A 55,289-nucleotide genomic window follows, 5' to 3' on the forward strand; every position below is an offset into this window, starting at 1 on the left:
GGGTGGTGCACGCCGTGGGCGTCAGATGGTGACGGAGAAGTTGGCCAGCACCCGGTCGGCCAGCTCCTTGTCGCCCTCGACGGTCACCGGGCCCGGTCGGCCCCGGCCGCAGGCGAGGCGAACGTACGTCTCCCAGTCCATGGTGAGCTGGACGTCGGGGGCCAGGCTGATCGACTCGTCCACGGTGCCGCGCCCGGAGGCGTCCACCCGGACGGTGCGCAGGAACTCCACCGGGCCGGTGACGTCCACCACCAGGGCCGTCCCGGCCGGGGCGCCGGCGTTGTGGGCGATGGCCTTGGGCAGCCGCTCCAGCAGGAAGTCCCGGGTGATCAGCGCACCCGGGGCGGCCAGGTTGCCGGGGGTCTCCAGGGCCCGGCGCAGGTCCTGCTCGTGCACCCAGACGTCGAACGCCCGCATCCGCAGCAGCTCGTGGTACGGGACGTTCCCGGCGAGCGGGCCGGCCGACCAGCGCACCGGCTCGTCGGGCGCCTGCTTGGCGTTCCGCAGCGCGCGGGAACGGCGGATGATCGTGTACTCCAGCTCGCTGGTCATCTCCAGCGCGGTGTGGCAGCGGCGCTTGTCGACCGGCAGCTCGATGTAGCGGGCGAACTCGGTGGTCACGTGGCGAAGATCACGCGGCAGCGAGTGGATCGGACGGGGATCGCCGAGCAGCTCGGACTCGACCGCGATCACGTGCGACACGATGTCCCGGACCGACCAGCCGGGGCACTCGGTCGCCCGGTTCCAGGATCCCTCGGGGAGGGGGGCGACCAGCTCCGATATGGACTCGATGCTGTGCGTCCACGCCTCGGTGTAAGCCTGCACGGTCTGGTTGTCCGTCACGGGAATCTCCGGCCCTCCGTCAGCTTTCCTACGGTCCGCGCCCGGTCATCGCGGCCGGCCGGGATGGTCCGGCTTCCGGGCGCTCACGCTAACCGCACGTTACGCTGCCGGGAGACAGCTGGGCAGCGCTTTCGGGTGACGATCGTAGGACTCTTGCCGTGGACGGTGGTACTGTGCGCGCTTCATTGATCCAACTCGGGGTCTCCGACGCCGAGCCGCCCGCCGAGCGACGGGCCCGCGCCGCGGCGCTGGTACGGGCGCAGCAGGACGCCGACCTGGTGGTGCTGCCGGAGCTGTGGCCGCTCGGCGGCTTCGCCTACGACCTCTGGTCGGAGGGCGCCGAGACCCTGGACGGGCCCACCTCGGACGCGATGGCGGCGGCCGCCCGGGCCGCCGGGGTCTGGCTGCACGCCGGTTCGATCGTCGAACGCGACCCGGACGGGCCGATCTACAACACCTCGATGCTGTTCGCCCCGGACGGCGAGCTGGTGCACACCTACCGCAAGATCCACCGCTTCGGCTTCGACAGCGGCGAGGCGGTGGTGATGGGCGCCGGGCAGGAGATCGTCACCGCGCCCACCGACTTCGCCACCCTGGGCCTGGCCACCTGCTACGACCTGCGCTTCCCGGAGCTGTTCCGGGCGCTGCTGGACGCCGGCGCGCAGCTGCTGGTGGTCCCGGCCGCCTGGCCGGCCCGGCGGCGCGAGCACTGGACGCTGCTGGCCCGGGCGCGGGCGGTGGAGGAGCAGGCCTTCGTGCTGGCCTGCAACACCGCCGGGACGCACGCCGGGGTCGAGCAGGCCGGGCACAGCATCGTGGTGGACCCGTGGGGCCGGGTGCTGGCCGAGGCCGGGGACGACGAGCAGGTGCTGACCGTCGACTTCGACCCGGCCGAGGTGGGCAAGGCGCGTGAGGAGTTCCCGGTGCTGCGGGACCGCCTGCTCGGCATCCCGGCGCCTGTCCAGCGGTAGGGCCCGAGGCGTTCCGGAGGGTTGGTTCGTACCTGCTCCGGGCCGGTTTGAGAAGATGAGCACTCGTCGTGTTCCCTGCCGCTGGTCGGCCGGTCCGTCGCGGGTCGGCCTGGCGGCCTGCCCGAGGAGGTCGCGCGCATGTCCGGCAACGGCGCAAGCGACACCCCCCGTCCCGTCATCCACCGCAACAGCCTGCGCGAGCAGATCGCCGGCGCGCTGCGCGAGGAGATGATGGCCGGCCGGCTGGCGGCCGGGCGCAACTTCACCGTCAAGGAGATCGCCGAGCTGTACGGCGTCTCCGCGACCCCGGCCCGCGAGGCGCTGGTCGACCTCGGCGCCCAGGGGCTGCTGCGGACCGAGCACCACCGCGGCTTCACGGTGCCGGAGCTGTGCTGGGAGGACTTCCTGGAGATCTTCGAGTCCAGGGTCCTGCTCACCGACAGCTTCTACCGCCAGTTCTCCACCCGCCGGGCGCTGCCCGACCTCACCCGGCTGCCCTCGCTGAGCCGCCGGGCCGACGCGGCGGTCCGGGCCGCCCGGGCCGGGAACCTGGATGTGATGGTGGGCTGTGACCGCCGGTTCTGGCAGGAGGTCTCCGCTCTGCTCGGCAACCGGCGGATCGGCGACTACCTGGACTGGCTGCGGGTGCAGTCCTGGATGTTCGCCGCGCCCTACCTGCGGGAGATGCCCGCGCTGGGCGGGGTCTGCTGGGACCGCCACCTGGACCTGGTCGAGGCGATCGGGGCCCACGACCTCGAAGCCGCGTACCGGATCATCTGCGAGTACAACCTGTTCACCGTCCGGCTGCTGGCCGGGCTGGCCGGGAGCCCGCTGGAGTCGGTGACGGTGCTCGGGCTGCTCACCGAGGCGGCCGGGGCGGAGCCGCTGCCGGTACCGGTCGAGCCGCCGGTGTCCTCGCCGCCGCTCCCGGCGGAGCCCGCCGCGGAGCCCGGGACGGCCCGGGCCGGGCGGCCCCGGCAGGGCGGGGAGGTCGGCCGGGAGCTGGGCCGTGAACTGGGCCTGGGCCTCGGCCTGGTGCCGCAGCCGCGCTGGGTGCCGTACGGACGGTTCGGCCGGCGGCCGGCCGAGGCTCCGCAGGGACGGCCCGATCCGCACGCCGCGCCGGGCCGGTAGGGTGGGCGGGCGTCGAACCCGGTGCCCTGGCAAGGGCCGTCCGGGTACCGACTCCGCCCCCCGTCGTCGCCCCGCCCCGCGGGCGATCCCCGCCGTCCGGAGAGGAACTGCCGGCCATGGCCTGCGACCTCTGGCTCGTCCCGCTGGTGGACGTGCTGAGCCACAGCCCCGACAACCCCTTCCGGGACGACCTCGCGCTCTACAACGCGGTGCTGACCTCCCGCGGGCTGCCCCAGGTGCCGGTCTACCAGTACGTCCCCGGGCTGAGCGGAGCGGTCGAGCCGATAGCCGCCTTCGACTACGACTCGCTGCACTTCCTGCGCCGCGCCTACCTGCTGGGCCTCACCGGTCTGGACATCACCCCGGTCGACGCGCTCGGCGGCGACTACGAGCAGCTGTTGGAGATGTTCGAGAGCAGCGCCGAACAGTCGCACCTGGTCTGGCACTTCGACCACGCCGGCGCGTACGTGCCGATCGAGTTCCCGACCCCGCTGGTGGACGACGCGCTGCTCGCCGGCGGCGGCCCGCTCGGCTCCAGCCACGGGCTGCTGCGCGAACTGCAGGCCGTGGCACCGGCGCTGGGCATCGACCCGCTCAACCCGCCGGACCCGACCCGGCCGCTCGGCCCGACCGGCCTGGAGCAGCCGTTCGGGCCGCCGATCGACGACGTGCACCCCTTCGCCCGCGAGCGCCACGCCTGGTCGGGCCTGTACGCGGCGGCGACCCGGAGCCTCGCCCAGGGCTCGATGATCGTCTTCGCGTAGCGCCGTCCCGCCGGGGTGCGTCCGTCGATCCGCGCGCCCGGCGCGAACCGCCGGACACGTCCAGGGGCGCGCCCTACCGCAGCGGCCCCTCCGGCGGCCGCTGGCGCGGCATGGTGGGCCTGGTCCCCGGCGGCGGCAGCACCCGCACCTGGGCGCCCACCCCGGGCTCGGTGCGCCCGCCCCAGGTCCCGGGGGCCTGGGTGGGCAGCTGGGTCATCGAGGCGCGGAACTCCAGCATCCACTCCGAGGTCTCGGTGCGGACCATGTCCGAGACGTCCTCGCAGAACCGCCGCAGCACGCCCAGGCAGCGCTCGGCGGCCTCGCCCGCGGTGCCCTCGGTCGGGCCGAGCACCTCGCGCACGCACTCCGACGCCCAGTCGAACTGGAAGGCCTCCAGGCGGCGTTGCAGTGCCTGGGCGGTGGAGACGTCCCGCATCCAGCCGGAGGTGAGGCCGAAGGCCCGGTCGGTGCCGTAGCAGGCGGCGGCGAGCGCGAAGCTCACGTAGCCCCAGCCGGCGCCGTGCGAGAGCGCGCCGGTCAGGTCCACCAGCGGGCCGGTCACCCCGCCCACCGCGAAGCCGGCCGTGCCGAAGCGCAGCAGGCGCGCCCAGCGGCGCTTCCAGATCCGGTCCCGGCGGTACCACTCGATCGCCTCGACCGCCCGCTCCTCGGACCAGCGGTAGAGCTCCTCCAGCCGCTCGGCGGGCTCGCCCCAGTCCCCGAGCGGGAACTGTCGGGTGCTCAGATCGGTCCGGCGGCGGGTGGAGGCCCGCCGGGCGACGGCGGCGGCGGGCGGGTCCTCCTCACCGATCTCCTTGCCCCAGGCACTCTCCTCGGGCTGCATTTCCGGCTGGCTCACCTGTGGGGCTCCCTGTGGCGGGCGGGCGGCTTGGTCTGGCGGCGCATCGGCTGACATGGCGTCTGCCGGTGGTTGTCCAACAGCACTTCTTACCGCCAAATGGCTGACCGTGGGGGCGCTTCCACGGTGATCGTTATCGGTTTCGGCCACCGGAACCCGAGGTGAGCGGGTTGCGGGGGTCGGCGAGATTTCACCCGTCCGAGCGAGGCGCCGGTGACCCGCCGTCCTGACCCGGACACCCGCCGCGCATCCGGACCCTCCGGGTTTGGAGATTCCTCCGGCGTCGTCGGCGTACGGAGTTCTTCTCCTGGAGGATCCGACGGGACCGGGGAGCGGCCGGAACGGGCCACCGACTACGCTGCCTGGCGTGAAGGTCCTCGTCATCGGCGGCGGCGCCCGCGAACACGCCCTGTGCCGCTCCCTGTCCCAAGATCCCTCCGTGGCCGAGCTGCACTGCGCCCCGGGCAACGCCGGGATCGCCGGCGTCGCGACGGTCCACCCGGTCGACCAGCTGGACGGCGCCCAGGTCGCCGAACTGGCCGTGCGGCTGGGTACCGACCTGGTCGTGGTCGGCCCCGAGGCCCCGCTGGTGGCCGGCGTCGCCGACGCCGTGCGCGCGGCCGGCATCCCGGTGTTCGGCCCCTCCGGCGCGGCAGCGCAGCTGGAGGGCTCGAAGGCCTTCGCCAAGGACGTGATGGCCGGGGCCGGGGTGCCCACCGCCCGCTCCTACGTCTGCACCACCCCCGAGGAGGCCGCCGCGGCGCTGGACGCCTTCGGCGCGCCGTACGTGGTCAAGGACGACGGCCTGGCCGCCGGCAAGGGCGTCGTGGTCACCTCCGACCGCGAGGCCGCGCTGGCGCACGCCGCCGCCTGCGAGCGCGTGGTCATCGAGGAGTACCTGGACGGCCCCGAGGTCTCGCTGTTCGCGATCACCGACGGCACCACCGTGCTGCCGCTGCAGCCCGCGCAGGACTTCAAGCGCGCGCTGGACGGCGACGAGGGCCCCAACACCGGCGGCATGGGCGCCTACTCGCCGCTGCCGTGGGCGCCGGACGGCCTGGTCGAGGAGGTCCTGGAGACCGTCCTGCAGCCGACCGTGGACGAGCTGCGCCGCCGCGGCACCGAGTTCTCCGGCCTGCTGTACGCGGGCCTGGCGCTCACCTCGCGCGGTACCCGGGTGATCGAGTTCAACGCCCGCTTCGGCGACCCGGAGACCCAGGTCGTGCTGGCCCGGCTGCGCACCCCGCTGGCCGGCGTCCTGCTGGCCTCCGCCACCGGCGCCCTGGACCAGCTGGAGCCGCTGCGCTGGGACGAGGGCGCCGCCGTCACCGTGGTGATCGCCTCCGAGGGCTACCCGGCCGCGCCGCGCACCGGCGACCCGATCGAGGGCCTGGCCGAGGCCGAGGCCGACGGCACCGCGTTCGTGCTGCACGCCGGCACGAAGGCGGACGAGGACGGCCGGGTGCTGAGTGCCGGCGGCCGCGTCCTGTCGGTCACCGCGACCGGCGCCGACCTGGCCGAGGCGCGCGACCGCGCGTACGCCGCCGTGGACCGGATCTCCCTCAAGGGCGGGCAGCACCGCACCGACATCGCGCTCAAGGCGGCCACCGCCTGAGGCGCCGGCACCCCCCTGCGGCCCCCGTGCGAACCGCTCGCACGGGGGCCGCGCTCGTCAAGGGCGAGCGAGCCGAAGGGCCGCGCCGGTGCCGACGGTCGGCGCGCCGGCGCTCTCCCCCAGCCTTCGGCCGGGGGGACCCCCATCTCGCTTGTCGCTTCTCCCTTTCGGCACCGGGTCAGAGCGGCCCGGAGGCGAGCGAGCCCCGAAGAGGGGAAGCAACAACCCGCAGGGCGCAGCGCCCCCGGCGTTTCCCGGGCCGGAGCGGTTCCGGGGGCCGACGCACCGTTCGGCGGCCGGATTCCAGCCCATTGGGTGACAGCAACCGCATCCAGCTGACGCAACCGCGCGCTCGGCCTTATGGTGCGCTGGATCGCAGTGCGACGGGGCCGTGCGCCGGGGTCGCCGCCGGGTAGCGGCGCGCCCGCGGGGGGATGCTGGACGGCGTCCGGCCGGGCGGTCGCTCGGGTGCTTCGCACCGGACCGGTCGCAGGCGTCCGGAATCCGGGCGGCGTCACCGGGACGAGTGGAAACCGGGTCGTTCCGGAACGCCCGCCCGGACCGGGGCGTCGAAAATGTCAGTAGCGCCACACAGCCTGCACTGCCGGGGATCGGACGCCTCCGCTTCCCGGTCGGAACTGATCATTTCGAGTCGGCTCAGGGCCCGGATCCGGGCGCCCGAGGGCTCCGAAGGGGGTGCCGCACCGTATGGCCGCAGTCGACACCACGCGCGCTCACGCCCAGGCGGTCCTGCGGGTCCGGGGCCTGGCACTGGCCGCCGCCGTCGTGCCCGCCGCCGTCACGGTGGTCCTGCTCGCGGGCCGGTTCACCGGCCGGATCGGCGCGCCCGGTGCCCCGGACGCCGCCGGCTGGGACGCCGCCCGCTGGGCCTTCGGCGCGGTCGCCGCGCTGACCCTGCTGGTGGCCGGGCTGACCGCCTGCGCCTACCGCCGGGCCGTCCCGCCGCAGATCCCGGCCGTCCCGGTCGCCCGAGCCGAGGCCCCTGAGCTGTACCGGCTGATCGGGGAACTGGCCGACCGGCTGGACGTGCCCGCGCCCTCCGCCATCGCCCTCACCCCGGACTGCGACAGCTGGCTGGAGGACCTCCCGCCGGTGCGGCGGCCCGGCCCGCTGCGACCGCACCCCGTGTCGCCCGCGCCGGTGCTGGTGATCGGCTCGCCGTTCCTGTGGTGGATGCGGGCCGGCGAGCTGCGCGCCCTGCTGGCCCCCGTGGTGGCCGGCACCGCCGCCTCCGCCGACCCGGAGATCGCCGCCGCCCGCCGCTTCCTGCGCAGCCTGGACGCCTGCGTGGACTCCGGCGCGGGCGCGGCCCCCGGGCTCGGTGGCGGCACCCTGGCCGCCCCGCCCCGGCCGCCCCGCCGCGGCGCGGCCGCGCTCGCCGACCGGATCACCCGGCGGATCACCCGCCGCATGCTCGGCGCCTGCCGCGGCCACTCCGCCGAGCTGGAGCGCTCCGTCGCGAGCTGGGCCTCCGAGCAGGCCCGGACGGTCGACTACGGCCTGCGGATCGCCGCCCAGGAGCAGGTGGGCCTGGCCTACGCCGGCTGGGACCGGCTGCTCACCCGGGTCGCGCTGCCCGCCTGGCGGCTCGGCCGCCACCCCGCGCACCTCAACGCCGGAGTGGCCGCCGCGCTCACCGAGCTGTCCCGCCGCGACCGGCTGGCCGACGGCTACGGCAACCGGCTCGGCGACCGCCCCGCCTGCGACCTGCTGGAGGAGCCCGGAACGGTGGACCGGGCGGTCTCCCGGCTCGCGGCCGAGCTGTTCTTCGGCCGCCCGCCGGCCGGTGCCTGGGACGAGCTGGAGTGGGCCGACTACCCGACCGACGTGGTGGACGCCGGCTGGCGGGCCCGCGCCGCCGCCCTGCAGTCCGCCCTGGACCGACTCGCCCCGCAGTCCCGTCCCGGTGCCCCGACCCTCACCCGGCTGCTGGTCCGGCTCGCCGAGGGCGACGGCGAACGGCTGGCCGCCGCGCTCGCCGCCCAGCTCGCCCGCACCACCGCCCCGGCCCCGGTGCTCGAACCCGACCGCACCGGCCGCGACCTGCTGGTCGACCACGTCACCGCGATGGTCTGCTGCGCGGCCGTGGACACCGCCGGCGGCGCCCCCGGCCTGGACTGGCTGGACGGCCCGGTGCTGCTGCTCGGCGGGGTCCGCCGCACCGACCTGGCCGGCCCGGTCGCCCAGGCCGTCGAGCAGGGCCAGGACGGGCCGCTGCGCGCCTGGCTGGACACCGCCGAGGTCCGCCTGGAGAAGCCCGTACGCCTCTAGGGCGCGGCTGACCGTCGAGGCGCGGCGGGCCGTTCCCACCGGGCGCGAACGGCCCGACCTGCCTCTGCCGCCCCATCGGCCGCAGACGGCGCTCGGCGTCCCGGCACACGCCCCCGTCGGGCCCCGCCTCAGGCCGTCCCCGCAGGCCGGAGGCCCTGTCCGGACGGCTCGCGAGATTCCCGACACCAATTGCTACCGTGGGGTGACGCAGTGCCAGCACTGTGTGGTGTATTAGACCGCACGCACATCCGGGGGGCACGTGCCGGCCGGACGGAAGTGCACCTGGGAGGGGCGCGTGGGGACCGAACTCAACCGCCGCTGGGAGTCGGGAACGCACGCTTACAGCGTCTCCGACCCCTTCGGCCAGGGCCCGCTGCCCTGGCTGCGCAGCCCCGACCAGTACCTGGCGGGGGCGGAGGGCGCCGTGCCCTGGTACGTCTCGGTGGACGCGCCCGGCCAGCAGCCGCTGTCGGCCGGCGCGCGGACCAAGCCGCCGGTCGGCACCCCGCAGAGCTCCAACGACGTGGACCAACAGATCAAGGGCTTCGCCTCGGCCGGGGTGGTCCGTCCCGGCGGCTCGGTGGACTTCCGGGTCACCGTCAACCCGCCCCGTGACTTCACCGTGAGCGTCTACCGGATCGGCCACTACGGCGGCGACGGTGCCCGCCACATGATCGACAGCCCCCTGGTGGCCGGCCTCGCCCAGCCGGCCCCGCTGGTGGTCGAGCGGACGGTCTCCTGCCATCACTGGTGGCACTCCTGGCGGCTGCAGATCCCGGCGCACTGGAAGCCCGGCGCGTACGTCGCCGTGCTGACCACCGCGGACATGCTGCACCGCAGCCACATCCCCTTCACCGTGCGGGACTTCGCGGACCAGGGGCGCAAGGCCGAACTGCTCCTGGTGCTCCCGGACGTGACCTGGCAGGCGTACAACCTGTTCCCCGAGGACGGCCGCACCGGCGCCAGCCTCTACCACGCCTGGGACGGCCGGGGCGGCCTGGTCGGTGAGCCGGAGGCGGCCGTCACCGTCTCCTTCGACCGCCCGCACGCCACCGCCGGGCTGCCGCTGCACGTCGGCCACGCGTACGACTTCATCCGGTGGGCCGAGCGCTACGGCTACGACCTCTCCTATGCCACCGCCACCGACCTGCACGCCGGCCTGGTGGACCCGGCCGAGCACCGGGCGCTGGTCTTCCCCGGCCACGACGAGTACTGGTCCGAGCCGATGCGCCGGGCCGCCGAGCGGGCCCGGGACGGCGGCACCTCGCTGGTCTTCCTGTCCGCCAACACCATGTACTGGCGGGTCGAGCTGACCGCCGCCGCCTCCGGCGAGCCGAACCGGCTGCTCAACTGCCGCAAGCGGCAGAAGGCCGCGCCCGGCAGCCCGGCCGTCGGAGTGCCCGGCGCGGCCAGCGCGCTGTGGCGGGACGCCGGCGAGCCCGAGCAGCACCTGCTCGGCGTGCAGTACTCGGGCCGGGTCGCCGCGCCCGTCCCGCTGGTCGCCCGGCACACCGCGCACTGGCTCTGGGACGGCACCGGGTTGCAGGAGGGCGACGAACTGCCCGGCCTGGTCGCGGGGGAGGCCGACCGGTACTACCCCAAGGTGGCGCTGCCCGAGCACACCGAGCGGGTGCTGCTGGCGCACTCCCCGTACCGGGACCTGTCCGGCCGCACCCGCTACCAGGAGACCTCGCTGTACCGGGCACCCAGCGGCGCGTACGTCTTCGCGGCCGGCACCTTCGCCTGGTCGCCCGCGCTGGGCCGCCCGGGACTGACCGACGAACGGATCCAGCGGGCCACCGCCAACCTGCTGGACCGGCTCTGCAAGAACTGACGTTCAGCGGTCGTGAAAGACTGCGGGGGCAGTGACCTCCCCTTTCGCGGTGCCCCACGCCCGTGAACGACCCCTGAGGACTGAACACCTTGAGCGGATTTGTCACCAAGCCCGAGCCCGTCCAGGTACCCGGCCTGGTCCACCTGCACACCGGCAAGGTGCGCGACCTGTACCGCACCGAGTCGGGCGAGCTGGTGATGGTCGCCAGCGACCGGATGTCCGCCCACGACTGGGTGCTGCCGAACGAGATCCCGGACAAGGGGCGCATCCTCACCCAGCTCTCGCTGTGGTGGTTCGAGCGGATCGCCGACATCGTCCCCAACCACGTGATCTCCACCGAGATCCCGGTCGGCGCCCCGGCCGACTGGAAGGGCCGCACGCTGGTCTGCAAGAGCCTGGAGATGATCCCGGTTGAGGCGGTCGCCCGCGGCTACCTGGCCGGCTCCGGCCTGACCGAGTACAACGAGAGCCGTACGGTCTGCGGCATCGCCCTGCCGGAGGGCCTGGAGAACAGCTCCGAGCTGCCCGCCCCGATCTACACCCCGGCGCTCAAGGCCGAGGTCGGCGAGCACGACGAGAACGTCCCCTACGAGGAGACCGCCCGCCGGATCGGCGCCGAGCTGGCGAGCCGGCTGCGCCGCACCACCCTGGACATCTACGCCCGGGCCCGGGACATCGCCCGCGAGCGCGGCATCATCCTGGCCGACACCAAGTTCGAGTTCGGCCTGCTGGACGGCGAACTGGTGATCGGCGACGAGGTGCTCACCCCGGACTCCTCCCGCTACTGGCCGGCCGACGAGTACCAGCCGGGCCGCTCGCAGTCGTCCTTCGACAAGCAGCTGATCCGCGACTGGCTGGTCTCCCCGGCCTCCGGCTGGGACCGCTACAGCGAGCAGCCGCCGCCGGAGCTGCCGGCCGAGGTGGTCGAGCAGACCCGGGCCAAGTACATCGAGGTGTACGAGCGGCTGACCGGCACCGACTGGGTCTGATCCGCAGAACGCAGCACCGCCTGTCGCAGCCCTGCTGCGGCAGGCGGTTTTTTGGCATTCGCGGACGAAATATTCATTTCGGGCATCTGGTTCGGCGGTTCGGAGGAAAATTCTGCCTTGCCCCTGCGTAAAATCTGTGCTTACACTGCCCGAGTGGACGTACGCGGTCGATTTGAACCTGTCGAGTTGTCCAGGGCGCCGGAAGTCGGGGAGCTTTTCGAGCGTTTAGGTTTGGGGGGGTTCGGTGAAATCGTCACCTCGCACAGCGGGCGAAATGACAACTGGGCCGGTGTGACGTCCACCGGGGCCCGGGTATTCGTCAAGCGGCACGGTGAATTCGGTGGGGGAGGCCTGAATGGTTTCGACCGGGCACTGAGCTTCGAGAAGGCGGTCGCCGACCGCCCGGTTTCGGCGGAACTCCGCTATCCTGCCGTGCTCGGTCACGATCGGGAATCCCGCCTGGTCGCCTTCGAATGGCTGGAGGATGCCCGCTCGGGGGCGGACCTGGCCTTCGACGGCGGCTTCGGTGAGGACCTCTCGGAGCAAGCCGGGCGTTGTGTCGGGCACGTGCACGATCTCGATGTCGGCGACACCGGGATCGACGACTCCGTGCCGCCCATGCCCCCCGTGGGCGTCCTCGACTCCCTCACCCTGAGCCAGTGGGTCGAGAGCAGCGGTGCGCAGTTGAAAGCCTGGGCACTGCTCCAGTTGGACCCTGACCTGGCCGTCGCCCTGCGGGAATTGCGGGCCGCCGAGGCGTCCGCCGGCCTGCGGCCCGGCCACTGTGACCTCCGGCTGGACCAGTTCCTCGTCGTGGACGAGGTGCTCCACCTCACGGACTGGGAGGAGTTCCGGCTGGCCGACCCCGCCCGGGACGTCGGGAGCTTCGCCGGTGAATGGCTGTACCAAGCGGTGAAGGCGATCCCCGCAGCCCTCGACGCCGAGGGGGGAGAGCCGCTCGAACACGGATACACCCATGAAGCCGTCGTCGCCCAGGGGGTGCGGGAGCTGGAGCGGCTGCGTCCGCGGATCGAGGCGTTCTGCCGCGGATATCGCGAGGTCCGGGGCGAGCCGGAGGTGGGGCTGGCCGAGCGGGCGGCACGCTACGCGGGTTGGCACCTGATCGAACGGATGATCGCTGCGGCCACCCGGCGGAGCCGGGTCGCCGCGCTGGACCTCGGTGCCGCGGGCATCGGCCGCAGCATCCTGCTGAAACCCGCGGCTTTCATCGGCGTCCTGGGGCTGGGGGGTCTGGCATGACGGAGACCGGGCACGTGATCGCGTCGGATCTGACCGAGGCCCTGCACCTGGTCGAGGTGGCCGGGGACGGCCTCCGGGCCGTCGTGGGCACCCACGAACTGACCGCCGAAAGCCCCCGCGAGCTGCGGCGGCAGCTGAGTACCACTCTGTACGAGGTGCTGCACACCGGCCGCGAACCGGAGCGGGGGGAGCCCCCGCGGACCCTCAGGGACGCGGAGCTGGAAGCGCGGTTCGGCCGCGCCGTTCCGCATCGGAACACCAGGGCGCGGGCGACCCTGCTGCAGGTCACGGCGGACGGCTCGTACGTGGTGAAGCACGAGGGTCTGCGGCTGAAGGTCCCGGCGGCGGCGCTCGCGGGGGATCCGGACAGCTCCGAGGGGACGCGGGTCGACTTGGTGCTGCCGGCTGCTCGGCCCGCTCTGTCGGCCGGGTTCTTCCTGGCGGACGGATCCCGTGGGGCTGGGTACGCCCGGCCGGTTCTCCGAATGTACGTGCACGTGGAAGACGTGGACGCCGCCGTCGCGGCCTGGAGTCGGATCCTGTCGGCCCTGGAAGGGGCAGAGGCGCCCTACCGGGCCAAGGTGCTCTCAACCCGGAGGCTGTTGCCCCGACGCGACGCCCTGGTCGTCTACCTCGGCCCCGGGGCCTGGCACGCGGTGCCGGTGGTAGCCGAGGCAGTGAAGGGGCTGCCCGGGGTCGGAGCGGATTCCTCCCCGATCACCCGGCGGCTGGCGCCCGGAGTGGGTCTCGCCTGGGAACCGCAGGACGGCAGGCCCGGGATGCGCGGGCTGAGCTTCGGCGAGCACCGGACGCGGGTGCTGGCCGAGGCCCTGGTCGGCCACGCGCTGACCGGCGGCGGGAGCAGCCGTGACGAACTGATCGCCACGCGTTTCGTGGAGGCCAACATCGACCCGGCTGATCCGTCGAGAAATATCGACTCCCCCATTCTCGGTGAAAATGTCCTGACGGGTTGACGTGTCATTCGAAGGGGGATGGAAAAATGGCGCGACCGCCAGTGATTCCGGTCGACCAGAAGGTCGCGATTGTTCTTCGACTGCTCTCGGGTGAACAGTCGGTGGCGCAGGCGGCCCGTCGTGCCAAGGTCTCCGAGCAATCGATAGCGAACTGGCGGAGGCAGTTCATCGACGGCGGCCGAATCGGCTTGGAGGGGTCCAGCTCGCGATCCGTTCAGCGGGAGCGGGAACTGCGTCAGGAGATCATGGAATTGAAGGCCGCACTCGGTGAGGCGTACATCGAACTGCGGGTCCGGCGCGGAGCCGCTCGGCGCAGGCCGGGCATGTTGGTTCAGAAGGGCTGACGGATGTCCTTTCCGCAGCTGCACCGCTTCTCGCTCGACAACGGTCTTCGCGTGGTCCTGCGGCCGGTGCGAGGGGTTCACGCCGTCGGCGTGAGCGTCCACTACGACGTCGGGTTCAGGTCCGAGCCCGAGGGGCGGACTGGGTTCGCGCACCTCTTCGAGCACCTGATGAGTCAGGGCAGCGGAAACGTCCAGGGAGCGGAGCACGGGGCACTCGTCCAGGCGGCCGGAGGTTCGGCCGGTGGCTCGACGCACCACGACTACACGGACTACTTCCAGGTCGTGCCCTCGGCCGCCCTGGAGCAGGTGTTGTTTCTGGAGGCCGACCGCATGTGCGGTCCACGGCTCACGGCCGAGAGCCTGCGGGCGCAGACCGAGATCGTCAAGGAGGAGATCCGGACCAACGTGCTGAACCGGCCGTACGGCGGGTTCCCGTGGACGGTACTGCCCGGAATCCTCTACCGGACCTACCCGAACGCGCACAACGGCTACGGGGAGTTCTCCGATCTGGAGCGGACCACGGTCGAGGAGTGCGAGCGGTTCTTCGACCGGTACTACGTCCCGGCCAACGCCGTCCTGACCGTCGTCGGCGACATCGACGTCCCGGCTGCCGAGGAACTGGTCCGGCGGCACTTCGACGACGTGCCCGACGGCGGGCGGCCGGTCCCCGTGCGGCTCGACGAACCCCGGCCGGTCGGTACGCGGGAGGGAACCTGTCGGGATCCGCACGCGGCGATGCCCGCGGTCGCCGTGGGGCACCGACTGCCCGATCCGCGCACCGAACTGGACGCCTACCTGGCGCACATGGTGCTCGCCACCACGCTCAGCAGGTGGGAGTCCTCGCGCCTGAAGCAGCGGATGATCCGTCAGGAGGGCCTGGCCGTGGCCGTCAGCGCCGGCTGCGGCTTCTTCGGGCCGCTGGAGGCACGCGCCCCGGACACGTTCGTCACGGTGGTGACGCACCCGAGCACTGTCCGGACGGAGCGGATCCTGGAGATGCTCGACGGCACGCTGGCGGACCTCGGTGCCCGCGGTCCGACCGAGGACGAGCTGGCCAGGGCGACCGGCTGGCTGGCCGCGACCTCCCTGCGCCGCAACGACGACCTGGTCGTCCGGACCCGGGCCCTCGGGGCGTTCGAGCTGTTGCACGGACGGGCCGAGCTGGTGGACGAACTGCCGGACCGGCTGCGCGCGGTCACCCCGGCGCAGGTCGCCGAGGCCGCTGCGGGACTGAGGCCCGACTCCCGGGCCGTGCTGACCCTCCTGACCGGTTCCCGTACCGCCCACACCTGAGGAGCACCGCACGTGCGCCGTACCACGACGGGCCCCCGTGACCTGCCCCCACTGGGAGTCCAGCAGGCCTTCCGGCTGCCGGAGACGGCGGACGTCGTCCTACCCGAGGGCCTGCGGGTGGTCTGCCTGCGCAGCCCGTCCGCGCCCATGATCGAGCTCGTCCTTCGCATCCCTTTCCTCTGCGCCACGGAGAATGACGGGGCCACGGCCGAGGTCCTGGCCACGACACTGCTCCGGGGGGCCCTCGGGCGCGGGGAGGAGGACGTGGACACCGAACTGGCCCGTGCCGGCTGCTCCCTGGGCGCGGTTCGCAGGTCCGACCGGATCGAGATCTCCGGGTCCGGGCCCTCGGCGGCACTGGAGACCCTGGTCGGGGTCCTGGCGGACGTCCTCACCGGTGCGTCGCATGCCGGAACGGAGGTCGACCGGGCCCGGAGACGGCTGGCCGAACGCTTGCCGCTGCTGCGGGCCCGCCCGAGCACGCTGGCCGCGGAGGCGCTGCGCGTGCACTGCAGGGGAGACTCACCGGCCCTTCGGCTCATTCCGGCGGAGGCTGCGGTGGCGTCGGTGACCGCAGACGGCGTGCGGGCCCTGCATCGGGCCGCGGTGGTTCCGGCGGGGGCACAGCTGGTCCTGGTGGGGGATCTCGACCCCGAGCGGACGGTGGCGCTCCTGGCCGCGCGACTGCGGGAGTGGCGGTCGCGCAGGCCGGTCGGGACCGTGGTGCCGAGGGCGCCGGAGCATTGGCAGCGGCCAGTGCGGCTGGTGGACCGTCCCGGGTCCGTCCAGTCGCTGATCAGGCTCGTGTCACCGGCCCCCGCGCGGACGGATCCACGCTTCGCCGCGCTCAGCCTGGCGAACGTGGTGTTCGGTGGTTCCTTCTCCTCGCGTCTGCTGTCCAACGTCCGTGAGCGCGGGGGGTACGCCTACTGGGCGGGTTCCCGCTTCGACGACATCCTGGAGGCGATGGTGATCGCGGTGAACGCCGACACGGCCACGGACACCACGGTCTCGGCGGTCGCGGAGATCCGGGCCGAACTGCGGAGCATGGCCACCAAACCGGTCACCGACGATGAACTGCGGGTGGCCGGGAACTACCTGCTCGGGGCGAGTGCGCTCGCCATGTCCTCGCAGGTCGGCCTGGCCACCGCCGTGTCGACCACGATCGGTTTCGGTCTGCCCCCGCAGTGGCTCGAGTCCTTCTCGGACGAGGTCCGGTCCGTGACCGGACGACAGGTGCGGGAGCTGGCCGAGGAGATGTTCGCGTCGGCCACCTTCACCGGTGTCGTCCTGGGCGACGCCCGGCTGCTCGCGGGGCCGCTCGGCGAACATCTGGACATGGTTCTGGCCTGAACGGACCTGCTCTCCGAACGGGGCCGGCCCCGAAAGAGCCGGGGCACCTCGTCAGCCCTGCGTCCGCCCGCTCGTCCGCAGCCTCTCCAGCGCCTCGATCGCCTCGGCGAGCGGGGCTGCGGGCGAGCCGTCCGCCTGCCGACTGCTCACGCTCAGGCCCTTGTGCGGAGGCACCACGACGACGTTGGCACGGCTTCGGAGCGCTGCCAGGTGCTGCAGGTAGACCGGCGACGTCACCGCGCCCGGGGGAAGCGCCGGGGCTATCACCAGGGGAGCCCGGGTGGTCTGCAGCGCCATCTGGGAAGGCGTGTCGGGGAGGCCGATCGCCAGCCGGGCGGTGTAGTGCAGGCTCGCTGGGTACACGGCGATCGCGTCGGGCCACTGCGCCAGGTCGACGTGGACGGGAGACGCCTCCGGCTCCTCCGACCAGACGTCCCGCAGCACCTCGTGGCCCAGGATCGGCGTCAGCGCGTGCCGGGTGACGAAGCGCTCGGCCGCCCGGGTCAGGACCACCCGCAGCTCCAGCTCCGGATAGGACAGGCGCAGCCAGTTGATCCAGAACGGGAGCGAAGCCACCCCGAGCGCGCCGCTGCCGACCAGGAGGAGCCGCCGTGCACCGAACGCCGGTGCTCCGAGGGTTCCGGCATCGGAGGGCGCGCGGTCCTGATCCGCCGCGGACATGAAGGTCCCTTCATCAGCTCGCCGAGGGGTGCCGGGTGAGAGTGGTCACACGTCCGGGTGCCCGCCGCTGGCCGGCAGGCACCCGGCACGGTGAGTGGCGGGTCAGCAGCCCCAGAGGTTGGTCTCCACCACGGTTATCGTCACCGTGCAGGCCGGCGTGGTGGCGGGCGCGTCGTCGGACGCGCTCGCGCCGAACTCCTCGGCGTCGGTGTAGGCGGCGTAGCCGGCGATCAGTTCCTCGGTGGTGTCCCTGATGTCCATGCGTCCTCCTGAAGGGAAGGCGGGGGCGACCCTGGACAGGCCGTCCGGTGCCCGCGCTCCGATTATTAGCAGGGAGTGGGCGGCCAAAGCTGACGGTTGTTTGTGTCCGAATGGGCTCTGACCTGCGCCTTTGTCGTCAACGCACCACTTACTCGGCCCCCGGGACGATGAGGGACCGCTGCCGGTCGAGACGCTGAGGCAGGATGTGCGGTCGGCAATCGACGTAGGAGGGGAGGAACGCGTGGAGGAGACGGCAGTGACCGGCGACGTGGTCCAGGAGTTCGGAACGGGGTTCCTGCGGACCACGGTCCAGCGGACTGAACGGGGCTATCTGTGGATCCGACGCGCCGGGCCCCGGCGGGGATCGGCCCTGGTCGGGCCCTCCGACGAGATCCGAACGGCGATCACCGCCCTGGCCACCGGTGAGGTGGCCCTCGCCCTGCCGCGTGCCGCCGCGGCAGGAGCGCTCGGGTACGAGGTCGCCGGCCGGATCCCCCTGGTGCAGATGGCGCTGGCCGCCGACGCGGAGGCGGACCACCTGGCTCTCGTCCCGGTGCTCCGCGGACTGGGCGAGGCACTGCGTCGTCTCCACTCCGAGGTCGACCCGGTGCTCGCCGCTCCCGGGCCGCCCGGCCCGGCGCGACTGGCGACCTGGATGGACCGGGGGAGCGGCTCGGGCGCTGCCCGGGAACTCCATGCGTTCATGCGCCGGCGCCTGGGTGCCGCGCGGTGGCAGCGGGTGCGGACCTGGTGCGAGGAACTGGCCGGCGGGGCGGCGTCGGACGTCTTCCTGCACGGTGCTCCGAGCTCAGGTACGACCGTGCTGGGCGAGGGCGGCCGACGGCCCGCACTGCTGACGGGCGAGGACCATGCCCGGGGCCCCCGGGGGTTCGACGTCGGCTGGTTGATGGGCGAACTCGCCGAGCTCAGGATCTTCAGGTCGCACGCGGTGAACGGGACACCGGAATCGGTGGCCGGGGACCGGCTTCCTGCAGCCCTGTTGCAGGGGTACGGGACGCTGCCGGGGGGCGGGGAGGTCGTGGGGCGGGCGGCGGTCCTGAGGATGTTCACGCACGCCCACGATTTCGCGTCGTACGTGAGATGGGACGCGGAGCTGGAGCACTACGGCGACGCCCTCACCTCGCTCATCGACGAGGGTGGCATGACTCTGGTTCCGTCCGGCGCCTAAACTTCCGGCAGAATGCCGAAGGCCCCCTCGACCGAGGGGGCCTTCGTTCTGGAGCGGACGACGAGATTCGAACTCGCGACCCTCACCTTGGCAAGGTGATGCTCTACCAACTGAGCCACGTCCGCAGGATTGAACTATTGAGTTGTGCTGTGCTCGCGCACTGCGAGCGGACGACGAGATTCGAACTCGCGACCCTCACCTTGGCAAGGTGATGCTCTACCAACTGAGCCACGTCCGCATGGTGCCTGGTGGGGCACCCGCCGCCTCTTCGGATCTCTCCGTTGCGGCGACGAGGAATACTCTACAGCATCGTTCGGGGTGGTCGCCCCACCCTTTCGGTCCGGGCGGGCAGGGCGACCAGGGGCTGCGCCCCGGGAGGGTCAGTTCGCCTCGGCGAACGCCTCGTACACGTGCTTGGGGATCCGGCCGCGGGCCGGGAGTTCCATGCCGCGGGACAGGGCCCAGGCGCGCACGGCGGCCGGGTCCGGGGTGAGCGCGGTACGCCGGAAGGACTTTCCGGTGCGGCTCTGACGGCGGCCCGCGGCGACGAACGGGGCGAGGGCCTCCCGCAGCTTTTCCGCGTTGTCCAGCGACAGGTCGATCTCGTACGACTTCCCGTCGACGCCGAAGTGGACGGTTTCCGCGGCGGCGCCGCCGTCCAGGTCGTCGGAGAGCGTGACAACTACACGCTGAGCCATGGGTGTCAATCCTCTCGGGCAATTCGGCCGCCGGTTCGCGGGGTACGTCCCGTGGCCTGATGTGCACCAACTCGCGCAAGCGCACACGGGCAGGCCCGGTGGCCCGCCGGATACGCAGCACTTGCCGCGACAGGTGGCCCTATTCTGCACCCGAAGGGGGTCGAAATCGAAGAGTTCGGCATTCTTTTCCGGATATTCACGAATCTTCGCAGGTCTCGGATACCGATGTGCGGGACGGGCCGATCTGTCCCCAAGTGCCGTATTCGGGTGTTCTTCGGGCGTTCACGCGCGGGGGCGTGAATCGCCGGAAACGGAGCGGTCCCGGCGGGGGGCCGGGGGTCCGGATCCCTTGTGGCGTAAGGGTCCTGTGTCTACGCGCGTCACTCTCCCCGGCCAGCAATGCAGCCCGAAACGGCCGGTAGTCTGGAGTTCCCCCGCCTCACCGAAGACACCACCGGGAGTGCCAGTGGCACGCGTCGTAGTCGACGTCATGCTCAAGCCGGAGATCCTCGACCCCCAGGGACAGGCGGTGCAGCGTGCACTGCCCCGTCTCGGATTCACCGGGATCGCCGACGTCCGCCAGGGCAAGCGTTTCGAGCTGGAGCTGGAGGGTCCGGTCGACGACGCCGCGCTCGCCCGTATCCGCGAAGCCGCCGAGACCTTTCTCGCCAACACCGTGATCGAGGACTTCACCGTCCGGGTCGAGGAGGCGGCGAAGTGACCACCCGCGTCGGCGTCGTCACTTTCCCCGGCTCCCTCGACGACCGCGACGCCCAGCGTGCGGTCCGCCTGGCCGGCGCCGAGCCGGTCGCCCTCTGGCACCGTGACAAGGATCTCCACCAGGTCGACGCCGTCGTCCTGCCGGGCGGATTCAGTTACGGCGACTATCTGCGGTGCGGCGCGATCTCCCGCTTCTCGCCCGTGATGGAGACCATCATCGAGCAGGCGAAGCTCGGAATGCCGGTGCTCGGTATCTGCAACGGCTTCCAGGTGCTGTGCGAATCGCACCTGCTGCCCGGTGCGCTCACCCGGAACGACTCGCTGCACTTCATCTGCCGCGACCAGAAGCTGCGGATCGAGAACGCGGGCACGGCCTGGACCCGGGATTACTCGGCGGGCCAGGAAATCGTCGTCCCGCTGAAGAACGGCGAGGGCCGCTTCGTCGCCGACGAGCACGTCCTGGACGAGCTGGAGGCGGAGGGCCGGGTGGTCGCCCGTTACCTGGACGTCAACCCGAACGGTTCGTACCGCGACATCGCCGGCATCACCAACGCCGCCGGCAATGTCGTCGGCCTGATGCCGCACCCGGAGCACGCCGTGGAGCCGCTCACCGGTCCGACCACCGAGGGCCTGGGCTTCTTCACTTCCGTCCTGAAGCAGCTGGTGAACGCCTGATGAGCCTCGACACCGTCAAGAACGCCGAGCAGACCCCGGACGCCGCCCAGCCCTGGGCCGAGCTCGGCCTCAAGGAGGACGAGTACGCGCGCATCCGGGAGATTCTCGGCCGCCGCCCGACCGGCGCCGAACTCGCGATGTACTCGGTGATGTGGTCGGAGCACTGTTCGTACAAGAGCAGCAAGGTCCACCTGAAGCAGTTCGGCGACAAGAAGCCGGATTCGGACGCGATGCTCGTCGGCATCGGGGAGAACGCCGGCGTCGTCGACGTCGGCCAGGGTTACGCGGTCACCTTCAAGGTCGAGTCGCACAACCACCCGTCGTACATCGAGCCCTACCAGGGCGCGGCCACCGGCATCGGCGGCATCGTGCGCGACATCCTGGCGATGGGCGCCCGCCCGGTCGCCGTGATGGACCCGCTGCGCTTCGGTGCGGCCGACCACCCGGACACCCGGCGCGTGCTGCCCGGCATCGTCGCGGGCATCGGCGGCTACGGCAACTGCCTGGGCCTGCCGAACATCGGCGGCGAGGTCGTCTTCGACTCCTGCTACCAGGGCAACCCGCTGGTCAACGCGCTGTGCGTGGGCGTCATGAAGCACGAGGACATCCACCTCGCGCAGGCCTCCGGCGCCGGCAACAAGGTCATCCTGTACGGCGCCCGCACCGGCGGCGACGGCATCGGCGGCGTCTCGGTGCTGGCCTCCGAGACCTTCGACGACACCAAGCCGGCCAAGCGCCCGGCGGTCCAGGTCGGCGACCCGTTCCAGGAGAAGCTCCTCATCGAGTGCACCCTGGAGATCTTCCGCGAGAAGCTCGTCAAGGGCATCCAGGACCTCGGCGGCGCCGGGCTGTCCTGCGCCACCAGCGAGCTGGCCTCGGCCGGCTCCGGCGGCATGCGGATCGACCTCGACACCGTGCACCTGCGCGACCACACGCTCTCGCCGGAGGAGATCCTCATGAGCGAGTCGCAGGAGCGCATGTGCGCGATCGTGGAGCCCGACAAGGTCGCCCGCTTCCTGGAGATCTGCGAGAAGTGGGACGTCATCGCCAACGTCATCGGTGAGGTGACCGACGGCGAGCGCCTGGAGATCTTCTGGCACGGCGAGCTCGTGGTGGACGTCCCGCCGCGCACCGTCGCCCACGAGGGCCCGACCTACCAGCGTCCGTACGCCCGCCCGAGCTGGCAGGACGCGCTGCAGGCCGACGCCCCCACCGCCGAGCGGCTGGCCCGCCCGACCACCGGCGAGGGCCTCAAGGCCGACCTGCTGAAGGTCGCGAGCCACCCGAACCAGGCCTCCAAGTCCTGGATCACCGACCAGTACGACCGCTACGTGCTCGGCAACACCGTGCTCTCGGTCGGCGAGGACTCGGGCATGATCCGGATCGACGAGGAGACCAACCTCGGCGTCTCCGTCGCCACCGACGGCAACGGCCGCTACGCCAAGCTGGACCCGTACACCGGTGCCCAGCTGGCCCTGGCCGAGGCGTACCGCAACGTCGCGGCCGGCGGTGCCAAGCCGCTCGCCGTCTCCGACTGCCTCAACTTCGGCTCCCCCGAGGACCCGGACGTGATGTGGCAGTTCGCCGAGGCGACCCGCGGTCTGGCCGACGCCTGCCTGACCCTCGGCACCCCGGTCACCGGCGGCAACGTCTCGCTGTACAACCAGACCGGCGAGGTCGCCATCCACCCGACCCCGGTGGTCGCGGTGCTCGGTGTCATCGACGACGTCACCCGTCGCACCCCGGTCGCCTTCGCCGAGGAGGGGCAGCTGCTCTACCTGCTCGGCGACACGGCGGACGAGCTCGGCGGCTCGGCCTGGTCGCAGGTCGTCCACGACCACCTCGGCGGCCTGCCGCCCAAGGTGGACCTGGAGCGCGAGCGGCTGCTCGGCGAGATCCTGATCTCCGCCTCGCGCGACGGCATGATCGACGCCGCGCACGACCTGTCCGACGGCGGTCTCGGCCAGGCGCTGGTGGAGAGCTGCCTCAAGGGCGGTCACGGCGCGCGGATCGTCCTGCCCGAGGGCACCGACCCGTTCGTCCTCCTGTTCTCGGAGTCGGCCGGCCGCGCCGTCGTGGCGGTGCCGCGCAGCGAGGAGCTCCGGTTCAACGACATGTGCACCGCGCGTGGCCTGCCGGCCACCCGGATCGGTGTCGTGGACGGCGACAGCCTGGACGTCCAGGGGCAGTTCACCGTCTCGCTGGCCGAGCTGAAGGACGCCCACACCGGCGTCATCGAGGCCCTGCTGGCCTGACCGGCGTGCCTTCGAGGGGCGGGCGGTTCTTTCGGGAACCGTCCGCCCCTCGGCGTATGTTGGGCCCCATGCCTCCCAAGTCCCGTACGTACCAGCCGCAGAAGGTCCGCGCCGCGCTGGCCGCCCAGACCGGGGCGCTGCGCGCCGCCGTGGCCGGCCTCGGCGACGAACAGCTGGACCTGCCGACCAGGCTGGGGGACTGGCGGGTGCGGGAGCTGCTCGCGCACCTGGCCGTCCAGCTCGACTTCCTCCCGGTGCACCTGGACGACCCGCTGGAGGGGCGGCCGGCGCTGGACCTGCTGGGCTGGGTCTCGGCGGTCGGCACGGTCGCACCGGCGCTGGACGCCCAGACCCGGGAACGGACGGCCGCCGGGTTCGGCGGGGACGCGGCCTCGGTGGCGGCCGCCTTCGGACGGGCCGCCGACGCGCTGACCGGGCTGCTGGAGCGGCCCGAAGCCGCCGACCCGGTACGGCGGTTGGAGATCCGGCTGGGGTCGATGCTGCTCTCCGAGCTGCTGGTGACCAGGCTGGTGGAGACGGTGGTGCACGCCGACGACCTGGCCGACGCGCTGGGCCTCGCCGCCTTCCCGCACGACCGCCAGGCCGTCGCCGCCGTCACCCGGCTGCTGGCGGACGCCTTCGCCGACCGGGTGCCCGGCGGCGCGGTCGAGCTGCGGATCCCGCCTTACGCGGTCGTCCAGGCCGTCCCTGGGCCCAAGCACACCCGAGGCACCCCGCCGAACGTGGTCGAGACCGACCCGCTGACCTGGATCCGGCTGGCCACCGGCCGGGCGGACTGGGCGACGGCGGTGGCGGACGCCGGGGTGTCCGCCTCCGGGGAGCGCAGCGACCTGGGGGAGTACCTCCCGATCCTTGGCTAGCCCTTGAGCCGGCCGGCCAGGGCTTCGGCGGCCCTGCGCAGCGGCTCGCCGGCGAGGGCCGGGTTCCGGGCGTCCTGGCCGGTGGTGTTCTGGTCGAGCATCAGCACCAGGTCGCCCTCGCCGTGCAGCGCGATCCGGGCGACGGCGGCCGTGCCCCCGCCCGGGGTGAGCTTGGTCTGCCCGACGGCGGGCCGGTCGCTGGAGAACTGGGACAGCTGGTCCACGCCGAGCAGACCGGCGCGCGCGATCGAGGGGAGCATCATGCTGATGCCGTAGTCGTTCTTCGGCACGGCCAGCAGCTCGACGTCGACGGTGGACGGGCCGACCGTGTACGAGCAGGTGATCTGGGCGTTCGGGGGAGTGGCCGGCATCTCGGTCATGGTCGGCGGGTGGGTGGCGCCCGAGGGCCAGGGCTGGGCCGGGACGCCGTCCCCGGCGTTGCCCTTGACGGAGCGCCCGTCCGTCACGGCGGGGGCGACGGCGCCGGTGATCCCGGCCTCGGACGCGGCCTTGGCGAAGTCGAGGCCGAACGGGCAGGTGCTGGACTTGTTCTTGAACAGGTCCAGGGCGGTCGACCGGACGCGGTCGTAGGAGAGCGCGCCACCGCTCGTGGCGGTGTCGGCCGAGGACGAGCAGGCGGCGGCGCCGAGCGTGATCCCGGCGATGGCGAACGCGGCGGTGAGTCTTCGGCGTTGGGCAGCGGTCATGATCGCAGGCTAGTGCGAGGTCGTCCCGTCCACTTGCCGTTCAGGTCTCAACTCCGTTGCACTACGGGACGGACGGTCCGCTCAGGTAGGTGCCGTCCGCCGAGTACGGCCAGGCGTTCGGCGTGCAGCCCTTGAGGCCGTATATCTGCTGCATCATCGCGGGCGCGGGCTTGCCCGGGCCGGGGCAGGTCTCGTGGCCGTGGCCGATCCGGTGGCCGACCTCGTGGTTGACGATCAGGGCCCGGTAGTCGTCCAGCGGGCCGCTGAACTGCGGTGAACCGGTGTTCCAGCGCTTGGAGTTGACGAGCACCTGGTTGCCGACGTTGCAGTTGACCTCGCCGTGGGTGTCCAGGCCGGAGGCGCCGCAGATCTTGTCGACGGTGGCCGGGGAGGCGATCTTCACGGTGAAGTCGTACGAGCCGCCGGCGACCAGCTGGAAGCCGTTCCTGTGGTCGTTGGTCCAGCCGCGAGGGTCGCCGAGGATGCCGTGCACCTGCGCGGCGGCGGAGGCGGCGTCGATGCCGATGCCGTCCTCGACCTCGACCCGGTAGCGGCGCACGGTGCCGCGGCCGACCGCCTTGGCGCTGGCGGGGGCGATGCTGAAGGTGCCGGAGCCCTTGGTGGGGCCGGGGTCCGGTGCGGTGGGGGTCGGCGTCGGGGTGGGCACGGGCGGGGACGTCGGGGTGGGTGCGGGGGGCGGCGTCGCTGCCGCGGTGGGCGACTGCTCGGCCGGCGGGGCGATCCGGGCCTGGGCGGTCGGCGCGGGGGCGGCCGCGCCCGGGGGGCGGTTCAGCAGGAAAGCTGCGGAGCCCAGCACCAGCAGCGAGGCCACCAGGGCCGTGAGCATGCCAGGGCCTATTCGTCGACGTGCCTTGCGGCGTCGGCGGCTCCCGCCGGCGTTCCGGAGGGAAGCGGCTCCCGGGCGGGAGGATCGGGCTGCGGGCACGAAACGGAACCCTGGCATGGAGAACGGGTGAATGTCCATGTACGAGGTGGGCGATCTCGGGGGTACGCCGGGCGTGTCGTGTGGATCCCGCCGGATCGGGCCCCGGCGGCCCCGTCCGGCACCGAGTCGGGGCCCGATCCAGCTCACGGGCGGTTGACCCCTGGGCCTCGGATGGCAGACTGCACTGCATGGCGATTCACAAGAATCTTCTCGACGGCCCCGAACCGACCCTCCTGCCGGAGGACGAGCACCCCTACCGGATGCTGGCGGAGGAGTCGGCCTCACCGACCCAGGTGGCGGCCGACTTCCCGGCCTTCTGCCTCGCCTGGGCCATGCTCGCCGACGACGCCTACGCGGCCGGTCGTTACGTCGAGTCGTACGCCTACGCCCGGACCGGCTACCACCGTGGCCTGGACGCGCTGCGTCGCAGCGGCTGGAAGGGCCACGGACCGGTGCCGTGGGAGCACCGCGGCAACCGCGGCTTCCTGCGCTGCCTGGCGGCGCTCGCCCGGGCGGCCGGCGCGATCAAGGAGACCGAGGAGGAGGCCCGCTGCTGGCAGTTCCTGAAGGACAGCAGCTCGGAGGCGTACGCGGAGCTCAAGCAGTAGCGCAAGCATCGGCTCAAGCAGTGGCTCAAGCAGGAGCGACCGCGGAGCTCGATCAGGAGCGACCGCCGAGCCCGAGCGGTAGGACCACATGACCGTGCCCCCGGCGGAGGACCGCCGGGGGCACAGCCGTTGTCACGCTCGTTCCAGCGGGCTCACTTCAGGCGCTTGCCGGCCGAGCGCAGCTGCTCGGCGGCCTCGACCACGCGGGCGGCCATGCCGGCCTCGGCCAGCTTGCCCCAGGTGCGGGGGTCGTAGGTGTTCTTCTTGCCGACCTCGCCGTCGACCTTCAGCACGCCGTCGTAGTTGGCGAACATGTGGCCGGCCACCGGGCGGGTGAAGGCGTACTGGGTGTCGGTGTCCAGGTTCATCTTCACGACGCCGTTCTCCAGCGCGGTGGCGATCTCCTCGGCGGTGGAGCCCGAGCCGCCGTGGAAGACGAAGTCGAACGGGTCGGTCTTGCCGTACTGCTTGCCGATCGCGTCCTGCAGCTCGCGCAGCAGCTCCGGCTTCAGCACGACGTTGCCCGGCTTGTACACGCCGTGCACGTTGCCGAAGGAGGCGGCCAGCAGGTAGCGGCCCTTCTCGCCCAGGCCCAGCGCCTCGGCGGTGCGCACGGCGTCGTTGACGGTGGTGTACAGCTCGTCGTTGATCTCGTGCGAGACGCCGTCCTCCTCGCCGCCGGTCGGGGTGATCTCGACCTCAAGGATGATCTTGGCGGCGGCGGCCTGGGCCAGCAGCTCCTGGGCGATGGCCAGGTTGTCGGCCAGGGTCTCGGCCGAGCCGTCCCACATGTGCGACTGGAACAGCGGGTTCTCGCCCTTGGCCACGCGCTCGGCGGAGATCGCCAGCAGCGGGCGGACGTAGCCGTCCAGCTTGTCCTTGGGGCAGTGGTCGGTGTGCAGCGCGACGGTGACGTCGTACTTGGCGGCGACGATGTGCGCGAACTCGGCGAGCGCGACCGCGCCGGTCACCATGTCCTTGTTGTGCTGACCGCCCAGGAACTCCGCGCCACCGGTCGAGATCTGGATGATGCCGTCGCTCTCGGCCTCGGCGAAACCACGCAGAGCGGCGTGCAGGGTCTGCGACGAGGTGACGTTGATGGCCGGGTAGGCGAACTTGCCCGCCTTGGCCCGGTCCAGCATCTCGTTGTAGACCTCGGGAGTTGCGATGGGCATGCGATCCGCTCCTGTCGGGTTGCGGCGTACGGACGGTGCTGTCCGACGCTGTGTACGCCTTCGTGACGACTCCGTGCCGGCCCGCCGACGCGCGGCGCTGCGGTGTGGCTCTCCGGCACCAAGGTTCGAGGCGGCCTCCGCGGTACGACCATGAGGGTGGTGGGCCGACGCGGGGCAGGACGCCGGTGCCATCTTCCCAGACTCGTGCCCGCAGGTCAGCAGGAGCCCGCCTGTCGGAACGTCGAGCTGGGACGCTCGGCCGGAAGCCGTCGCAGGGCTCGGCCGGAAGTCGTCGGCAAGGTACGCCCGCTATCCTGCGCCCGTGGACTACAACCAGCTGGCCGTCAATCTGCTCGACGCCAAATCCCTGATCTCGTCCCTCGGCGCCATCGGGCTCATCGCGATCATCTTCGCGGAGACCGGCCTGCTGGTCGGCTTCTTCTTCCCGGGCGATTCGCTGCTGATCCTCGCGGGCGTCGCCGCCTCGAACGCCGCCTCCTCGGTGCTCGGCGACGGCGCCAAGCTGCCGATCGCCGTCCTGCTCATCGGCTGCCCGATCGCGGCGATCGCCGGCGCCCAGCTGGGGCACCTGATCGGCGCCAAGGTCGGGCCGAAGATGTTCGACAAGCCCGATTCCAAGATCTTCCGCCGCGAGTACGTGGTGAAGGCGGAGGAGTACTTCAACAAGTTCGGCTCGGGCAAGGCCGTGGTGCTGGCCCGCTTCATGCCGATCATCCGGACCTTCCTGAACCCGGTCGCCGGCACCCTGGAGATGCCCGCCAAGACGTTCTTCCTGTGGAACGCCATCGGCGGTGTGCTCTGGACCGAGTCCATGCTGCTGATCGGTTACTTCTTCGGTGACGCGCTCGCCCCGGTGATCGACAAGTACCTGATCCCGGCGGTGCTGCTGATCGTCCTGCTGTCGATCTCGCCGATCCTGATCGAGGTCATGCGGGAGCGCCGCAAGAAGAAGGCGGGCGTCGTCGACACCGCCGTCGAGACCGCGCAGAGCGGCGGCGGGCGGCACCGGCGCGGCTGAGGCCGACCGGCTGGGTTCAATGCGAAGGGCCGGGCTGTTCCACGTGGAACAGCCCGGCCCTTCGCATTGTCCGTTCGGGCTCGACGGGGTCAGAGGCCCAGGTCGTCCAGGTCGTACGCGGTCACGTACTCCAGGCCCTGCTCCTCGACGGCACCCGCGCCACCGCGCTCGACGATCACCGCGACGCCGACCACCTCGGCGCCCGCCTCGCGCAGCGCCTCGACGGCGGTCAGCACCGAGCCACCGGTGGTGGAGGTGTCCTCGACCGCCAGCACCCGGCGGCCCTTCACGTCCGGGCCCTCGATCCGGCGCTGCAGGCCGTGCGCCTTGCCCGTCTTGCGGACCACGAAGGCGTCCAGCTTCCGTCCGCGCGCGGCGGCGGCGTGCAGCATCGACGTGGCCACCGGGTCGGCACCGAGGGTCAGGCCGCCGACGGCGTCGTACTCCAGGTGGGAGGTCGCGTCCAGCATCACCCGACCGACCAGCGGGGCGGCCTCGCCGTCCAGCGTGATCCGGCGCAGGTCGACGTAGTAGTCGGCCTCCTTGCCGGAGGAAAGGGTGACCTTGCCGTGCACGACGGCCTTGTCCTTGATCTGTGCCAGCAGGGCGTCGCGGTCGTTGCTCATGAGCGTTCAGTCTAGGGCCTGTCCTCGGACCCCCGCCTGCCCCGCCGCGCGCGGCGCTTTCGACAGGCCCTAGCGGCGGCGCAGCGCCCTCACCAGCACCACGGCGCCGCCCAGCAGTGCCACCGAGCCGCCGATCACCCACGGCACCGCGCTGCGGCCACCGCTGCCCGGCACCACGATGCCGCCGGCCTCGCCGCCCCAGCGGGACGCCGCCCGGGCCCGCGCGCTGCGGGCCGGCATCGCCGGGGCGTACCGGCCGCGCGGCGGGGCGTGGTCCACCTCCTCGGCCGAGCGGCCGACGATGCTGCGGCGGACGGGGCCGCTGAGCTCCGGCTCGTCCTCGTAGGCGAACAGCGGCTCGACGGGCACCTCCTCGGCGACCTCGTCCGTGCGGCCGCCGCCCTCGGCCTCGGCGTCCTCGCCGTCCTCGTGGTCGTCGGCGGAGCCGGTGGGGAGGCCGAAGCGCTCGGCGTCGGCGTCGGAGAAGGCGATCAGGTCGGAGAGGTCGTCGTCCAGGTCGTCGCCGGGCAGGTCCTGGCGGTCCTCGATGGAGACCACCTCGGCCTGGGTCCCGGTCTCCTCCCCGGCTTCCTCGCCGGTCTCCTCCTCGGCCTCCTCGGCTTCCTCGGCCTCCTCCTCGTCCGCCGGTTCGGCGTCCTGGGAGGTGAGCGCGGCGGCGAAGCGCTCCAGCAGACGGCGGCCGACGGCATCGAGGGTCTCGGCGTCGAACTCGGTCAGCCGGCCGGTGGCGCTCAGATCGCCGGTGAAGCGGATCGCCGCGGTGCCCTCCTCGGCGCCGTCCACGACGCTGACCCGCACGGTGGCGGTCGCCTCGCCGCTGCCCCGGGCCTCCTGACCCTCGGCGAGCACGGTGAGCACGCCCTCCCGGCCCTCGATCAGCGACAGCACGCCCTTGTAGGTGATCGTGGAGCCGCCGACCCGCAGCTTCAGCCGCCCACCGATCTCCTCGGCCGACCCACTCCCGACCGCCGCCGGCTCGGTGCTCAGCCCCGGCACGCTCCGCGCCAGCAGCGCCGGATCCTGCAAGGCCTCCCGCACCAGCTCTGCGGACATCGGGACGACAACCTCATGCTCCATGCCACGGAGCCTACCGACTGGGCCCGGTCCGGTCCCTACCTACCGCCACCCGACTTTCCCCCGCCCCGCCCGCCACGGCCCGCAACCGGTTGCTCCCGTCGTGGACAGGCCCTTTCGCCGCAGGCCGGGGCTCGCTTGTCCTCAGCGCAGCCCCAGCAGGGTCAGTGGCGCCGGGGGGCGGGCGGGGCGGAGGGCGGTGAGGTGGGCGGTGGAGGTGCGGAGGGTGTCGGGGGTGAGGGCGTGGGGTGGCGGGGCGTCGGGGGCGAGGGTGAGCGGGGGTTGGGTGGCGGCGGCGAGCAGGAAGTCCTGGGTGGCGTCCGCGGGTCCGGGGCGGCAGGTGGCGGTGGGGCTGCCCCGGACGGCGTACGGGGTGGTCCGCAGGCCCGCCGCGCGGAGGCCGGACTCGATCTGCCAGAGGCCGCCCTCGTCCCCGCCGGCCCGGACGGCGATCCGGCCGCCGGGGGCGAGCAGCCGGGCCGCGAGGCCGTAGAACTCCTGGGAGTGGAACTTGACCGGCCCGCCGTCCGAGGGGGCGGGCAGGTCGGCGAGCACCACGTCGTACTCGGCGTCGGGCGCGCCGCGCAGCCAGGCCATCGGGTCGGCCGCGGTGGTGCTGACCCGGGGGTCGTCCAGGGCATGGCCGGTGAGGTCGGCGAGCCCGGGGTCGGTGCGGGCGAGCCGGGGGAGGGCCGGGTCGGCGTCGACCAGCCGGACGGACCGGACGCCGCGGTGCCGGAGCACCTCCCGCAGGGCGAGGCCGTCGCCGCCGCCGAGCAGCAGGACCCGGGTGTCCGGCCCGGCGGCCATGGCCGGGTGGACGAGTGCCTCGCTGCCCCGGTACTCGTCGGGTCCGCAGACCGCGAGTCGTCCGTCGAGGTAGAGCCGGAGCGGGCCCTCGGCGGGGCCGGTGAGCACGATCTCCTGGTACCGGCTGCGGGTGGCGTAGCGGATCTGGTCGCCGTAGAGGGCGTGCCGGGCGGCGCGTTCGATCGCGTCGGAGCCGACGGCGGCGGCCGCGAGCAGGGTGAGGACGACTGCGCAGCCGAGCCAGAGCAGGCGTCGTATCCGGGGCGCCGGTTCCTCGCGGAAGAGCCAGAGCACCACGGCGGCTCCGGCGACGGCGTTGACCGCCCCGGTGAGCAGGGCGCCGTCGCCGGGCCCGAGGCCGGGGAGGATGAGGAAGGGGAAGGCGAGGCCGCCGATCAGTGCCCCCACGTAGTCGGCGGCGAACAGGTCGGCGGCGGCGCGGCCGGCGTCCTCGCGTCGGATCCGTTGGATGAGGGTCATCAGCAGCGGGATCTCGGCGCCGATCAGGATGCCGATGAGGCAGGTGAGGCTGACCGTCGCGGCCTGGTAGCGGCCGATCCAGGCCCAGCAGGAGTACAGGGCGAGGACGGAGAGTCCGCCGGTGAGCGCGAGGGCGCATTCGACCAGGGCGAAGGCGGTGGCGGGCCGGCTGGTGAGCCGTTTGGCGAGCAATGAGCCGAGGCCCATCGCGAAGACCATCACGGAGAGCACGACCGAGGTCTGGGTGACGGTGTCCCCGAGCAGGTAGTCGCCGAGCGCCACGAGTTCGAGCTCGTAGACGAGTCCGCAGGCCGCGCAGACGAACGCGGCCAGGAGGACGGCCAGGCGGGCGAGCCGGGGGTGGGATCGCAGCCGGGACCGACGGCGGGTGGGCAGGGGGATGAGGCTTCGCCCGGTCAGGGGTGGGGTGCCGTCGTCGAGGTCCACTCGCGGGCGTGCGGGCGGACCGGCCGGATGGTTGATCACGAACAAACGCTAGGGGACGTGCGGGACGGATAGCTGCGCCCATCCGACGGACAGTGCGGGCCCTCGGATTGACGAACCGTTCCTGCGTACGATTCGTCGGCTCGCGCCGTGTGACGTGTGACGTGTGACCGGATCGGTGCTCCCGCCCGGGCTTCGGGCGGTCACGCCCCCGACACCACCAGCGAGGAGCGGGTGCAGACCAGCTGCCCCTCCTGCGGGTAGGCGTGCCAGGTCCGCCAGAGCAGCCGGTCCGTGCCGCCCTGGGTGACCAGCGCGGTGAAGGCGCTCGGGTCGCCCGGGAAGACCCCGGCGAGGCCGCGCGGGTGCCCCTCGACCAGGGCCAGCAGTTCCTGGGCGCGGGCCGCGAAGTCGTGCGGGGGCAGGACCTCGATCCGGGCGGCGAACTCGTACTCCCAGCCGCCGACCTGTTTGGCCACCCGGGCGGGCAGCGGGGTGCTGCGGCCGGGCAGGCAGGCGACGGTCTCCAGGCAGTCGCCGGGGCCGGCCGAGACCACCACTTGGTGCGAGGCGCCCAGCAACCGCAGCTGGAGGGTGCCGGAGGTGCCGGGGCGGCCGCTGTCGAGTCTCAGGTCGCGGACCGCGAGCGCGGGCAGCGGTTCGCCGCCGAGGCACCAGGCCAGGTCACCGGCGCGGGTGTCCGTGTAGGAGGTCTGCAGTGTGGTGAGCATGCTCGGCTCCGCGTTTCAGCTCCGTGCGCGCCCGCCGAGCAGCAGCGAGTAGGCCTAGGCGATGGCGAGGCTGTTCGTGGCTGTGCGGCCCTGGGCGCGGCCGACCGTGGAAGGAAGGATTCCGGCTGGAGATTCAGCAGCAGAGAAGCACGAATGCGCCGGGTCCGTTGGGGATTTACCCAACTTTGTGAAGCATTCACCGCTTCGAGCACACCTGCTTCCCGGCTCTGATCGACCCGGTGTGCGACTCTGCACAGCGCGCGCCCCTGCAACCGGCCCATGCGCCGTGCGCGCCGGTAGTGCGACCTACGCGCGCTTCGCGTGCCGCCGCCCTCCACGCATGGTGCGTGGAGGGCGGCGGGGTGTGCCGAGGAGGTCACCCGAGTTGCCTCGCGGGCAGCAAACGAGCATGCCACTCAGGGAAGTTGATGGCGACTCAGGAAGGTGTCGGGCCGGAATTGCCCCCGTCTGAGTGGGCGCGCGAAGACCCGCAAGCGCCGTAGGTGCGCAACGGGCTCCCGGAGTGCCCGACCCATTTGCACAAACCGTCCGGCCCCGGGCTACGGTCGGCGCCGGTTGCCGGACAGGCTTTTAGGCCGAGAGCCGGGTGGCGCCGCCGCCCGTGGTGTGCTCCGCGGCGGACATCGACCGGTTGGCGAGGACCGCGGCCTGGACCCGGTTGTTCGTGCCGAGCTTGGCCAGGATCGCGCTCACGTGGTCCTTGACGGTGGCCCGGCTGAGGTGGAGGAGGCGGGCGATCTCGCTGTTCGAGAGCCCCTGAGACAGTTTGGACAGCACCTCGTGCTCCCGCTCGGTCAGCGAGCCGACCCGGGCCTGCTCGGTGGAGCGGAGGTCCGCGTTCAGGTACCCCTTCAGCACCATCTCGGCGACCTGGGCGGAGAGCGGACTCCCGCCCCTCGCCAGCAGCCTCGTGGCGGGGACGAGTTCGTCCGCGGCGCTCTCCTTGAGGATGACCCCGGAGGCCCCGGCGCGCAGTGCGGCGGCGATCTGACTGTCGTTCACCGAGCTTGCCAGGGCGGCGACCGCCGGTGGTGCGGGCAGGGCGCGGAGCACGGCGATCAGGTTCGATTCCTCGTCGCCGGCCGAGTTGGTGTCGACCAGGACGACGTCCGGTCGGTGCCGGAGGCAGAGCTCCTCGGCCTCGATCCCCCCGCAGACCGCCGACACCTGGATGTCGCCGCTCGATTCGAGAATGTGCTGGACCCCCCAGCGGGTCAGGACGTCGTCGTCGACGACTACCGTCCGAATCACGTGTATCCCCCATGTACGTGTAGTTATATCTGTGTATATCACGATTTAACCTGCTGTTTTCCTTGCCGAGCCCGGCGTTGACGAACGCTTGACAGCCACCTGGCCGCGGCCCTTCCGCCAGGTGGCGGGGGTCAAGGTGTGGCCGGCTGGCGGATGGGCCGGGAGGCCGGCTTCGGACAGAGTCGTGTCTGCCGGGCGAACGGTTGTCCGGCGGGAACGGGGGGTTGGGAACGTGAGTGTCCGAGCCGGCGCACGGATGGTCGCCGCAGGTCTCGCCCAGTGGGCGAGCGGCCGCCGGACTGATCTGTCCGGCCGGGTCTTCTTCCTCGAGTCGGCCGAGCACCTCGCCGCGGTACTGCGGTTCGCCACGGCCGACGACCTGGTGATCGCACCGGAGGACGGGCTGGAGAGCGACTCCGGCAGCGCGGCGGTCGCCCGCTACTCCGGGCGGTTCGTCGAGCCCGGCGACGAGATGCTGGTCGAGGGCCGGTACGCGGTCGAGCTGCAGGACTACCTCGCCGCCGCCTTCCTCCCGGTGGTCGGCTTCACCGTCGTGCGGCTGGACGGCGAGGCGGGCTGGCGCACCTACCTGGAGGACGCCGAACTCGCCCGGGACACGGGTGCGTTCGTGGAACAGCTGGTCCACCCGGCGGTCCTGCTCGCGGACAAGGGCGCGCTCGGCCGCGACGCGACCGACGGCCGGTCGCTGCCGCGCATCCACGTGACCGAATCGGGCGAGGTCCGTACCGCGCCCGGCGGCACGCGACTCGGGACGGTCGACGACTCCTTCGACGAACTCATCCTGGCAGCAAGCAGGTTGTCCGCCGACGGCGAGGACGACCTGCGGGCCGTGGTGGCCCCGGAGGACCTCCGCGCCACACTGGCCGAGCGCCCCTGGCTCCCCCGGTACGTCCACGCCCTGGAAGCGCTGCGCGTCGTGCGGCAGGAGGGCGCCGACTGGCGGGTGTCCGGCTTCGGCGGCCGACTGGTCGACGGGCTCCCGGCCGAGTACCGGGAGCCGGACGAGGCGCCGCTGCTGCTCTGGAACGACACCGACCACCTGCTCCACCACCCGCGCTCCGGGCGGCGGTTCCGGCTGGGGGCCGACGCGGCCCGGCTCGCCGAACTGCTGCTGGTCACCGGCTCCGCCGAAGCGGCGGCGGCCCTGGGCGCCGAGCTGCTCGGACTCGCCGAGCCGGTCGCCCGGCAGGCCGCGGCCGAGGTCGAGGCCCGGCTGGAACGGGCCGGCCTGTGGGTGCCCGCCGTCGGAGCCGCGCGATGAACGCCGTACGCCATCCGCTGTGGGAACTGCTGGTCCCCGCTTCGGAATCGGCCCGCCCCGAGCGCACCCTGGTCGGTGCGCAGGGGGTCCGGGTGAACTACGCCGACGGCAGTTCGGCGCTCTGCGCGACCAGCGGCCTGTGGAACGTGAACCTCGGCTACGGCAACCGCGCGGTGGCCGAGGCCGTCGGCCGGGCACTGCTCGACGCCTCGTACCTGTCGCTGTTCCGGTTCGGCCACGAGCCCGGTGTCACGGCCGCCCGCGCCCTGCTCCAGGTGTGCGGGGCCGAGCACTACGGGCGGGTCCTGTTCTCCACCTCCGGCGGCGCCGCGAACGACGCGACCATGAAGCTCGCCCGGCAGTACTGGGCCCTGCGCGGCGAGGAGCGCCGCGTGGTGGTGGGCCTCAAGGGCAGCTACCACGGGCTCACCTACGGCAGTCACGGCCTGACCGGGGAATCCCTGGGACAGACCGGCTACGCCGTCGACCGGCGGTTCATCCGCCACGTCGCCCACGACGACGACGGCGCGGAGCTGTCGGCACTGCTCCGCCGAGAGGGACCGCGGATCGCGGCGCTCGTCGTCGAGCCGGTGCTCGGCTCGGGTGTCCTCCCGCTCTCGGAGACCTTCCTGGCCACCGTCCAGGAGCTGCGCCGGGAACACGGCTTCCTGTTGGTCGCGGACGAGGTCGCCACCGGCTTCGGCCGCACCGGCCGCTACTTCGCCTCGGAGGTCTGGGAGCCGGCGCCGGACGTCCTGATCACCTCCAAGGGCCTGACGAACGGCGCCTGCGCGGCGGCCGGCGTCGTGGTCTCGCACGAGGTGTGCGAGATCTTCGAGCGCACCGACGCGCTGCTGGTCCACGGGGAGACCCAGGCCGGTACGCCGCCCACCTGCGCCGCCGTCGTCGCCACGATTTCCGAGATGGAGCGGCTGGACGCCCTCGCGGGCGCCCGGGCGGTGAGCGCCGGCCTCGACACCCTGCTCGTCGGCCTGCAGGGCCACCCGCTGGTCACCGGGACGCGCGGGACCGGATGCTTCCGGGCTCTGCGGCTCGGCCGCCAGGGCGCGGAGCTCTCCGCGGCGGACGTGGCGCGCGTGGTGACCGAGGTCCGGCGGGCGGGCGCGGTGGTCCAGCCCGGCCCGAGCTGCGTCCAGCTGGTACCCGCCCTCGTCTACACGGACCAGGAGCTGGCGGAGCTGGGCACCGCCCTGGCCGCCGGGCTGGACCGGGCCGCCGAGGTGCTGTCGTGCTGACCGTGGAACGGTGGTCGTGCCCGACCGCCGTGACCGTCGGACACGGCGCCACGGCCGCGGTCCTCGCCCAGCTCGGGCGGGGCGGCCGTACCGTCCTGGTCGCCGACGCGGCACTGGCGGAGCGGACCCGGGAGGTCGGGCGGGCGCTCGGCGCGGCCCGGGTGCTCACGGTGGACGCCGGATGGTCCGGGGCCGACACCGTACGGGAGTTCGCCCGGACGCTGGCCGACGAGCGCTGCACGGCGCTGGTGGGCCTCGGCGGCGGAAGCGTGCTCGACCTGGTCAAGCTGGCCTCCGCCGCGGTCGCCGACCCGCGGGTGCCGCCGCTGCTGGAGGCGCGGGCCGGACGCGGCGGGCTGATCCTGCTGCCCGGGGCGAGCTCCGCCGCCCGGCCGGCCGGGAGCCCGGCGACGGTGCTGCTGCCGACCACGGTGGGGACCGGCGTGGAGGTGAGCGCGGTGGCGTGCCTGACGACCGGGCGCGGCAAGCGCCTCGTCTCGGGTGGCCGGCTGCGGCCGGACCTCGCGGTGCTGGACTCCGCGAACACGGCCACCCTGCCCCACCGGCTGGTGGTGGAGGGCGTGCTGGAGGCGCTGCTGCGGGTGCTGGGCAGCGCGATCGGCACCGAGTCGGGGCCGGCGTACGCCGACGGAGAGGCGGCAGGTCTCGCCGGACGCCTGGTGGCGACCGGAACGGAGCTCGCCGGCGGCCGTGACGACGCCGAAGTCCGGCTGGCCGCGAGCCAGTTGAGCGCGGCCACGCACACCGGCTGGGCGCTGGTCGGCCGGGCGCCGTTCGCCGCCAAGCACTGGTACCTGGCCAACGAACTCTCCACCGCGCTCGGGGTGCGGAAGATGACGGCGACGGCGACCCTGCTGCCCGCCGTGTGGCAGCGGATCCAGGGCGGCGACCTGCGGTTCGGCCACCCCGAGCGGCTGCGCACCGCCTGGTCGTGGGTGCACGCCGCCGCTCCGGAGCACCCCGCGGAGCCGGTGCCCGGGATCCGCTCCCTGCTGAGCGCCTGGGACGTCCGGGCCGTGTCGGGCGCCGCGCCGCAGGCCCTGGACCGGGCCGCGCGCGCAGCGGTCGAGAGCTGGGGCGGACGACTGCCGATGCTCGCCGGGATCGACACCGCCGACGCCCGAGCACTGTACGAGCAGGCCTGTTGGTAACGCGCCCAAAGGAGACGTCATGACGAGGAACCCCGCCACCGGCAACCGCCTGTTGCCCGCACTGCTGGTCCCGGCCGTGGGCCTGGTGGTCCTGGCGGCGCTGACCGCCGTGGGGTGCCCGCCGCTCGTCCGCAAAGTGCTGCTGGCGGTGGTGATCGTGACGGAACTCGGGCTGATCGCCCGCGCCTGTGCGCGCCGGAAGGACCGGTAGCCGCACGGCGGGGAGATCCCGAAGACGGCAAGGCGGCGCAGGCGGCACCACGCCCGCGTCGCGAAGATTCCTGCCGGGAAAGGGGGTGAACGAACGTGCAGAACAACCACGAGGGCCTGGACCTCAGCTTCGAGGAGCTGGAGGTGGTGGAGGCCCCCGACAACGGCGATGACTTCCTCAACGGCGTCATCGTCGGCTCGACCCTGGTCGGCATCGGCCTGGCCATCACCTGAGCCTGCCGGGTCGACCACCGCAACCGAGCAGCTGGAAGGAGGTGAAACGCAATGGAGAAGTTCGCCGTGGCGACGAACGAGCAGCCGGGCGCCGAGCTCAACCTCCGCTTCGAGGAGCTGGAGCTGATGGACGCTCCGGACGCCTGGTCCTGGTACGCCGGGGTCAAGGTCGGGATCGTGCTGGGCCTGGGTGCGGCCGCCATCACCTGATGGACGTGCACGCGGGCCGAACGCCCTGAAGAGGAACGGAAAGGAGGTGGAACACATGCAGGAGACGACCAAGAACGTCGAGCTCGACCTGAGTTTCGAGGAGCTGGAGGCCATCGAGGCCCCCGGCAGCTGGCTGGACAAGGCGACCAACGTCGTGGTGATCGGCGGGATTCTGACCGGAATCGCCGTGACCTGATGAGCACCTGAGGGCGCAAGCGGGTGGCTCCGGTGATTCATCGCCGGCGACCGGGGCCATCCGCTGCGCCGTCCCGCGGGGGTGGCGCAGCGAGCAACGAAGAACGCAGTGAACAGCGCGGCGAAGAGCGCAGTGAACAGCGCAACGAACAGCGCGGCGAAGAGCGCCGGGAAGAGCGGGAACGAGCAGCGCGGCGAAGAGCGCCGGGAAGAGCGGGAACGAGCAGTGACGACAGCGGTTCAACCGACCGGTACGGCGGCCCGGATCCTCGAGGTGTTCGGGGAACACCTGCCTGTCCGGGACATCTACAGCCCCGAGGGCTCCCGCCTGTACGACGTCATCACGCGGGACGACCACAGCGAGGTGCGGGAGATCCTGCGGGCGGCGCGCGGCTGCGCCGGCCCCGTGCTCGACCTCGCCTGCGGCTCGGGCCGGCTCACGCTCCCGCTGCGCGCGCTCGGGCAGGACGTGGTGGCGCTGGACTCCGCCCCCGAGATGCTGCGCATCCTCGGCGAGCGCCTGGCGGCGGACGGTGCTCGTCGCTCCGGTGCCGAAGTCCGGCTGGTCGAGGGCGACATGACGTCCTTCTCGCTGGACCTCTCCTTCGACCTGGTGGTCCTCGGGGCCACCTCGGTGACCCTCCTCGACGCACCGTCCCGCGCCCGGCTCTTCGCCCGGGTGCGGGAGCACCTGGCCCCGACCGGCCGGTTCCTGCTCTCGGCGACGGACCACCTGGAGCGGGCCGCGCGGCCCACCGAGCGGATCCGGCTGCTGACCGGAGAGAACGGCCCCGACCAGGCCCTGCACCTGATGGTCGAGCACCTGGACCCGCTCGCCGGGACCCGGTCGATCAGCATCCTGCGGCAGACCGTCCGCGCCGGCGAGGTCGTGGCGAACGAGCTCTTCGTCAGCCGCGTCCACACCGTCTCGTCGGCCGAGCTGAGCGACGAGCTGGACGCGGCGGGGCTGCGGGTCACCGCCCGGCACCCGCTGGCCACCGGCGGACCGGGCGACGCGCCCGGAGTCGTCCTCCTGGAGTGCGTCCGATGACCGATCCGCTGCGGACCCTCGACGAGGCGACCGGCCTGGCGCGGACCTGGACCGTGCTGCCGCCCGAGGCCCCGGACGGCTTCCTGTGGCGCGTCCTGGTGGACATCGGCGTGCTCGGCCCGGGCGACACCGGGCGCACGGTCGAGGACTACCCGCTCCACCTGGTCGGCGCGTACGACGTGACCCGGCGGGGCGCGTTCCAGCGCGGTGCGGGCGAGGCCGTCGAGCGGTACGCGCTGATGCCGCGGCCCGGCACCGGCACCGGCACCGACACCGACACCGGCGCCGACGCAGGCCCTGACCGGACCGGCCTTCGGCACGCCCGACCGGACGCCCCGGCACTGCGGTTCACCGAACCGGGCGCCGCCCTGGCGCACCGGGGCGCGCTGGACACGGAGCTCGACTGGTACCGGGGCACCCGGCTCGCCGATTCCTCCGCCGTCCTGGTGCCCGCGCCCCTGGTGGACTACACCGGATCGGACGCAGCGGACCAGGCGGCCGGGCGGCCGGGCCTGTTCGACCCGTCGCCGTCCGGTGCCGCCTCGGGGGCGGGGATCGAGCAGGCCACCCGGGCGGCGCTGCTGGAGATCGTCGAACGGGACGCGGTGATCGCCGCCTGGGCCGCCCAACTCGCCCTGCCCGCCGTGGACATCGACGAGGTGCTCGCGGCCGCCCCGGCGGATCCGCGGTGGCGGGCGCTGCGCACCCTGCTGGCCGGTGTCCGGGCGGCGGGCCTGGAACCGGTGTTCGCGCGGATCCCCACCTTCTCTCCGGAGGTGACCTGCGTGGTCTGCGTGCTGGTCGACCGCGGCGCCGAGGGGCAGCTCGGCGCGGTCGGCGCCAAGGCCTCCGGCAGCGGAGCGCGCGCGCTCCTCGCCTCCCTGCAGGAGGCGCTCCAGATCCGTGAGCTGCTGACCCGGATGCGCCGCCTGCTGCCCGTGCCCGCCGAGCTCCCCGACGTAGTGCGCCACGACGTCGACCGCGCCTGGTTCTGGACCGGCGCCGCCGCCGTCGACGCGCTGGAGCGCTGGACGGCCGGCTTCGAGCGCAGCCCCTGGGCGGTGCCCGAACGCGACCCCGACACCTCGGCCCTGGTGGCGGGGATGGTCGCGGACGGAGCGGATCCCGTCGTGGTGCCGCTGACGCAGCGGCTGCCTGCCGCCGTCCGGGAACTGGGCTGGGCCGCGGTGAAGGTGGTCTGCCCCGGCTACCAGCCGCTGCGCATGGACGAACGCCACACCTTCGGCTGGCACGAGGAGCGCATCCGCACCGCCGCCGCCCGGACCGGTTGCCGGGCCACCGCCCCGGGCGGAGAGGTCTTCGGCCTCGCCCACCCGCTCATTTAGGGCCTGTCCTGGCCCCACCACGACCCCATCCAGCCAGCAGCTCGACGTAGATCGGAAGTCCCGGGATGTCCGTCCGCGCCCCCTCCCCCCGGCCCGCGCTGGCCTCCGACGTCAGCGTCCAGCCTCCGGCGGCGGCCGGCGGGCCCTGGGTGGTCATGGTCGGGGAGCGTCCGCAGGTCAGGGTCGGCGGCGACGTCGCCCGGGTGCTCGGCCTGCTCGACGGGCGGCGCGACCAGCAGGAGCTGCTCGCCGAGCTCGGCGACGCCTGGACCGCGCGGACGGTGGACGAGCTGCTCGCCCGCTTCGCCTCCGCCGGGCTGCTGGACACCGGTGAGAACCGCCCCCGCGGGGACCGCCGGGTGGCCTTCCGGCCGCCGCTGACCGTCCAGTTCACGCTGGGCAACCCGACCGGACTGCTGACCAGGACCAGGGGCTGGTACCGGCCGCTGCTCAACCCGGTCGGGCGGTCGCTGGCCCTGCTGCCGACGCTCGGCGGCCTCGTCGCGCTCCTCCTGCTCCGGCACGAGGTGACCGGCGTCCTGGCCGCGCCGGTGGCGCTGCCCACCCTGGCCGCGCTGGCCGGGGCGATGCTCGTCGCGACCGTCCTGCACGAACTCGGCCACGGGGCGGTGCTCACCCACTTCGGCGGGCGGCCGCACCGCCTCGGCTTCATGCTCTTCTACCTGTCACCCGCGTTCTTCTGCGACGTCACGGACGGCTGGCGGCTGCCCCGGCGCCGCCAACGCGTCGCCGTCGCCCTGGCCGGGATCAGCGTCCACTGCCTAATCGGCGGAGCCGCCGCGGTGACCGCGCTCGCCGTGCGCGGCGGCGGCCTGCGGGACGGCCTGCTGATGTTCGCGCTGTCCTGCTACGTCATGGCGCTGACCAACCTCGTCCCGCTGGTGCGCCTCGACGGCTACCTCGCGCTGATGGCCTACCTCGACCTGCCCCACCTGCGGACCAAGGCCGTCACGGACGCGCGCCACGCCGTCTCGGACCGGCTGTTCGGGGGCCGCCACCCGCGCGAACTGCCCCAGTACCGCTGGGCGGTGGCGTTCGGTCTCGGCTGCATGGCCTTCCCCGTCGTGCTGGTGGGCCTGGCGCTCCAGCGGTGGCTCTCGGGCTCCGCGGGCCTCGGCGCCGCGCCGGCCGCGGTGTATCTCGCAGTCCTCGGCCTGGTGCTGGCCCTGGTCTGCCGCAGTGTCTGGCGGACGCTGCGGGAGGGCTGGGCCTCCGGCAGCTCCCGGCTGCGCGTCGTGCTGGTCACCGCCCTGCTGGCGTCGACCGTCGCCGCACTGGGGGCGGGGGTCCGGGTTCCGTACCGCGTCACCGCCGGCTACGTCGTGGACGGCGGGCAGGTGCTCCTCGTCCTGCCGGAGGGGGCCGACCCCGGTCCGATCCGCCCGGGCGTGCCCGTCCGGCTGGAGAGCCAGGGGCTGTTCCTGCACCGGCCGGTGGGCCAGGCCGTCGTGGCCGGTGGGCCGCGGTCCGGGACCGCGCCGATCACGGCCTTCTTCCCCGTCGACGCCCCGGGCATCACCGTGTCGGCGACCGGCTACCCCCTCGCGCCCGGCACCGGGGCGCCCACCGGCCTGCCGATCAGCGGGCGCGCCCTGATCGAGGGGGAGTCGCTGCCGGCGGCCGAGTGGGTCTGGCGCTCGTACGTGACCCCGGCCTTGTGCGCGCTCACCGGTTGAGGGCGCCGAGCTCGACCATCCGTCAGAACCGATCCACGGCAGGAAGTGAGACCGCCCATGAATCCCGCAGCCGCCCACCACGCGGTACTGCAAGCCGCGCTCGACGACGCGGCCGGCCACTTCGGGGTCGCTCCGGCCGGTGAGCCGGTACTCGGCTGGCAGGGGCGCACCATCGGGGCGCGGGTGCGCACGGCCGCGGCGGAGGAGCGCTGGCTGCGGGTGGTCTGGGCCAGGCCGCAGTGGGCCCGGGGGCCGTGGTGGCGCGGGAACGAGGACGCCGGGCTGATCGCCGGCGTGGTCCGGCCCGAGGTGCTGGGCGTCCACGAGTGGGACGGCCAAGGGCTACGGCTGCGCGCCGAGTTGATGACCTTCGTGCCCGGCCGGCCGTGCTCCGGCAGCCATGAACTGCGCGCCGACCCCGGCCTGCCGGACGCCTGGTGGCAGACCCTGCGCGCCTCGCTCGACACCGTGTCCGCGCAGCCCACCGAGCGGCGCAGTACCGATCAGGAGACCGTCACCCGTCGCCTGCGGGTCTTCTTCGGCGACCGGATCGACCCCACCGTGACCGACTGGCGGGCTGCGCACGGCGACCTGCACTGGAACAACCTGCACGGCCCGGACTTCGCCCTGCTGGACTGGGAGGGCTGGGGGCTGGCGCCGGCCGGCTACGACGCGGCGGGGTTGTACTGTCAGTCGCTGCTGGTGCCCGAGGTCGCCCGGCGGGTGTGGGACACGTTCGCCGACGTGCTCGGCACGCCTGACGGGGTGATCGCCCAACTCTTCATGGTCACCAGGCTGTTGAGCCGGGCGGACGGCGGTGAATTTGCGGAACTCGTCATTCCGCTGCATCGTCATGTGGACCGTCTGATCGGTCGCTGACCAGCGGAAGTCCTGGTCACGCGGCAGTGGACGAGAATGATCACGGAGGGGGAGGGATGCGATGAGCGCGGTTGTGCGGTTCGACGGCTTCACCAAGCGGTACGGCGGCCAGGTGGCCGTGGAGGGGCTCGACTTCGAGGTGGGCGCCGGCCGGGTGGTCGGGCTGCTCGGGCCCAACGGGGCGGGGAAGAGCACCGCGCTGCGCGGACTGGTGGGCCTGCTGCGACCGACCTCGGGCTCGGCCACGCTGTTCGGGCAGCCCTTCGAGGAACTCCGCTCGCCCGCACGACGGGTCGGGGTGCACATGGACGGGATCGGCTTCGAGACCGGCATCACCGGCCGGCGGCACCTGGAGATCTGCGCCCTGTCGGCCGGAGTGCCGCGGAGCCGGGTCGACGCCGTGCTGGAGGAGGTCGGCCTCGGGGACGCGGGCGGCAAGCGGGTGGGCAAGTACTCCACCGGGATGCGGCAGCGGCTCGGCCTGGCGAGCGCGCTGATCGGCGAGCCCGAACTGCTGGTCCTGGACGAGCCCGCCAACGGACTCGACCCGGAGGGCATCCGATGGCTGCGCCGGTTCGTCCGCCGCTTCGCCGAGGCGGGCGGCACCGTACTGCTGTCCAACCACCAACTGGCCGAGATGGCACAGACGGTGGACGAGGTGGTGGTCATCCGGCGCCGGACGCTGTTCGCCGGCACGCTGGACATGCTGACCGAGGGCGGGGCCCACGACCTGGAGGAGCGGTTCTTCGAACTGCTCGATGCCGAGCACGCCGAACACGCCGAGCGCGAGGCGAACGCCTCCGGGACGGCGGTGTCCCGTGCGTGACGCCCTGAAGGCCGAGCTGCTGAAGACCCGGAGCGGCTACGCGATGCTCGGCGTCTTCGGCTACGCCGTCCTCTGCCCCGTCCTGCTGCTGTGGAGCGGCCCCTCCCTCAGCGCCCTCGGGGACCGGACCGACGGGGCGGCGACCCACCTGGTCTTCGGCCTGGTCGCCTCCGCCACGATCGCCGGCATGTTCCTCGGCAGCTACGTGGTGACCCGCGAGTACTACTACAAGTCCATCCTGCGCTCCCTGCTGCAGCAGGGCCGGCGCAACGTCTTCGCCGCCAAGGTGCTCGCCTCGGCCGCGGGCGGCGCGCTCTGCGGACTGCTGGGCGTGGCCTGTTGGACGGTCGTGACCTGGGCCGCCCTCCGGTCGGAGGGACGGCACCTCACCCTCGACGCGACCACCTGGGGGATCGGCCTCGGCACCGTGCTCGGCAGCGCCCTCGCCGGGGTGTGGGGCGCGGCGGTGGGCTGGATCGTCCGTGGCTACTACCTCGCCATGGCGCTGGTCCTCGTTCTGCCGATGGTGGTCGAGCTGCCGCTGCTGCTCAACGCACCCGCGGTGGAACGGTTCCTGCCCGGCGGCGCGCTGGCCGGCCTCGCCCGGGTGCCGGTGGACGGACTGTTCCCCGCCCCGGTGAGCGCCCTGGTCTTCGTCGCCTGGGCGGCCGCCGCACTGCTCACCGCCCGTCGGCTGGTCCGCCGGCGCGAGGCCGAGTAGGGGCCGGGATGCGCGATCGACTGGCCGTGGAACTGCTCAGGCTGCGTCACGACGTGGCGTTGGCGGGCAGTCTGGCCTTCCTGCTGATCCCGGCGCTCGGTGCGGCGGCCGCGCTGCCGCACGACGGACCGGCCGACGCCCGGGCGGCCGAACTGCTGGCCGGCAGCCAACTGCTCTCGCAGGCCGTGCTGTTCATCGCCGCCGCCGCGGTGTACGGCTCGCTGCGGTACACCAACGACTACCGGACCGGCGCCATCGCCCGGGCCGCCCTGCTCGGACCCAGGAGCCGGCTGCTTTGGGACCGGGCGGTCTCCGCCGCGGCGGGCGGCGCGCTGATCGGCCTGGTCGGGACGGCCCTGGTGGCGACGGTGCTCGGGCTGGGCTCAGGCCACACCGGCCTCACCGCGCAGACCGTCCTGGGCACCCCGGCGGCCTGCGCGACCGCCGGGGTGTGGGGCCTGTTCGTCGGCACGATGGTGCGCCACCACCTGCTCACCCTGTTCGTCGTACCGACCACGCTCTTCGCCGCGCTGCCCGTGCTGGCCGCCCGGCCCGCCGTCGGACGGCTGCTGCCACTGGGCGCCCAGCTCGGCATGATCACCGCGCCGGACCGGGCACCCTGGACCGGGCTGCTCCCGGCGCCGTACGGAGCGCTGGTGGCCGCGGCCTGGCTGGTCGCGGTGGGTGTGCTCGCCCGGGTGCTGCTCACCCGGCGCGACCTGGTGTGACCGACGGGGAGGTCAGAGCCGCCGCAGCCGGGTGACCGCTTCGGCCAGCACCTCGTCCTTCTTGCAGAAGGTGAAGCGGACCAGGCTACGGCCGGCGTCGGCGTCGTCGTAGAAGACGGCGTTGGGGATCGCGACCACGCCGCAGCGCTCGGGCAGGGCGCGGCAGAACTCGATGCCGTCCTTCTCGCCGAGCGGGGTGATGTCGGTGGTGACGAAGTAGGTGCCCTCGGGTGTGAAGGCGCGGAAGCCGGCCGCGCGGAGTCCGTCGAGCAGCAGGTCGCGCTTGCGCAGCAGGTCGGCGCGCAGGGTGTCGAAGTAGCTGTCGGGCAGCCGCAGGGCCTCGGCGACGGCGTACTGGAACGGGCCGGCGCTGACGTAGGTGAGGTACTGCTTGGCGGTGCGCACGGCGGAGACCAGCGCGGGGCTCGCGGTCACCCATCCAACCTTCCAGCCGGTGAAGGAGAAGGTCTTGCCGGCGGAGGAGATGGTGACGGTGCGCTCGCGCATGCCCGGCAGAGCGGCGATCGGGTGGTGGACGGCGCCGAAGACGAGGTGTTCGTAGACCTCGTCGGTGACCACCAGGAGGTCGTGCTCGAAGGCGAGTTGGGCGATCACGGCGAGTTCGGTGGTGGTCAGCACGGTGCCGGTGGGGTTGTGCGGGGTGTTGATCAGCAGCAGGCGGGTGCGCGGGGTGATCAGGGCGCGCAGTTCGTTCAGATCGGGGCGGAAGGACGGGGCCCGGAGGGTGAGCGGGACGCGGACGGCGCCGGCCATGGCGATGCAGGCGGCGTAGGAGTCGTAGAAGGGTTCGAGGGCGATCACCTCGTCGCCGGGCTCCAACAGCGCGAGCAGGGCGGCGGCGATGGCCTCGGTGGCGCCGGCGGTGACCAGCACCTCGGTGTCCGGGTCGTACGCCAGGCCGTGGAAGCGCTGCTGGTGCTCGGCGATCGCGGTCCGCAGCTCCGGGATGCCGGGGCCGGGCGGGTACTGGTTGCCATGGCCCGCGCGCAGGGCCCGTACGGCCGCCTCGCGGACCTCCTCGGGCCCGTCGGTGTCGGGGAAGCCCTGCCCGAGGTTGATCGAACCGGTGGCGGTGGCCAGGGCGGACATCTCGGCGAAGATCGTCGTGCCCATCCCGGCCAGTCGGCGGTTCAGCAGCGGCCTGGTACCCATGCGAAAGGCTCCTCACGCGTCGTCGTCGCGCCCATCCTGGGACAGCCGGGGGCCGGGGACAAGGGCGGCCCGCCACTGCGACGTGAGCGCGGTGGCGGGCCGTACGGGGGAAGCGGGGATCAGGCCTCGTCGGAGTCCCCGCCCTCGCCCTCCTCGCCCTCGATCTCGTTCTGCAGGCCCAGGCGCTCGACGATCCACTGCTCGAAGCCGACTGCGGCCTGGGTCCAGTTCGCGGTGGTGGTGACGAAGTAGTCCAGGTTGACGCCGGTGCCGACGATCATCTGGGCCTCACCGATCAGACGGACCACGCCGTCCTCGTGGGTGTGGGTGTAGACCTTCGGCCAGAGGGTCTCGCGGTTCCACTCGTCGATCAGGTCGAGGATCTCGCCCTTCTTCTCCAGCGGGTACGCCCGGTCGTAGAAGGCGCGCACCGCGAAGAGCTCCTTCTGCTCGCCGCGGAACATGTAGTAGACGCGGAAGCCCTCCCAGGGGGCGGTGAGGTCGCCCTCCTCGTCCACGACGTGCTTGAGCTGCATCTGGTCGAGCAGCTGGGTGACCAGGCCCTGGTCCGGGACGATGATCGGCGGAGGGCCGGCCGGCCGCCCGCCCTGGCCACCGGGCTGGCCGCCTCCGGGGACGCCGAAGGACGGGATGGACGACGGGTCGATGCTCATGGGGGTCCTCTTCCTCAGTGCACGTGGTGGCCGGCAATGAGAGGCCGCCCTTTCCACCTCCCATCCTGCCTCATTCGGGGCCTCGCTCACAGGGGCACCCGGGGGCGCGTCGATCTTCCTTTCCGGGCCTGGCGGGCACCGGTCACCCAGGGTGTCCGGCGGGCGGCGGCCGGGCGGCGCGCCCGGCGCGCGGGTGAGCCAAGTCACGCGCCCGGCGCCCGGGTTCGGCTGCCGAACCGGCCGGATGCGGTTAGCGTGCGACGGAACTCGCCGTTGGCAACATCCGTATCCGGTGGGCGAGTTGAGGTGATTTGAGCTGAAGGGGGGAAGCGGGATGGAGCGTACGGTGACCGGGGAGGGTGCCTCGCTCGGGAGGCTGCTGCGGAACATCCGGCTGGAGCGGGGGATGACGCAGGAGCAGTTGGGGGAGGTGTCGGGACTGAGCGTACGGTCGATCCGAGATCTGGAGCGGGGGGTGTCCTGCCCGCGGGTTTCCACGCTGCGGCTGCTCACCCAGACGTGGAGCCTGCCACAGGCGCAGGGGGCCGAGCTGCACCGGCTGGCACGCACCTGGCGGGACCGCTCGCGGCGGCAGCGGCGGGGCGCGGCGGACTGACCGCGGGGAGCCGACCGACTGCGGGGGGCCGACCGGCCACGGGGAGTCGGTACGACGCGGTTCGGGCCGCTCCGCGCGCCTGAGCGCGGGGAGCGGCCCGAACCTGCCCTTCCGGGGTTACTTCTCCAGCGGGCCCCGACCGCGGACGGTGAGGCGGTCGCCCTCCTCGTCCCGCTCGACCAGGACGGTGTCCCCGTCGTGCACCTGGCCGGACAGGATCGCCCGGGCCAGCTGGTCGCCGATCGCGGACTGCACCAGCCGGCGCAGCGGGCGGGCGCCGTACGCCGGGTCGTACCCGGTGAGCGCCAGCCAGTCGCGGGCGGCCGAGGAGACGTCCAGGGTGAGCCGCCGCTCGCGCAGCCGCTCGCCGAGGCGGGCCACCTGGATGTCGACGATCCGGCTGAGCTCGCCGGTGCCGAGCGGGTCGAAGACCACGATGTCGTCCAGCCGGTTGAGGAACTCCGGCTTGAACGCGGCCCGGACGGAGTCCAGCACCAGGGCCTTCTTCTTGTCCTCGGGGGTGGCCGGGTCCACCAGGTACTGGCTGCCCAGGTTGGAGGTGAGGATCAGGATCGCGTTGCGGAAGTCCACCGTGCGGCCCTGGCCGTCGGTGAGCCGGCCGTCGTCCAGCACCTGGAGCAGGACGTCGAAGACCTCCGGGTGGGCCTTCTCCACCTCGTCCAGCAGCACCACGCTGTACGGGCGGCGGCGGACCGCCTCGGTGAGCTGGCCGCCCTCCTCGTAGCCGACGTAACCGGGCGGGGCGCCGACCAGGCGGGAGACCGAGTGCTTCTCGCCGTACTCGCTCATGTCGATCCGGACCATCGCCCGCTCGTCGTCGAACAGGAAGTCGGCCAGCGCCTTGGCGAGTTCGGTCTTGCCGACACCAGTCGGGCCGAGGAACAGGAAGGAGCCGGTCGGGCGGTCCGGGTCGGCGATGCCCGAGCGGGTGCGGCGCACCGCGTCCGAGACCGCCTGCACGGCCTCCGTCTGGCCGATCAGGCGCCTGCCCAACTCCTCCTCCATGCGCAGGAGTTTGGCGCTCTCGCCCTCCATCAGACGGCCGGCCGGAATGCCCGTCCAGGAGGCGACCACATCGGCCACGTCGTCCGGGCCCACCTCCTCCTTGACCATCGACGGCGAGGCGGACCCGGTCTCGTTGTTCGCAGTGGCGGCGCGTTCCTGGGCGTCGGTGAGCTCCTTCTCGGCCGCCGGGATCTCGGCGTACATCAGCTTGGACGCCCGCTCGAAGTCCCCGTCGCGCTGGGCCCGTTCGAGGGCGCCGTGCAGGTCGTCCAGCCGCTCCTTGAGCTCGCCGACCCGGTTGAGGCTCTTCTTCTCCTGCTCCCAGCGTGCCGTCAGCACGCTCAACTGCTCGTTCCGGTCGGCGAGATCGCGCCGCAGCCGGGCCAGCCGGTCGGCCGAGGCCGGGTCCGACTCCTTCTCCAGGGCCAGCTCCTCCATTCGCAACCGGTCGACGGCGCGCTGGAGTTCGTCGATCTCGACCGGGGAGGAGTCGATCTCCATCCGCAGCCGGGAGGCCGCTTCGTCGACCAGGTCGATCGCCTTGTCGGGCAGGAAGCGGGAGGTGATGTAGCGGTTGGACAGGGTGGCGGCGGCGACCAGGGCGGCGTCCGAGATCTGCACCTTGTGGTGCGCCTCGTACCGGCCCTTGAGGCCGCGCAGGATGGCGATCGACTCCTCCACGCTGGGCTCGCCGACCAGCACCTGCTGGAAGCGGCGCTCCAGGGCCGGGTCCTTCTCGATCCGCTCGCGGTACTCGTCCAGCGTGGTGGCGCCGACCATCCGCAGCTCGCCGCGGGCCAGCATCGGCTTGAGCATGTTGCCCGCGTCCATCGCGGAGTCGCCGCCGGCGCCCGCGCCGACCATGGTGTGCAGCTCGTCGATGAAGGTGACGACCTGGCCGTCGGAGGCCTTGATGTCGTTCAGGACGGCCTTCAGCCGCTCCTCGAACTCGCCGCGGAACTTGGCTCCGGCCACCATCGCGCTGAGGTCCAGCGCGACCAGCCGCTTGCCGCGCAGCGACTCCGGCACGTCGCCGGCCACGATGCGCTGGGCCAGGCCCTCGACCACGGCGGTCTTGCCGACGCCGGGCTCGCCGATCAGCACCGGGTTGTTCTTGGTCCGGCGGGAGAGCACCTGGACCACCCGGCGGATCTCGTGGTCACGGCCGATCACCGGGTCGAGCTTGCCGTCCCGGGCGGCCTGGGTGAGGTCGGTGCCGTACTTCTCCAGCGCCTTGTAGGTGCCCTCCGGGTCCGGCGAGGTGACCCGGCCGCTCCCCCGGACGTCCTTGAAGGCGGCGAGCAGCGCCTTGGGCGTGGCGCCCTGCTGCACCAGCAGCTCGGCCACCGGCCCGCCTTCGGCGGCCAGGCCGACCATCAGGTGCTCGGTGGAGACGTACTGGTCGTCCAGGTCGTCCGCGCGCTTGCCGGCCTCGGTGAGCACGGCGAGGGTGTCCCGGGCGAGCTGCGGGGCGGCGACCGTCGAGCCCGTCGCGCTGGGCAGCGCGGTCAGCTGGCGGCGCGCCTCGGCGTCGATCCGGGCGGCGTTCGCCCCGACCGCCTCCAGCAGGGGCCGGGCGATGCCCTCGGGCTGCTCCAGCAGGGCGATCAGGATGTGCACCGGCCTGACGTCCGGGTTGCCGACCGCGCCCGCCTGCCGGATCGCGGCGGACAGTGCGTCCTGCGTCTTGGTGGTGAACTTGCTCGCGTCCACTGCTGGGGGATCCTCCCTCGTCGTCCTTCACTACTGCTACGTACAGCATGCACTAACTTGAGTCTATTCCGCTCAAGTTTTCTTCATCGGCCTGAGGCCCGGGTTTCCCCTGGCTCGACCTTTCGCCGGGCTCAGGTTCCCGGGTTCAGGTCCCCTCGCGCGGGTTTCCTCGCGCGGGTCCCCTCGCGCAGGTTCCCCGGGCTCAACTCTTCCTCCCGGCGGTCCGGCCGTTCGTCTGCCGGGTCAGCCCCAGCAGCTCCCGGGCCGGCCCGCTCGGCCGGTGCCCGGCCGGCCACACCGCGCGCAGCGGCCGCCGCAGGTCCAGTTCCTCCGCCAGCGGCACCTCGACCAGCCGCCGGGTGGCCAGCTCCTCCACCACCGCCAGCTCGCTCAGGCAGACCGGCCCCGCCCCGGTCATCGCCGCCGCCTTCAGCGCGGTGGACGAGGCCAGCTCCAGCCGGGGCCGCGTCGCGCCCCCGTACGGCGTCAGCGCCATCTCCAGCACCTCCCGGGTACCCGAGCCGGGCTCCCGGAGCACCAGCGGGGTGGCCGCCAGCTCGGTCCCGGTCAGCGGGGTGCGCCGACGCGACCACGGGTGCCCGGGCGCCACCACGACCACCAGCCGGTCCGCCGCCACCACCGCGCCGGCCAGTCCGGGCGGGGTGGACGGGCCCTCGACGAAGCCGAGGTCGGCCTCCCGGGCCAGCACGTGCCCGGCGACCTCCGCCGAGTTCGCCGTCCGCAGCGTCACCGCCGTCCCCGGGCTGGCCTCGGCGAGCGCCAGCAGCCAGCCCGGCATCAGGTACTCGGCGACGGTCAGGCTGGCCACCACCCGCAGCTTGGCGTCCCGCCGTTCGCGCAGCGCGTCGATCCCGGCGTCCAGCGCCTGGGCCGCCTCCACCACCTGCCGGGCCCACTCGACCACCAGCCGGCCCGCCTCGGTGGGTCGGCTGCCCCGGGGCGAGCGCTCCAGCAGCGCGACGCCGATCTGCCGCTCCATGCCCTTGATCCGGGCGCTGGCGGTCGGCTGGCTGACGCCCAGCTCGGCCGCGGCCCGGCCGACGCTGCCCAGCCGGGCCACCGCGAGCAGCAGTTCCAGGGCGCCCAGTTCGGGGACGTGAGGGGAGAGGGGCATAGGTTCAGGCTATGTCCTCATAGGATTCGCGGCGCTACCGGCGGCCGGGCCGCCGGGCCAGGGTGGAACCATGTCCACCTCGGTCGATGTCCGTCCGCTCACCCGTCCCGCTCCCCGCACCCGGCTCTCCCGGTTCGACCTCGCCCAGCTCGGCCCCAACTGGTACGCCGCCGTGATGGGCACCGCGATCATCGCCAACGGCGCCGCCGCCCTGCCGGTCCGGGCGCCCGGGCTGATCGGCTTCGGCGAGGTGATGTGGGCGCTCGGGCTGGCCGCCCTGCTTGTGCTGGCCGGAGCCCGGCTGGTCCACCTCACCCGGCACCGCGAGGCGGCCCGCGCCCAGCTGCTGGACAACCCGGCCACCGCGGTCTTCTACGGCTGCCCGCCGATGGCGCTGCTGGCGGTCGGGCTCGGCACCCTGCTGCTCGGCTCCCGGGTCATCGGCACCGGTCCGGCGGTCGCCCTGGACGCCGTGCTGTGGGGCGTCGGCACCCTGTACGCGCTGACCGTCGCGGCCGGCATCCCGTACCTGATGATCACCCGGCACCCGGTGTCCGCGCTGGAGGCCAACCCGACCTGGCTGCTGCCGGTGGTCGCCCCGCTGGTCGCCTCCGCCTGCGGCCCGGCCCTCGTCCCGCACCTGCCCGCCGGAGCGCCCCAGCAGGCCCTGCTGTACGGCTGCTGGGCGCTGTTCGGGGTCGGCCTGCTGGCGACCCTGGTGCTGCTGCCGGTGGTGTTCACCGGGCTGTTCCACAGCAAGCTGCCCGCCCTGACGCTCACCCCCGCGCTGTTCCTGGTGCTCGGCCCGCTCGGCCAGTCCGTCACCGCGATCCACCAGCTCGCCGACGCCGCCCGCCCGGTGCTGCCCGCCCTGGCGCCCGTCATGCTGCCGCTGGCCGAGCTGTACGGCATCGCGGTGATCGGCGTCGCGATGCTCTGGCTGGCCGTCGCGCTCACCGCCAACCTGCGGGCCCGCCGGGCCGGGATGCCGTTCGCGATGACCTGGTGGGCCTACACCTTCCCGATCGGCACCTGCGTCACCGGCGCCGCCGCGCTCGCCCGGCACACCGGCTTCGGCGGCTTCACCGCGCTGGCCGCCGGGCTCTACCTGCTGCTGGTCGTCGCCTGGGTGCTGGCGGCGGGGGGCACCGCCGCGGGGCTGGTGCGCGGGCGGCTGCTGGCGCGCTGACCCGGTCGGGCGGCCGGCCGGACGGCCAGTCGGAGGAATGGCCCCAGCTCAAAAGCAGGCCGCCGTTGCAGGAATGCGCACCTTCAGGCTGACCGTGCACAGCCAACCGGCCGCCGCTGCCCGTACCCCCCGCTGGCCTCGGGCTTTACCGGAATCCCGCCCGCCGCCCACGGCACCGCACCGGCATCGGGATGCAGGTACCTGCAAATGCGCGAACCTGCAATCGGGCGGCACTTGTCCACCGGGCGTCACGCTGTGAGGGTGGAGGCACGCCAAGGCCGCCGGGCAACCGCAGCCCGAGGGTGGCGACTTGCTCTTCAGGTCTGACCACGTGTGCAACGTTCAGCACGCGTGGAACGGGGGGGAAGAGCGCCGGCCGGGGTCCATGTGTGGTGATGGACTCCGGATCCGGATCCGTCGAGGCGTTGCTGCTCCGCCTCGACGGAAGCGCCCGGGCATTGGCGTGCCGACGGCGGCCCCCGGGCACCCGGTGTGCGACGGCACCCGGACCCGGGGGCCCGCCGTCCGACCGGTACCGTGAGCACGCCCGGCAGCCGGTACCGCGCACCCGCGACTCGCGTGTACGGGCGGGGGCAACACCAGGGGAGAGGCGTCCGGCAGGGAGAGTGCGACGTGACGGCGGAACCGGCGGTCACGCCGCACCACGCGGTACCCGTGGGCGGGGAGCCCGACGAGGCGGCCCGGCAGCTCTACCTGGCGATCATCGCCGAAGGCGGCCGCATCCCCTGCGCCGACATCGGGGACACCGACCGCGACGCGCTCCGGCAACTCCTCGACATCGGCCTGCTGATGGCCAACCGGATGGACCGCTGCTACACCGCCGTCAGCCCGCGCTCGGTCAGCGACCGCCTCGGCTCCGAGCTCCGCAGCGAGGCGACCCGGCTGCTGGTCCGCGCGGAGAACCTCCCGGGCGCCCTCGACGGCCTCACCCGCGCCTACGACGCGATGCCCCGTCCGTCCGGCCGCTCCGGCGGCGCGGTCTACGTCGAGGGCCACGTCCACATCCGCCAGCGGATCTCCCAGCTGGTCTCCGACTGCCGCTCCGAGGTGCTCACCGCCCAGCCCGGCCACCGACCCGCCGACACCCTCCAGGTCGCCCTCGCCCAGGACGTCCAACTCCTCCAGCGCGGCTGCTCGCTGCGCACCATCTACCAGCCGGTCGCGCTCGCCGAGGCGCCCGCGCTCGCCTACGCCGAGGAGGTCATTCGGCACGGCTCCCAGATTCGGATCCTCGACGAGCCCTTCCAGCGGCTGATCGTCTTCGACCGCAGCGTCGCCGTCATCGCCGCCAACGACGACAACAGCACCGCCGCCTTCATCAGCGACCCGGCCGCCCTCACCTTCCTGATCGGCGCCTTCGAACGCGACTGGGCCCGCGCCGACACCACCGAGGCCGCCGCCGCCCTCGGCCAGGGCCCCGCCCGCACCATCCCCGACCGGGTCGGCCGCCTCCTCGCCCGCGGCCTCACCCAACGCGCCGTCGCCACCCGCCTCGGCCTCAGCGAACGCACCGTCGCCGCCCACATCTCCCGCCTCCGCGACCGCTACGGCGCCCAGACCCTCTTCCAGCTCGGCTGGCTGATGAGAGGCTCCCGCGATGACTGACGAGCCCGCCCCGGCCGAGCGCGCCCTCTACCTCGCCGCCGTCCGCGGTGGCGGCCGCCTACGCCCCGAGGACCTCGCTCCCGCCGACCGCCCCACCGTCGCCGCCCTCGTCGCCCGCGGCCTGCTCACTCCCACCGCCACCGGCTACACCGCCGCCAACCCGCGCGCCCTCGGCGACCGCCTCGGCGTCGAGCTCCGCACCCGCGCCACCCGCCTGCTGCTCCACGCCGAGCGCCTCCCGGTCGCCCTCGGACCGCTCACCCGGGCCTACGAGGCGGTCCGCCGACCGGACGGGCCGGGCGGGCCGGGCGGGCCGGGCGGGCCGGGCGGTTTCGGGCCGGAGAGCGTGGAGTTCGACACCGCCGTCGACATCCGCCAGCGCATCGCCGAGCTCATCTCCGAGTGCAAGGAGGAGTTCCTCGCCGCCCAACCCGGGCCGCGCCCCCTCGACGGCCTCCAGATGGCCCTCGCCCGGGACCTCTCCCCGCTCCGCCGCGGCTGCTCGATGCGCA

54 protein-coding genes and 2 tRNA genes (1 of these 56 only partly in view) are annotated in these 55,289 nt (G+C 73.1%); 37 read left to right on the plus strand and 19 right to left on the minus strand.

Features of this window, described 5'->3' with window-relative positions:
- Window positions 1-21 precede the first annotated feature (21 nt).
- Window positions 22-843, minus strand: coding sequence for a maleylpyruvate isomerase family mycothiol-dependent enzyme (locus tag ACIRYZ_RS01175; RefSeq protein WP_402937917.1), 822 nt, complete (start codon window positions 841-843; stop codon window positions 22-24).
- Window positions 844-1,016: 173 nt separating this feature from the next.
- Between ACIRYZ_RS01175 and ACIRYZ_RS01180 the strand changes: the two genes are divergently transcribed.
- From ACIRYZ_RS01180 to ACIRYZ_RS01190, 3 genes are all read left to right on the plus strand, one after another.
- The gene (locus tag ACIRYZ_RS01180; protein WP_393023553.1) at window positions 1,017-1,814 is read left to right on the plus strand and encodes a carbon-nitrogen family hydrolase; all 798 of its coding nucleotides are present in this window, start codon (window positions 1,017-1,019) and stop codon (window positions 1,812-1,814) included.
- A 138-nt stretch (window positions 1,815-1,952) separates the two neighbouring features.
- Complete coding sequence (locus tag ACIRYZ_RS01185) at window positions 1,953-2,948, plus strand: GntR family transcriptional regulator (protein ID WP_402937920.1); 996 nt, start codon at window positions 1,953-1,955, stop codon at window positions 2,946-2,948.
- 116 nt (window positions 2,949-3,064) lie between these two features.
- A complete protein-coding gene (locus tag ACIRYZ_RS01190) occupies window positions 3,065-3,712 on the plus strand; it encodes a hypothetical protein (RefSeq protein WP_387613368.1) in 648 nt (215 codons plus the stop codon).
- Window positions 3,713-3,785: 73 nt separating this feature from the next.
- Here ACIRYZ_RS01190 and ACIRYZ_RS01195 read toward each other — a convergent pair whose 3' ends face one another.
- Window positions 3,786-4,571, minus strand: a complete 786-nt coding sequence (locus ACIRYZ_RS01195; protein WP_402937923.1) for an SLATT domain-containing protein — start codon at window positions 4,569-4,571, stop codon at window positions 3,786-3,788.
- Between the two features lie 367 nt (window positions 4,572-4,938).
- On the opposite strand from ACIRYZ_RS01195, the gene purD reads away from it, so the two are divergent.
- The 9 genes from purD (at window position 4,939) to ACIRYZ_RS01240 (ending at window position 16,525) form a co-directional block, all read left to right on the plus strand.
- On the plus strand, window positions 4,939-6,186 hold the full coding sequence (gene purD, locus ACIRYZ_RS01200; protein WP_402937926.1) for a phosphoribosylamine--glycine ligase: 1,248 nt from the start codon (window positions 4,939-4,941) through the stop codon (window positions 6,184-6,186).
- A 708-nt stretch (window positions 6,187-6,894) separates the two neighbouring features.
- Window positions 6,895-8,478: a hypothetical protein gene (locus ACIRYZ_RS01205; RefSeq protein WP_402937929.1), complete on the plus strand. Its 1,584-nt coding sequence runs from the start codon at window positions 6,895-6,897 to the stop codon at window positions 8,476-8,478.
- Between the two features lie 295 nt (window positions 8,479-8,773).
- Window positions 8,774-10,312 carry a N,N-dimethylformamidase beta subunit family domain-containing protein gene (locus ACIRYZ_RS01210; RefSeq protein WP_402937932.1) on the plus strand — a complete coding sequence of 513 codons (1,539 nt, stop codon included), beginning with the start codon at window positions 8,774-8,776 and terminating at the stop codon, window positions 10,310-10,312.
- 89 nt (window positions 10,313-10,401) lie between these two features.
- Entirely contained in the window at window positions 10,402-11,301 is a 900-nt protein-coding gene (locus ACIRYZ_RS01215) for a phosphoribosylaminoimidazolesuccinocarboxamide synthase (protein WP_402937934.1), read from the plus strand.
- A gap of 153 nt (window positions 11,302-11,454) precedes the next feature.
- Window positions 11,455-12,561: a class V lanthionine synthetase subunit LxmK gene (gene lxmK / locus ACIRYZ_RS01220; RefSeq protein WP_402937937.1), complete on the plus strand. Its 1,107-nt coding sequence runs from the start codon at window positions 11,455-11,457 to the stop codon at window positions 12,559-12,561.
- Window positions 12,558-13,535 (plus strand): T3SS effector HopA1 family protein, encoded by a 978-nt coding sequence (locus tag ACIRYZ_RS01225; protein ID WP_402937940.1) that lies wholly within the window; start codon window positions 12,558-12,560, stop codon window positions 13,533-13,535. Before lxmK ends, ACIRYZ_RS01225 begins: the two co-directional genes overlap by 4 nt.
- A 26-nt stretch (window positions 13,536-13,561) precedes the next feature.
- Window positions 13,562-13,879 (plus strand): transposase, encoded by a 318-nt coding sequence (locus ACIRYZ_RS01230; RefSeq protein WP_402937942.1) that lies wholly within the window; start codon window positions 13,562-13,564, stop codon window positions 13,877-13,879.
- Window positions 13,880-13,882: 3 nt separating this feature from the next.
- Window positions 13,883-15,172, plus strand: coding sequence for a M16 family metallopeptidase (locus ACIRYZ_RS01235; protein ID WP_402937945.1), 1,290 nt, complete (start codon window positions 13,883-13,885; stop codon window positions 15,170-15,172).
- A gap of 12 nt (window positions 15,173-15,184) precedes the next feature.
- Window positions 15,185-16,525 (plus strand): M16 family metallopeptidase, encoded by a 1,341-nt coding sequence (locus ACIRYZ_RS01240; protein WP_402937947.1) that lies wholly within the window; start codon window positions 15,185-15,187, stop codon window positions 16,523-16,525.
- A 51-nt stretch (window positions 16,526-16,576) separates the two neighbouring features.
- Here the strand turns inward: ACIRYZ_RS01240 and ACIRYZ_RS01245 are convergent, their stop codons facing one another.
- A complete protein-coding gene (locus ACIRYZ_RS01245) occupies window positions 16,577-17,206 on the minus strand; it encodes a flavoprotein (RefSeq protein ID WP_402937949.1) in 630 nt (209 codons plus the stop codon).
- 102 nt (window positions 17,207-17,308) lie between these two features.
- Window positions 17,309-17,467: an LxmA leader domain family RiPP gene (locus tag ACIRYZ_RS01250; protein WP_402937952.1), complete on the minus strand. Its 159-nt coding sequence runs from the start codon at window positions 17,465-17,467 to the stop codon at window positions 17,309-17,311.
- A 241-nt stretch (window positions 17,468-17,708) separates the two neighbouring features.
- Here ACIRYZ_RS01250 and ACIRYZ_RS01255 point away from each other — a divergent pair, with 241 nt between their 5' ends.
- Window positions 17,709-18,656: a hypothetical protein gene (locus ACIRYZ_RS01255; protein ID WP_402937955.1), complete on the plus strand. Its 948-nt coding sequence runs from the start codon at window positions 17,709-17,711 to the stop codon at window positions 18,654-18,656.
- Between the two features lie 49 nt (window positions 18,657-18,705).
- On the opposite strand, the gene ACIRYZ_RS01260 is transcribed toward ACIRYZ_RS01255, so the two are convergent.
- The 3 genes from ACIRYZ_RS01260 to ACIRYZ_RS01270 all read right to left on the minus strand — a co-directional run bounded on the left by ACIRYZ_RS01260 (window position 18,706) and on the right by ACIRYZ_RS01270 (window position 19,354).
- Window positions 18,706-18,781 (minus strand) — tRNA-Gly (locus ACIRYZ_RS01260).
- A gap of 40 nt (window positions 18,782-18,821) precedes the next feature.
- Window positions 18,822-18,894, minus strand: a tRNA-Gly gene (locus ACIRYZ_RS01265).
- Between the two features lie 142 nt (window positions 18,895-19,036).
- On the minus strand, window positions 19,037-19,354 hold the full coding sequence (locus ACIRYZ_RS01270) for an Lsr2 family protein (protein WP_380608816.1): 318 nt from the start codon (window positions 19,352-19,354) through the stop codon (window positions 19,037-19,039).
- A 466-nt stretch (window positions 19,355-19,820) separates the two neighbouring features.
- Between ACIRYZ_RS01270 and purS the strand changes: the two genes are divergently transcribed.
- From purS to ACIRYZ_RS01290, 4 genes are all read left to right on the plus strand, one after another.
- A complete protein-coding gene (gene purS / locus ACIRYZ_RS01275; protein ID WP_030278336.1) occupies window positions 19,821-20,075 on the plus strand; it encodes a phosphoribosylformylglycinamidine synthase subunit PurS in 255 nt (84 codons plus the stop codon).
- Complete coding sequence (purQ, locus tag ACIRYZ_RS01280; RefSeq protein WP_393023521.1) at window positions 20,072-20,749, plus strand: phosphoribosylformylglycinamidine synthase subunit PurQ; 678 nt, start codon at window positions 20,072-20,074, stop codon at window positions 20,747-20,749. Before purS ends, purQ begins: the two co-directional genes overlap by 4 nt.
- Complete coding sequence (gene purL, locus ACIRYZ_RS01285) at window positions 20,749-23,004, plus strand: phosphoribosylformylglycinamidine synthase subunit PurL (protein ID WP_402937960.1); 2,256 nt, start codon at window positions 20,749-20,751, stop codon at window positions 23,002-23,004. Before purQ ends, purL begins: the two co-directional genes overlap by 1 nt.
- Window positions 23,005-23,072: 68 nt before the next feature.
- Window positions 23,073-23,885: a sterol carrier family protein gene (locus ACIRYZ_RS01290; RefSeq protein ID WP_402937963.1), complete on the plus strand. Its 813-nt coding sequence runs from the start codon at window positions 23,073-23,075 to the stop codon at window positions 23,883-23,885.
- Here ACIRYZ_RS01290 and ACIRYZ_RS01295 read toward each other — a convergent pair.
- Together ACIRYZ_RS01295 and ACIRYZ_RS01300 are read right to left on the minus strand one after the other, a co-directional pair.
- The gene (locus ACIRYZ_RS01295) at window positions 23,882-24,592 is read right to left on the minus strand and encodes a hypothetical protein (RefSeq protein ID WP_402937966.1); all 711 of its coding nucleotides are present in this window, start codon (window positions 24,590-24,592) and stop codon (window positions 23,882-23,884) included. The two genes, ACIRYZ_RS01290 and ACIRYZ_RS01295, sit on opposite strands and share 4 nt — an antisense overlap.
- 61 nt (window positions 24,593-24,653) lie before the next feature.
- Window positions 24,654-25,439, minus strand: a complete 786-nt coding sequence (locus ACIRYZ_RS01300) for a DUF3152 domain-containing protein (protein ID WP_402937968.1) — start codon at window positions 25,437-25,439, stop codon at window positions 24,654-24,656.
- Window positions 25,440-25,726: 287 nt separating this feature from the next.
- Between ACIRYZ_RS01300 and ACIRYZ_RS01305 the strand changes: the two genes are divergently transcribed.
- Window positions 25,727-26,146: a DUF3151 domain-containing protein gene (locus tag ACIRYZ_RS01305; protein ID WP_393023509.1), complete on the plus strand. Its 420-nt coding sequence runs from the start codon at window positions 25,727-25,729 to the stop codon at window positions 26,144-26,146.
- A gap of 152 nt (window positions 26,147-26,298) precedes the next feature.
- Here the strand turns inward: ACIRYZ_RS01305 and fbaA are convergent, their stop codons facing one another.
- Window positions 26,299-27,321 (minus strand): class II fructose-bisphosphate aldolase, encoded by a 1,023-nt coding sequence (gene fbaA / locus ACIRYZ_RS01310; RefSeq protein ID WP_380608809.1) that lies wholly within the window; start codon window positions 27,319-27,321, stop codon window positions 26,299-26,301.
- 322 nt (window positions 27,322-27,643) lie between these two features.
- Between fbaA and ACIRYZ_RS01315 the strand changes: the two genes are divergently transcribed.
- A complete protein-coding gene (locus tag ACIRYZ_RS01315) occupies window positions 27,644-28,360 on the plus strand; it encodes a DedA family protein (RefSeq protein WP_402937972.1) in 717 nt (238 codons plus the stop codon).
- A gap of 89 nt (window positions 28,361-28,449) precedes the next feature.
- Here the strand turns inward: ACIRYZ_RS01315 and pyrE are convergent, their stop codons facing one another.
- The 5 genes from pyrE to ACIRYZ_RS01340 form a co-directional block, all read right to left on the minus strand.
- On the minus strand, window positions 28,450-28,986 hold the full coding sequence (pyrE, locus tag ACIRYZ_RS01320) for an orotate phosphoribosyltransferase (protein WP_393023503.1): 537 nt from the start codon (window positions 28,984-28,986) through the stop codon (window positions 28,450-28,452).
- Between the two features lie 69 nt (window positions 28,987-29,055).
- Window positions 29,056-30,084: a hypothetical protein gene (locus tag ACIRYZ_RS01325; protein WP_402937975.1), complete on the minus strand. Its 1,029-nt coding sequence runs from the start codon at window positions 30,082-30,084 to the stop codon at window positions 29,056-29,058.
- A gap of 141 nt (window positions 30,085-30,225) precedes the next feature.
- A complete protein-coding gene (locus ACIRYZ_RS01330; RefSeq protein WP_402937977.1) occupies window positions 30,226-31,857 on the minus strand; it encodes a polyamine aminopropyltransferase in 1,632 nt (543 codons plus the stop codon).
- Window positions 31,858-32,018: 161 nt separating this feature from the next.
- Window positions 32,019-32,546, minus strand: a complete 528-nt coding sequence (locus ACIRYZ_RS01335; protein ID WP_402937980.1) for a DUF2617 family protein — start codon at window positions 32,544-32,546, stop codon at window positions 32,019-32,021.
- Between the two features lie 591 nt (window positions 32,547-33,137).
- The gene (locus ACIRYZ_RS01340) at window positions 33,138-33,818 is read right to left on the minus strand and encodes a LuxR C-terminal-related transcriptional regulator (protein ID WP_402937983.1); all 681 of its coding nucleotides are present in this window, start codon (window positions 33,816-33,818) and stop codon (window positions 33,138-33,140) included.
- A 232-nt stretch (window positions 33,819-34,050) separates the two neighbouring features.
- On the opposite strand from ACIRYZ_RS01340, the gene mpaB reads away from it, so the two are divergent.
- The 14 genes from mpaB to ACIRYZ_RS01410 all read left to right on the plus strand — a co-directional run bounded on the left by mpaB (window position 34,051) and on the right by ACIRYZ_RS01410 (window position 45,625).
- Window positions 34,051-35,100, plus strand: coding sequence for a daptide biosynthesis RiPP recognition protein (mpaB, locus tag ACIRYZ_RS01345; RefSeq protein ID WP_402937986.1), 1,050 nt, complete (start codon window positions 34,051-34,053; stop codon window positions 35,098-35,100).
- On the plus strand, window positions 35,097-36,356 hold the full coding sequence (gene mpaD / locus ACIRYZ_RS01350) for a daptide-type RiPP biosynthesis aminotransferase (protein WP_402937989.1): 1,260 nt from the start codon (window positions 35,097-35,099) through the stop codon (window positions 36,354-36,356). Before mpaB ends, mpaD begins: the two co-directional genes overlap by 4 nt.
- Window positions 36,350-37,528: a daptide-type RiPP biosynthesis dehydogenase gene (mpaC, locus tag ACIRYZ_RS01355; RefSeq protein WP_402937991.1), complete on the plus strand. Its 1,179-nt coding sequence runs from the start codon at window positions 36,350-36,352 to the stop codon at window positions 37,526-37,528. Before mpaD ends, mpaC begins: the two co-directional genes overlap by 7 nt.
- Before the next feature lie 19 nt (window positions 37,529-37,547).
- Window positions 37,548-37,739, plus strand: coding sequence for a hypothetical protein (locus tag ACIRYZ_RS01360; RefSeq protein WP_402937994.1), 192 nt, complete (start codon window positions 37,548-37,550; stop codon window positions 37,737-37,739).
- A gap of 95 nt (window positions 37,740-37,834) precedes the next feature.
- Window positions 37,835-37,972 (plus strand): daptide-type RiPP, encoded by a 138-nt coding sequence (locus ACIRYZ_RS01365; RefSeq protein ID WP_402937997.1) that lies wholly within the window; start codon window positions 37,835-37,837, stop codon window positions 37,970-37,972.
- Window positions 37,973-38,023: 51 nt separating this feature from the next.
- A complete protein-coding gene (locus ACIRYZ_RS01370; RefSeq protein WP_402937999.1) occupies window positions 38,024-38,182 on the plus strand; it encodes a daptide-type RiPP in 159 nt (52 codons plus the stop codon).
- A gap of 55 nt (window positions 38,183-38,237) precedes the next feature.
- Complete coding sequence (locus ACIRYZ_RS01375; protein ID WP_402938002.1) at window positions 38,238-38,378, plus strand: hypothetical protein; 141 nt, start codon at window positions 38,238-38,240, stop codon at window positions 38,376-38,378.
- A gap of 132 nt (window positions 38,379-38,510) precedes the next feature.
- On the plus strand, window positions 38,511-39,428 hold the full coding sequence (gene mpaM / locus ACIRYZ_RS01380; RefSeq protein WP_402938004.1) for a daptide-type RiPP biosynthesis methyltransferase: 918 nt from the start codon (window positions 38,511-38,513) through the stop codon (window positions 39,426-39,428).
- Window positions 39,425-40,774: a YcaO-like family protein gene (locus tag ACIRYZ_RS01385; protein ID WP_402938007.1), complete on the plus strand. Its 1,350-nt coding sequence runs from the start codon at window positions 39,425-39,427 to the stop codon at window positions 40,772-40,774. The genes mpaM and ACIRYZ_RS01385 overlap by 4 nt, the downstream gene beginning before the upstream one ends.
- Before the next feature lie 65 nt (window positions 40,775-40,839).
- Entirely contained in the window at window positions 40,840-42,471 is a 1,632-nt protein-coding gene (gene mpaP, locus ACIRYZ_RS01390) for a daptide biosynthesis intramembrane metalloprotease (RefSeq protein ID WP_402938010.1), read from the plus strand.
- A 57-nt stretch (window positions 42,472-42,528) separates the two neighbouring features.
- The gene (locus tag ACIRYZ_RS01395; RefSeq protein WP_402938013.1) at window positions 42,529-43,350 is read left to right on the plus strand and encodes an aminoglycoside phosphotransferase; all 822 of its coding nucleotides are present in this window, start codon (window positions 42,529-42,531) and stop codon (window positions 43,348-43,350) included.
- Window positions 43,351-43,411: 61 nt separating this feature from the next.
- Window positions 43,412-44,176, plus strand: a complete 765-nt coding sequence (locus ACIRYZ_RS01400; protein ID WP_402938015.1) for an ABC transporter ATP-binding protein — start codon at window positions 43,412-43,414, stop codon at window positions 44,174-44,176.
- Window positions 44,169-44,897 carry a hypothetical protein gene (locus ACIRYZ_RS01405; RefSeq protein ID WP_402938018.1) on the plus strand — a complete coding sequence of 243 codons (729 nt, stop codon included), beginning with the start codon at window positions 44,169-44,171 and terminating at the stop codon, window positions 44,895-44,897. The genes ACIRYZ_RS01400 and ACIRYZ_RS01405 overlap by 8 nt, the downstream gene beginning before the upstream one ends.
- Window positions 44,898-44,905: 8 nt before the next feature.
- Window positions 44,906-45,625, plus strand: a complete 720-nt coding sequence (locus ACIRYZ_RS01410) for a hypothetical protein (protein WP_402938021.1) — start codon at window positions 44,906-44,908, stop codon at window positions 45,623-45,625.
- A 12-nt stretch (window positions 45,626-45,637) separates the two neighbouring features.
- Here the strand turns inward: ACIRYZ_RS01410 and ACIRYZ_RS01415 are convergent, their stop codons facing one another.
- On the minus strand, window positions 45,638-46,798 hold the full coding sequence (locus tag ACIRYZ_RS01415) for a pyridoxal phosphate-dependent aminotransferase (protein ID WP_402938024.1): 1,161 nt from the start codon (window positions 46,796-46,798) through the stop codon (window positions 45,638-45,640).
- A gap of 119 nt (window positions 46,799-46,917) precedes the next feature.
- Window positions 46,918-47,472, minus strand: a complete 555-nt coding sequence (locus ACIRYZ_RS01420; RefSeq protein WP_402938026.1) for a YbjN domain-containing protein — start codon at window positions 47,470-47,472, stop codon at window positions 46,918-46,920.
- Window positions 47,473-47,806: 334 nt separating this feature from the next.
- Here ACIRYZ_RS01420 and ACIRYZ_RS01425 point away from each other — a divergent pair, with 334 nt between their 5' ends.
- On the plus strand, window positions 47,807-48,088 hold the full coding sequence (locus tag ACIRYZ_RS01425; protein WP_393023388.1) for a helix-turn-helix domain-containing protein: 282 nt from the start codon (window positions 47,807-47,809) through the stop codon (window positions 48,086-48,088).
- A gap of 117 nt (window positions 48,089-48,205) precedes the next feature.
- Here ACIRYZ_RS01425 and clpB read toward each other — a convergent pair whose 3' ends face one another.
- Window positions 48,206-50,827, minus strand: a complete 2,622-nt coding sequence (clpB, locus tag ACIRYZ_RS01430) for an ATP-dependent chaperone ClpB (RefSeq protein ID WP_402938030.1) — start codon at window positions 50,825-50,827, stop codon at window positions 48,206-48,208.
- 202 nt (window positions 50,828-51,029) lie between these two features.
- Entirely contained in the window at window positions 51,030-51,962 is a 933-nt protein-coding gene (locus ACIRYZ_RS01435; RefSeq protein ID WP_402938032.1) for a LysR family transcriptional regulator, read from the minus strand.
- A 70-nt stretch (window positions 51,963-52,032) separates the two neighbouring features.
- On the opposite strand from ACIRYZ_RS01435, the gene ACIRYZ_RS01440 reads away from it, so the two are divergent.
- The 3 genes from ACIRYZ_RS01440 to ACIRYZ_RS01450 all read left to right on the plus strand — a co-directional run.
- Window positions 52,033-53,151 carry a TDT family transporter gene (locus ACIRYZ_RS01440; RefSeq protein WP_402938035.1) on the plus strand — a complete coding sequence of 373 codons (1,119 nt, stop codon included), beginning with the start codon at window positions 52,033-52,035 and terminating at the stop codon, window positions 53,149-53,151.
- Window positions 53,152-53,784: 633 nt separating this feature from the next.
- On the plus strand, window positions 53,785-54,777 hold the full coding sequence (locus ACIRYZ_RS01445; protein WP_402938038.1) for a LuxR C-terminal-related transcriptional regulator: 993 nt from the start codon (window positions 53,785-53,787) through the stop codon (window positions 54,775-54,777).
- Window positions 54,770-55,289, plus strand: partial view of a LuxR family transcriptional regulator gene (locus ACIRYZ_RS01450; RefSeq protein WP_402938041.1) — the 5' portion only. The gene runs 449 nt beyond the window's last position; 520 of the gene's 969 nt are visible here — the first part of the coding sequence; it begins with the start codon at window positions 54,770-54,772; its stop codon lies beyond the right edge, outside the window. Before ACIRYZ_RS01445 ends, ACIRYZ_RS01450 begins: the two co-directional genes overlap by 8 nt.

It is taken from the genome of Kitasatospora sp. NPDC101155 (assembly GCF_044768305.1).
Classification (GTDB): domain Bacteria; phylum Actinomycetota; class Actinomycetes; order Streptomycetales; family Streptomycetaceae; genus Kitasatospora.

What these genes read in the sequence shown, in the direction of transcription:
- ACIRYZ_RS01185 (WP_402937920.1), top strand. Translation starts at nt 1,953, where the DNA reads ATGTCCGGCAACGGCGCAAGCGACACCCCCCGTCCCGTCATCCACCGC.
- ACIRYZ_RS01190 (WP_387613368.1), top strand. Translation starts at nt 3,065, where the DNA reads ATGGCCTGCGACCTCTGGCTCGTCCCGCTGGTGGACGTGCTGAGCCAC.
- ACIRYZ_RS01205 (WP_402937929.1), top strand. Translation starts at nt 6,895, where the DNA reads ATGGCCGCAGTCGACACCACGCGCGCTCACGCCCAGGCGGTCCTGCGG.
- ACIRYZ_RS01225 (WP_402937940.1), top strand. Translation starts at nt 12,558, where the DNA reads ATGACGGAGACCGGGCACGTGATCGCGTCGGATCTGACCGAGGCCCTG.
- ACIRYZ_RS01230 (WP_402937942.1), top strand. Translation starts at nt 13,562, where the DNA reads ATGGCGCGACCGCCAGTGATTCCGGTCGACCAGAAGGTCGCGATTGTT.
- ACIRYZ_RS01235 (WP_402937945.1), top strand. Translation starts at nt 13,883, where the DNA reads ATGTCCTTTCCGCAGCTGCACCGCTTCTCGCTCGACAACGGTCTTCGC.
- ACIRYZ_RS01245 (WP_402937949.1), bottom strand. Translation starts at nt 17,206, where the DNA reads ATGTCCGCGGCGGATCAGGACCGCGCGCCCTCCGATGCCGGAACCCTC.
- ACIRYZ_RS01250 (WP_402937952.1), bottom strand. Translation starts at nt 17,467, where the DNA reads ATGGACATCAGGGACACCACCGAGGAACTGATCGCCGGCTACGCCGCC.
- ACIRYZ_RS01270 (WP_380608816.1), bottom strand. Translation starts at nt 19,354, where the DNA reads ATGGCTCAGCGTGTAGTTGTCACGCTCTCCGACGACCTGGACGGCGGC.
- purL (WP_402937960.1), top strand. Translation starts at nt 20,749, where the DNA reads ATGAGCCTCGACACCGTCAAGAACGCCGAGCAGACCCCGGACGCCGCC.
- ACIRYZ_RS01290 (WP_402937963.1), top strand. Translation starts at nt 23,073, where the DNA reads ATGCCTCCCAAGTCCCGTACGTACCAGCCGCAGAAGGTCCGCGCCGCG.
- ACIRYZ_RS01295 (WP_402937966.1), bottom strand. Translation starts at nt 24,592, where the DNA reads ATGACCGCTGCCCAACGCCGAAGACTCACCGCCGCGTTCGCCATCGCC.
- ACIRYZ_RS01300 (WP_402937968.1), bottom strand. Translation starts at nt 25,439, where the DNA reads ATGCTCACGGCCCTGGTGGCCTCGCTGCTGGTGCTGGGCTCCGCAGCT.
- ACIRYZ_RS01305 (WP_393023509.1), top strand. Translation starts at nt 25,727, where the DNA reads ATGGCGATTCACAAGAATCTTCTCGACGGCCCCGAACCGACCCTCCTG.
- fbaA (WP_380608809.1), bottom strand. Translation starts at nt 27,321, where the DNA reads ATGCCCATCGCAACTCCCGAGGTCTACAACGAGATGCTGGACCGGGCC.
- pyrE (WP_393023503.1), bottom strand. Translation starts at nt 28,986, where the DNA reads ATGAGCAACGACCGCGACGCCCTGCTGGCACAGATCAAGGACAAGGCC.
- ACIRYZ_RS01325 (WP_402937975.1), bottom strand. Translation starts at nt 30,084, where the DNA reads ATGGAGCATGAGGTTGTCGTCCCGATGTCCGCAGAGCTGGTGCGGGAG.
- ACIRYZ_RS01335 (WP_402937980.1), bottom strand. Translation starts at nt 32,546, where the DNA reads ATGCTCACCACACTGCAGACCTCCTACACGGACACCCGCGCCGGTGAC.
- mpaD (WP_402937989.1), top strand. Translation starts at nt 35,097, where the DNA reads ATGAACGCCGTACGCCATCCGCTGTGGGAACTGCTGGTCCCCGCTTCG.
- ACIRYZ_RS01360 (WP_402937994.1), top strand. Translation starts at nt 37,548, where the DNA reads ATGACGAGGAACCCCGCCACCGGCAACCGCCTGTTGCCCGCACTGCTG.
- ACIRYZ_RS01370 (WP_402937999.1), top strand. Translation starts at nt 38,024, where the DNA reads ATGGAGAAGTTCGCCGTGGCGACGAACGAGCAGCCGGGCGCCGAGCTC.
- ACIRYZ_RS01375 (WP_402938002.1), top strand. Translation starts at nt 38,238, where the DNA reads ATGCAGGAGACGACCAAGAACGTCGAGCTCGACCTGAGTTTCGAGGAG.
- ACIRYZ_RS01385 (WP_402938007.1), top strand. Translation starts at nt 39,425, where the DNA reads ATGACCGATCCGCTGCGGACCCTCGACGAGGCGACCGGCCTGGCGCGG.
- mpaP (WP_402938010.1), top strand. Translation starts at nt 40,840, where the DNA reads ATGTCCGTCCGCGCCCCCTCCCCCCGGCCCGCGCTGGCCTCCGACGTC.
- ACIRYZ_RS01395 (WP_402938013.1), top strand. Translation starts at nt 42,529, where the DNA reads ATGAATCCCGCAGCCGCCCACCACGCGGTACTGCAAGCCGCGCTCGAC.
- ACIRYZ_RS01400 (WP_402938015.1), top strand. Translation starts at nt 43,412, where the DNA reads ATGAGCGCGGTTGTGCGGTTCGACGGCTTCACCAAGCGGTACGGCGGC.
- ACIRYZ_RS01410 (WP_402938021.1), top strand. Translation starts at nt 44,906, where the DNA reads ATGCGCGATCGACTGGCCGTGGAACTGCTCAGGCTGCGTCACGACGTG.
- ACIRYZ_RS01415 (WP_402938024.1), bottom strand. Translation starts at nt 46,798, where the DNA reads ATGGGTACCAGGCCGCTGCTGAACCGCCGACTGGCCGGGATGGGCACG.
- ACIRYZ_RS01420 (WP_402938026.1), bottom strand. Translation starts at nt 47,472, where the DNA reads ATGAGCATCGACCCGTCGTCCATCCCGTCCTTCGGCGTCCCCGGAGGC.
- ACIRYZ_RS01425 (WP_393023388.1), top strand. Translation starts at nt 47,807, where the DNA reads ATGGAGCGTACGGTGACCGGGGAGGGTGCCTCGCTCGGGAGGCTGCTG.
- ACIRYZ_RS01435 (WP_402938032.1), bottom strand. Translation starts at nt 51,962, where the DNA reads ATGCCCCTCTCCCCTCACGTCCCCGAACTGGGCGCCCTGGAACTGCTG.
- ACIRYZ_RS01440 (WP_402938035.1), top strand. Translation starts at nt 52,033, where the DNA reads ATGTCCACCTCGGTCGATGTCCGTCCGCTCACCCGTCCCGCTCCCCGC.